Origin of the sequence: Thalassotalea sp. G20_0, assembly GCF_017744175.1 — a bacterium.
Taxonomy (GTDB): Bacteria; Pseudomonadota; Gammaproteobacteria; order Pseudomonadales; family Endozoicomonadaceae; genus Endozoicomonas.
The window spans coordinates 57,672-105,677 of sequence record NZ_JAGHQV010000019.1 but is presented as its reverse complement, the minus strand read 5'-3'; the positions used below and the strand labels follow the sequence as shown (position 1 = coordinate 105,677).

Below are 48,006 nucleotides of genomic sequence, written 5' to 3'. Positions count from 1 at the left end.
AAAGGGGCGATGGTCTGAACAAGATCGGAAGCGTGAACGACACCCTGAGTTTGTCAGGGCAATGAAGAAGCATTCCGCGGTAGAGTCCGACATTAATGCACTTGAGCAGCACGGGCTGGACCGATGCCCGGACTCAGGGATTGACGGTTATCGTCGGTATGTTGGCCTGGCGGTTTTAGGAACCAATCTTCACCGCTTGGGAACTATACTGCAAAAGCAATCCAGTCAGGCTGTCAAAAAAGCAGCCTGAACGGAGAAGCGTACCAGAAAACAAACGATCATCGTTGGGTGAAGATTACGGACACCCGAAAAACGGGGAAATGATTAAGTTTTGATCAAAAAAGGAGGCGACTGGCATGAGCGGCCTGTTTTGTCTTCAAAAAAATTTTGTCAGTGCCTGTTGAGTCGGATTATTCATGGGTTTTCTGACAGGCACTAAGTAAACCTTACAACCTGGCTTGAAAAAAAATGGCTACTAATCAGTTTACAAACTTTGATCATATTATCAGCAAATAGTTCCGTTATAGTCGAGTAGCCTGTTATACCAATGCCACCTTATAGCTTACAATCGTACCAATACGATTAAGTGAATCAAAAGGGGCTGGCGGGGTAGTTTCGCGGTCAACTCCATAAAGTTCTTTTTGTCTTTCCATCATCGGAATGAATCGGTCAGAATCCGCTGGATTACCTTCCTCGATAACCAGATCCGGGATCAATCGACTTTTTCCCTGAACCAGGTTCAGTTTATGGCCATACTGCACTTGCCGCCGGTCTTTTACGATGATATCTGTATGGGGTTCATACAGGCTAACCACTTTCTCCCGGGCTGGCACCTTTTCACCCTTCAAGACCCTGCGCTCTGTCTGAGAGACTATTGCATCCACCAGGGGCAACAGGTGATCCACATCAGCCTGCCATTTTTCGGCATCATCCGCCAGGAGACGCTGCCCCCGCTGACGGGTGCCTGCAAGCTTGAAAGTTGCCTCGATAAGCACCTTCCGGAATTTTCGGGTCAACAGCAGCAGTTTTTTATAATGCTGATGCCGTTCTTCTTTGCCAGCTTAGATGCATTTTCTGGCCGCATCTTTTACGGCTCGGTTGTGATGGGTATATTCATAAAGAGGCATCGCTGTCAGTGTTTGTCGTCGTTCAAGCAGCCGACAAATTTCTTTAACGGAACAGGCTAAAAGATCACTGTCGCAAGGTGGTTTGATATCGGATTCGGTGACTGTGCTGTCAATGGCCACAGTGCGTCCTTTCTCAATTCCCTGATCTTTAGCGGTCATTAGCTGAGAGTTGTTAATCCGTTCCCATGTAGATGCAGTAAGGAGGCTGACCCCCTGTGTCAGGGTAGCCGACAAACACGACGATCGACGTAATAATTGGATTAAAGAGCTTGATCAGCGCAGGGGCAAGAATATATCAGCAGTGGCTGTTGCCAATAAAAACGCTCGCATTGCCTGGGCTGTGTTAACCAAGAAAGAACCCTACAAGGCAGCAGCATGAGCATCGGCATCAAGCTATTAAACATTTGTCGTTAGACAAGAAAAGCAAAAGCGGTTAATCAGTGTAAGAAGCCTGCAACGAGTTGCGCGGATAAAGTTCAAATGATGGCATAAAAGGTAAGACCTGCACTCCCTTGAACCTGACCGGGGTCAGGGCCCATAGAGGCCGAAGACCTGATGAGTGAGCGGATTCCATCAGGGCCAGAGGCATTGTGACCTCACCCCAAAGGCCGGTCTCTTTATTAAGAGAATGGAAGCATTACTCTTTAGTCATGATGGAAAACTTATCCTTGCAAAGCGGGGCGGACCATATATGACCCCAGCTTTTTGCGGTTTCTCCCCGGGCAACCCGGGGGGAACCCAATGATATGGGTTTCTGTTTTTTCCTGATTGCTGTGGCCAAGCCTGTTGATGAGAGCGCTTGACCCGGATATTTCATAAAATAAAAAACAGCCTGTCGATGTTTTTTGTCTATTTTGTTGACTTGAAGAATAAATAATTCACAAAGGTTTGAGTTATGAACACTAAAGGTCAATATACATATTCTGTTAATAACCGGCAGGGATCATATTCACAGTCACAACAGCCTTTTTCCCCATCAGATGCACGGCAATCATCTGCGGATTCCGGCTATTCAGGCCAGGTGACATACTCGGGATTCACCTTGAACCCACATGATCCCACCAGGCAACATATGCCATATGTTCCCGGTAACCCTTCTAATCCGGATCACACGAGAAGAGTTGATTTTCTGCCACCAGGTGCCGTAGCACCCGCCACTCGTCCCCAACTTTACCCGACTATTCCTCCTTACGCGGCCCCTCCTTCTCCATACCCCGGAATCAATGACCAAGCTGAGCTTGATAGCTCGAGGATCATGCCCAGTTCAAGCAGGCCATATAGCAGTAGTGAAGATGGCAGTTCGTTTACCTTTACGGTTAGGTTGGCCCCATCGAATACAGGCAGTGATGCCGAAAGCACCACTGCTGGTAGCACAGAAACAACTTCATCAAATGATCATTCTTTAGCAACATTCAATTCAGGGTTTCCGGTAGCATCCGCGACTACACACATTGCAACGAGCAGTTCTGACACTGTATTACTGACCTCGGAACCAGGCTTTGTGCGGATAGCAAGTCAGAAGAGAGCCGTTGACGAAGAATTAATGGAGGCGGTAAGTTATCATGATTTTGAAAGAGTTGAAGACTGTTTGAACAGAGGAGCCGATCCAAGTTACAGGCACTCCACAGATCAGGACGATCCAAACGGGTTTATACAACCGATTACGCCTTTAAGATTAGTAATGTTTCGTATTTCAGACTGTTTATTAAATGATGAGGATTTGAAAGAGTTTTATAAAATCGCCAGATGCCTTTTAGATCATGGAGCAGACCCCAAACCTGCCATAAAAATAGCAGAAGAGAGGTATGGAAAATATGAAGATAATTCAGAAGGCGAAAATGATTTGTTTATGGATATATGGAGTATTGTACACAATGCCGGAACGCAATAAATCCGGGGCTATCACGTTGCCACTGCAAGGGTTCTGAGGGTTTTGACTCTCATTGCTGGTTATCGGTGGTCTGTTACAACCTGGTGATTCTGGCCAGGCACCCGGAACCATCCTGATAGCCACCTCCATACTACATGAAAGTACCTTTCCAGCATGGTGGGAGGATGTTTTCTGCCTGCTTTTTGCGTTTTTCCTCCAATATCCGTCCCAGATTAGAGAAAAAAAGGGAAGAGTTTTTCCGGCTCTCTGGAATTCAGGAAATATTAAAACGTACGTACAGTCCGATTATGATTGCCCGATGCGTTTTTGGACGAGAACTAACTACTTAATGTACCTTTATTGATATCCTCAATATCGCCTTATGCGCTGTCCTTTGTGGGGTTGAGACCCTGGAGGGTATGGCCAGATTTAGTCGCAAGCCGGTATTGGCAGCGTGATAAGCGAAAACACCTTTTCAACCATAATTATTTTTCAGCATAAATTTCTAACATTTTCAATTGGCTGTGTTTTTGGATGAGAACTATCCCGGCTCATTTGAAGCCATTTTGGGAGCGGAGCGGACCATTTCATTAGGTCTTGATTTTTGACGTTGGTTTCAAGATTAAAGACCTGCCCCCAGTTTTTTGCCATCACCTTCAGTCGTGATACCAGTAAGAGACTGTTGTAAAAGTTACTGACCATTAACTCAGTGTAAAAACTCAAAGTCGTCTATAACTACAGTGTCTGATTAGCTGAAGAAGGAGGATAATTATGTATCCATCCGACCTGACCGATGACGAGTGGGCAACCCTCAAGCCTCTATTCCCTGACCCTGGCTATGATACTCCAAAAAATGGTCGACCACGTGACTGGAGTTATCGTCTGATATTGAATGCCATATTCTATCTCACTAAAACAGGCTGTCAGTGGCGAATGCTGCCTTCTGACTTTCCACCATGGAGTACTGTCTACACCTATTTCCGAATTTGGAAAAATGATGGCACATGGAAGAAGGTGCATGATGCACTTCGTGACCAGGTGCGAATTCAGGCGGGCAAAGAGCCACAACCAACAGCCGCAAGCATTGACTCCCAATCCGTTAAAACCTCGGTAAAAGGGGGGATCGAGGCTATGATGGCGGAAAGAAAATAAAAGGCAGAAAACGTCACATAGCTGTTGATACTCTTGGCCTGATTCTGGTGGTATGGGTGCACGCTGCCGCATTGAGTGATAGTTTTGCAGGACAGTTCATACTGGCTCACCTTAAGAAATACTTTAAAAACATCCGGAAAGTCTGGGCTGATTGTGGCTACCGGGGTTACCTTGAAGAGTGGTTTTATCGCTTCAAACCCAAAAGGGAACTTGAAACCACAAAACGCCCACGGGGAAAGTTTGTCATTCAAGCCAGGCGCTGGGTTGTGGAGAGAACCTTTGGCTGGTTTGAAGGTTCCAGACGTTTATCTAAAGACTATGAACAGCTGGCAAGGAGTTCAGAAGCCTACGTTTATATATGCATGATTCGAATAATTCTACGAAGGCTTAAGTAGTTTTAAAACAGCCTCTGAGAGCAAAAAAACCGGGGTCAAAAAAAAACGGGGTCAAGCCGTAAGCTCTCAGAAAGTGCTGACATAAAGCAAAATACACGGCTCTGGTCTATCCTTTCCCACCATGAGTTTTCCTTTTCCTGTAACCAGTGCCCAGCATGACCATCCAGGCCAAAAAGTCTTGGATTATCTCGCTCAGCTCCAGCAGCACAACACATTGCTCAAGGAGTCGCTGGCTTTGTCACAGAAAGCATTGGCTCTGTCCCAGAAAGAGAACGTTCTCCAGAAGAAGTTGATTGCCAGGCTGCAGGCACAAAGCGTTCAGCAGCAAGAGCAGATCACTCAGCTACAGGAGAAAGTCGAAGTCCTTGAGGCTGAAACCCGCCGTCTTAAAAAGCTGCCTCCCAAGCCTGACATCAAACCTGATACCAAGCCCCCTGATGACTCAGACGGCCCTCCCGGTACTCCACCGGCAACCGGTCAAGGCGATGAAGCTGGCCCGGATGGTGTTCCAAAACATAAGGTCAGCAAACCGGATGAAAGTACTCGCAATCAACGCAATCAACCCCCAAAGCCACCTCCTGAAAAGAGCATACGTGTCCCGGCCTGTGATGTTCCTCCGGGGTCTGTCTGGAATGGCACTACCCCATTCTATGTACAAGATCTGGTGATCAAGGCAACCAGTGTCGAATATTTGCTTGATCAATGGATAACACCGGACGGGAAAACAGTCACTGCCAGGCCTACGGCGAATTTGCACGGGCACCATTACGGCCCGACATTGCAAGCCCACATTTTTCACCAGTATTTCGGTTGTGGTGTTACCCAACCGCAGCTGCTGGAATGGCTCTGGGATATTGGCCTCTCCATCTCGCCGGGGGAACTGAGCAACCTGATCACTAAAGGGAATGAGCAGTTTCAAAGTGAGAAGGATGAGATTCTGGTCACAGGCCTTCGTTGCTCAAGCTACATTCAGACAGACGATACAGGGGCAAGGCATCAAGGGCAAAATGGTTACTGTACCATCATCTGTAATGAGTCGTTTGCCCGGTATGCCACCACGGGTAGCAAAAGCCGGGAGAATTTTCTAAGCCTTCTGCACCCTTTTCGGGCGTACACGATGACAGGGAATGCCCTGGACTACTTGAGGGCACTCAAATATCCCCAAAAATGGCTGCGTATACTCCAGCCATACGTTGGAGTGACTTTTCTGAGTTATGAAGCCTGGAAGGCCTGCATGAAAGAGCATGGCCTGACAGGCAAAAAACGCCTGCAACAAGCCAGTTAAGCTTTGGTTTATGCCAGTTTGATAGATCATGGCTTAGAGCATCTGACAACCCGCGTATAGGGCAACTTAGCTGCGCTTGAGCAAGGAGCGCAAAGGTAAATTTTGATATTCTCGGAGTCACAGTGTAGGCAACGAACAGTGCCATCCGGCCAGCGGTTCTCACGGATCATTTCAAAGCAGGTTTCATTACTGATGAGATCTGAAATTCGGCCTATATTCATGCTCTATACTGGTGATGACTAATTTTATCAGTAAAGGATATTCCAGCAGTTCGGAATTCGAAAAGAGCCTTTATCGGGAATGGCCATGGAGCATTCATGTTTACGTTTCAGGTAATAGGTCGCATTATCATCCCAGATGACGTCTCCAAATATTCTCTTCCCAAGGCTGTCTAACACCAGGGATGTCATGCTATATGCTTCAGCAGGTTTGGCAGTTCCCCAGGGGATCCTGTAGTAGTCACCATTTTCGTTTTTTGTCCATAAGTTCTCTATTAGCGATACATCGTTGTTCCGCTTCGCTTCGCTGAGGGTGGCTGAAAATACAAGATTCTCTTCTGAGCGGACAGAAACAGTCACCTTACTGCCCTCTTTGTCCAGTGTCATTGAACCGTAAGAGGTATTATATTGGTCGGAATATGCGAGAACATATTTCATTATCCATGAATCAGTATGGGCCTTGATGGCCAGGTAGGAGCCCTTGCGAATTTCCAGCATCCAGATAGCTTCGGGATAATTCCATCCCATTAAGTAATACAATGGAATTTTAAAGGCAGCATCCATCTCAATGTTCACTACCAGCAAGGCGCAACGTACACGTTCCGGTGACTTTGCTGGCACGAATTGAACCCCTTCACCTGCCAGCTCAATGGCCCTCTCTCTGGGGACGGAGCCTTTTATAAAGAATCCTTTATGTTCAATGCCCACAAAAGAATACGTACGTGTCGATTCTGCCTTGCTTTTCGACTCCGATAAATCGGTTGGTGGGTTACATTCAGTCTCTGCTCCTGAGCCTTCATGATTCAGACATCCATCGGCGCGGCAATTGATAACCGGTAAGAGCACAGAAACAAAAGTAAAGACCAACAACATAAAGAGCTGATAATAACGATAAAAACTCGAACGAATCATATATATACTATTTATCTTCAAGAATATTCTTTCTCAATTTAATCAGAACAATAAAATCAGGGTCACGAAATGAAAAGAAAACTTCTGTAGCTGAGTATAACCAGCTTATCATCTTCGTGACGAATGCTATTGGCTTCAACGATGCACTCTTCCAGATGATCGTATGCATCCTTTGCGTCAGGAGGGAACTCATTTTGATAATAGGTAATGGCTTTTTGTATACATTCATCGACTTCTTTTTTCAGGCGACTTTTTCTATTTCCTTTTTTACGGTTAGCAGGATACAAGCCTAAGATTGAATAGTTTGCCTGAACGTACTGTTTGTGCCAGCGCCATATTGTTAACCAGCTTGGGTGCTTTGGGTCCTGAAGCTCAACTGCGATATCAGGTATCAGGTCTTCAATGTAAGTTTGAAATCAGGCGTGCACTTGGCTTTGCGACGATATTCCTGATATTGATATCCAAGGGGTTAGGCTTCAAAGGCAGCGACAGAACTTGGATATTCGAGGTGGTAACAAGCACCAACCTCGTTGCCCGACTCAACTCTGAAGTGCTTTTCCGACTTTATGCTATTGAAGCCATAGATGTGTTTTTTGGTAGACTTTCCAAGCTTGCGTGGTTTCATAACTGAACGACTCTGGCAACCTGATATCAGGTTAGAGCAGAGTCGTTAGTTTACAAGTTATGGTGAAAAAAACTTTTCACTTTATGCTGTTTTTATTTTCATGCGGTTGATTTACAACTTATTCATCAACCGACACATTTGTCAACGTAGTTGTTTGATATCAGTTCTTACATGTCTCAAGACTTGCTGGTGAACTCCGGATACGCTTCCATACCACACTCAGTAAGGTCAGCGCCTTCGTACTCTTCTTCTTCGGAGATACGCAGACCCATGATTACCTTGATCACACCCCAGACTACCAGGGAAGCACCAAACACCCAGGCGAAGATACTGCCAATACCCAACAGCTGAGCACCCAGGGTAGCGTCGCTGTTGGTCAGAGGTACCGCCAGCAGACCCCAGATACCCACAACACCGTGAACAGAGATGGCACCCACCGGATCATCAATACGCAGTTTGTCCAGCGCCAGGATAGAGAAGACAACCAGGGCACCACCAACAGCACCGATCAGCGTTGCACCCAGGGCAGTTGGCGTCAGCGGTTCTGCGGTAATGGCAACCAGTCCAGCCAGGGCACCGTTCAGAGCCATAGTCAGATCAGCCTTACCAAACAACAGTCTGGCAACGATCAGTGCAGCAATAACACCACCGGCGGCACCTGCATTGGTGTTGACAAAAATCTGGGCAACAGCGTTAGCATTTTCCACATCGGCAATCTTCAACTGAGAGCCGCCGTTGAAACCGAACCAACCCAACCAGAGGATAAAGGTACCCAGAGTAGCCAGTGGCAGGTTAGCACCAGGCATGGCATTAACAGCACCGTTGGACGCGTACTTGCCTTTCCGGGCACCCAGCAGCAGCACACCAGCCAAAGCAGCAGAAGCACCCGCCATGTGAACTACTCCGGAACCGGCAAAATCCTGGAAGCCAGCTTCATTCAGGAAGCCACCGCCCCATTTCCAGAAGCCCTGTACCGGATAGATGAAGCCCGTCATAAAGACCGCAAACAGCAGGAAGGCCCACAGTTTCATACGCTCAGCAACGGCACCGGAAACAATGGACATGGCAGTAGCTACGAAGACCACCTGGAAGAAGAAGTCAGAACGCAGAGAGTAGTAAGGTGCATCTTCACCACCACCAAGCACCGACTCGATGCTGTTCTCAGTGCCCAGCAGTGTGCCGAACAGAGGCATGATGCCGCCTTCGTTAGCCCCCGGATACATGATCTGATAACCACAGAGCAGGTACATGGTGCAGGCAATGGCAAACAGGGCAATATTCTTGGTCAGAATTTCAACGGTGTTCTTTGAGCGCACCAGACCGGCTTCCAGCATGGCAAAGCCAGCGGCCATCCACATGACCAGTGCACCACACATCAGGAAATAAAAAGTGTCGAGCGCATACGACAGCTGAGTTATATCTTCCACGGGACCCCTCCCAGTAAAATTCACATCTTTTTTATCTTTTTTTCAGCTCAGGGCTGCATTTAGCTCAGGGCTGCATTTAGCTCAAGGCTGCATTTAGCTCAAGGCTGCATTTAGCTCAAGGCTGTATATCACTGATACTGCTCGGCGATGTCATCAGTGGCTGCTGATGAGTCATGCCTTTGACTGACACTTAAATAGCGTCGATGCCAGTCTCCCCGGTACGGATCCGAATAGCCTGCTCCAGAGAGGTCACGAATATTTTTCCGTCACCGATTTTGCCGGTATTGGCGGCATTGGAAACTGCTTCAATCACCTGATCCAGCAGGTCATCCGAGATAGCCACTTCAATCTTTACCTTTGGCAGAAAGTCCACAACATACTCGGCACCGCGATACAGTTCGGTATGGCCTTTCTGGCGACCAAAGCCCTTGACCTCCGTCACAGTAATACCCTGAACGCCGATATCAGAAAGCGCTTCCCGCACGTCATCAAGCTTGAATGGCTTGATAATGGCTGATACTAACTTCATGCATTATTCTCCTGGCTCTACTTAATATTCATCCGGAAGGGGTGACCTGGATGCGACAGCTTCCAAAGTCTACGCTTTTCCCTTTGTGTTACAACCGTCTGTTTTATTTCCCGGGCCTGTAAAAGGAAAAACCAACCCTGCCAGTCTTGATTTCAGGCATCCTGCCCGGCACTGGTTGAATGGTTACTCCTGTCCAAGCAGGCTCTGTGCCAGTTTTCAGCTATCACCATAAATGGGCATGATTGAAGGTTTCATGGACTCAAACAAGTACCGAAACAGGGTACGCACGCATTTGACGCACTAAAAACTTACTCTTACCCAAAAATTACGCACCAGAACAGCGCACAGACCAATAAATCCTGCCAGCCAGACTTGGTGCAGAAGAGTTTATACAAACAGAGTCTGGTAATAGTCGGACCTAGGAGGCTGTCCGAGAATAGACTGCCCTACTGCGGTGGCAGCAAATTGGTCTAAAAATTCCGTTTTGTTCGGCAAATAGCCCCGCTATTCACCTCACAAAACGGAATTTTTATCCTCAATTTTCTGCCATCCTCGCTACGGGCGCTATTCTCGGACAGCCTCCTAGGCCAGTCCACTGAAAAGGCTTGGCCATTTTATCAGTAGTGTTTGTCACTTGTCGTTTAGTATCTGTATTGATTGCTCACATATAAGAAAAATCACTACTATCGTCAGTGATAATCACATTTTTCACAGTATTCACCCCCGGTTTTTTGGTTATTTTTTCGAGTTGAGTAGATGAGTCTGAGCGTATCTTACCCGGGGATACGCCCAATCAGCGCCGGACGGCAAAGTGCCTTTACCAAACCGGCGGCATGTGATAAATCCTACTGGCAAATAATAAGGCTGGGAAAAATACCGATGGCAAATGATATACGCAATGTACTGCACACCTTTAATGATGCGTTTTCCAATCAGCGTCTGGATGAGGTCATGAGCTATTTTGCCGATGAGTGTGAATTTCGGGAGATGAATGGCCATACTGCCCGTGGCAAACAGCAGGTGCGTAAAGCCATTCACTTTGCCTTCAGCGGCGTGTACGGCAAACTGACTTTTATTGAAAAAAGCATGCTGATTGATGAGCAAAAGAAAACCGCCAGTTTTGCCTGGTATTGCCAGCACGATATGCTACCAGTAAAAGGCATGTCGTTTACCAAAAAATTGATTGCCACATTGATCAAACTTCGGTTTGGCCAATCGTTTCATTGGGAAGGCATGGACTATTTTGTGTTTGATGACGATTTAAACATTGTCAGCAAACAAAGTTATGGCCGTGCGGTGATACCTAAATTTGTCCGGGGTGTTGCTCCGCGCTAAATTGATTAACAAAATAACATGGGTAGCTGCGGTGAATCGCTCAAAAAAACATCATCTGCCGAATGGCGGCTTTCGCAATAACGATGCTATGCAAATGCATCATCGCTCGTTATGGAACATCTTGAAATGGAAAATCACTGAGGCCCTGCCAGAGAAGGTTTCTATTCCGGTGGTTGAGGATGATTATTCAGTCTTTGCGAATTCCGATAAATCCCTGACCAGCTGGATTGGTCATGCGACCTTTTTAATTCGCCACCAGGGTATGAATATCATTACCGACCCACACTTTTCTGAACGAGCGTCTCCTGTACAGTGGGCTGGCCCCAGGCGTTACTCGCCACCGGCGATCGATATTGCTGCCCTGCCCCATGTGGATGTGGTGGTGATTTCTCACGACCACTACGACCATCTCGATCGAAACTCAGTATTGGCCATTCAGAAAAAGCAAAAAGACAATCCCCCCCTGTTTATGCTGCCCCTGGGTTTAGGCCAATGGTTCAGCAAACATGGTATAGCTAACTGGGTCGAACTGGACTGGTGGGAATCCCATACCCATCGCGGCTGGACATACACGGCAGTGCCTTGTCAGCACTTCAGTGGCCGTTCAATATTTCCGGATCGAACGCTCTGGTGTGGCTGGGTATTTGAAGCGGCGGCGGAAGCAGCTGAACCGGGTAAACGCTTTTATTTTGCCGGGGATACTGGCTACAGTTCAGATTTTAAAGCCATTGGGGAGCACTTCGGCTACATGGATATGGCCATGGTGCCGATTGGTGCCTACGAGCCACGCTGGTTTATGAAAGAGATCCATGTCAATCCGGAAGAAGCCGTGCATATCCACAACGATGTTGGCTCACGCCTGTCGCTGGCAATGCACTGGGGCAGCTTTATGCTAACCAATGAGCCAATGTTGCAACCACCGGAAGATTTGCAGCTCGCCAAACAGCAGCATGGCGTTGACGATAATGACTTTATTGTGATCAAACCCGGAAAGATTACGGCTTTATTTGAGCAATAATAAGTTCCGGATCGTTACCTTGCTGTTATTGCGGTATCCTTCTCTTTTCTGACCATCAGCCAAGCGATAACCATGATCGATAAAGCCGCCCTAATTAATACTATCGCCGCCAAAGCCGGTGAACTCTTTAACGGTGACAAAAGCCAGACCCGGGAAGATATCGAAAAAAATATCAAGGCACTGGTGGGCAGTGCCCTGTCAAAACTGGAGCTGGTCACCCGTGATGAGTTTGATACCCAGGTTGCTGTTCTGAAGCACACCCGTGAGCGCCTTGAAGCGCTGGAAAAAGAGATGGAAGCATTTAAAGCAGAACAAGAAGTGCCGGAAGACAGCAGCAACGATAACCAGCAAAGCGCTGATCATTAATTACTCAAGATTCCGGGCAGAAGTTGATACCCACAAATGCAGCTTCTCCGTAGTGGCTCTGTCGATATTTAATCCCGGGATGTTGCGATTGTTGCTATTTTTCCTGAACAGCCTGAGTCACCTTGGGGGGTTAACATTATGCTACCTGCAGCAGGGTTAAAGACCAGTACCGATGTCGATACAGCGGGCAATGAAATCAAGCCTGAAGTCGTCCGTGATATGGCTCGCTTTGATCACCGGTGGGTTCGCGTCCCCCAGGAAGTGCTCGCCAAAATCGCCAGCTATTTATCAATCAGCGATATCAATAATTTTGGGCAAGCATCGCCGACAACGGGCGATCGTCTGCGGTCATGCGGCCTGGCGGAGGTCCATTACTTCCTCTCCCTGACCAGGCAAAGGCAGTCTTCGTACCGGGCAATCATTCAGTCCAGTCAGCAACTCCTTGAGTACCTCAGGACGTTGTCCATATTTTCTGTTCGACACTTCCCTGCGCAACTGGGCCCGGCTTTTTACTCATTTTATGCCAACCATTTGCGCCAGCAGATTCTTGAGGGGACTGCACTGAACCTTATACCCAGTGGCAGCATAAATTTTAAACCCTATTCGTATAAACTATTGGGTAATCATATTCCCACCCTCATCAAGAGGAAGGCGGATAATTACAGTGATATTCTGGCTCTGGAGCATGGTCACTTGGTCAGGAAAGCTGAAATCAAACACGATAATTTTGCCTGGTTTGGTCATCAGCATGCCGACCATATTTTATTTGTCCCGCAATCGGTAACCGGTACGTGGTCGGAACTTTATCGCTACCCTTACTGGAGCGGCGAAGAGCATTTACTGTCTGTTTATGAATGCAGGAATGGTGAGTGGGTTGAGCAACAGCAACTGACAACGGGTGACGTTTTTCCTCAACATAATGACAAGCATATGAGTAAGATATACCTGTCACCTGATGCCAGGTCAGTGGTCTGTTTTAACTCGTGGTACACGGGTGCTATTCTCGGTCATGGTGCTGATGGCCAGTGGGTCAATAGAGGCAACATTGATACACCTCATAATCGTAATTTGCTGTTCAGTGCCGACAGCAAACATCTTGTGCTTTATGATGAAGCATACTTTACGATAATGAGCCAGGCAGACGATGAATCCTGGTCACAAACGGGCAATATTACGGTTGAAGATCGTGCTGAAGACCTGAAACTCACATCCAACGCGGAGGAAATGATCCTGTGTGAGTTTCCTCTGAAAGTGTTATTCAGCCCGGACAACCGCCATTTTGTCATATATTTTGACGATGATCATGTTGATGAAGATGATATTGAGCGAGATTATTTCTTTGCCATCATTGTGGCCCTTGATCCGGAAGGGCAGTGGCGTGAAAAAAAGAGAATTATTAAAACCTGCAAGCACCGATTTGATTGGTACTATCTTAAACCCAATTTCAGCCCCGATGGTCAGCTTCTGATCTTCAACTCTGAATATAGTTTGGATATCTGGGAATTAAATACTGACGACCAATGGCTGCCCGCTGTTCAGGAGAAGGACGAATACGGCGGTGGTACGATTCATTTTTCTGCGGACCCCTGTGAATTCATCAGACAATGGGAGTGGGCGATCGTAACAATCTGGCGCAAGGCGGCGTCCGGAATATGGGGCCAGGCAGAGACATTCCCGGCTGAGTCCGTGACAAAAATCAGTCCCAACGGTGAAACCATTGTGTTTAACGATCCTGCGGGCCATACGGATATCTATCAGCGTAAACCTGTTGGTGAACTTTGCGCTGAACCCGCCGGTGAGTGGGTCAGGCAACGCATCGAATTTTCCGTCACAAAAGTAGGTTTCAATCAAGAAGGCTACCTGCTGGCTGTGGTTCCTAAAACGGATTCGGACAGCCTGATTCTGTTCGGGTTGACGGCAAACGGGAGTTGGCTGGAAAGGAGCCGTTTGCAAACAGAAAACAGTATTTGGAAATTTTGCTTCAGCCCGTGCAGCCGCACCATTCAGGTCTCCAGTTTTCAGGTCACCGGTTTGGTTGTTTCCTTCTGGCAGATCATGCCCGATAATGCTCAGCTCAACAAGGCCATAAACCGCTTCAATGGCCACCACCGAGCTCAACAGCCAGCACCGCAGCAACCTGATAAAGGCCCCGAATCAGCAATGTCAACCCAAACTGACCATGATTATTCCCTAAGTTATCCCAGCCATTACTGGTGAAATCCTCTGGATATTGGTGTCGGCGATAATCAATTTTCTGATCCGGATAGACTTCCCGTGGATAACACCTGTTTTCATTAATACTGCGGGCAAAACAATCAGAATTCAGATTCTGCCGGGCAGTCCATAATGTGGTTTCCGCTGTGGTTTTTTCCAGCCATTGCTGAAAGATTTCCGGCGATTCAAAATACTCTGCGGTTTTCACCGACCTGCCAACCAGACCGGATAAAAAGGCCCCGATGGCCTGATCAATAAAAGCACCGAGTTTTGCCCGGCCTTTGGCATCCTTATAATGGTAATCTGAGTCATCCCGGTGCATTCTGGCGTAATGAAGCACCGCTGCCACCATATTTTCACAAAAAGCGTTCATGAATGCTGCACGCTGATCAAAGCCCGGTGGCATAAAAGCAGTAGTATCTGCGGCATCAAAATAGCTGGTGATTCCGGGGTAAAATTCCATATCGCCAATATCCCTTAAACCGGAGTAACCCCAATCTGATTCATCAGTAGCCTTGCTGTCCCAGGCAGTTAATGCTCCAGGAAATGCCCGGGCATGGTTAAACATAAAACAGAGAAACAGCTCTCGGCGCTTATCTTTAAACGAATGGTACGCCCGGATCGTGGAAGTGTGCACAGCGCCCAGGCTGCTCCACACCCCCAAGTCATAACTGGCGTTAATCAAGCCCTGCTCTGCGCGGGTGCTGTTACCGTCAGGGTCTTTCTGATGAGCCAGTGTGCTGTAATCCTGATTGCGTGTAGTGAATTGATACATCAGATAACAACACCGGCTGCCCAACGCCACCGTTTCCAGCCTTGAACGAAAGTCGGCAAAAATGTCTTCAGGCATCAGTTCAACCGGTACCAGCTTCAACCCGACAGGCCTCGGTACTTCACTTTTCAGCGATCCCCCAAGCCGACGGTGGTTCCAGACAAAACTGTGGACTGCCTCTTCCCGGAAAAAATCTTTCAATGGCTCCCCGCAGCGCAGAAATTTCATGCGGGATATCTTCGTACGGGTGTTCATCATTAACGCCCGTCCCCCATAAACAGTACAATTCGCGGATAACGGCTTCGTTATTACTGGCAACTGCGCCTGGTGCAGTCTCTGTTTCTGCTGGCAACAGTGCTGTTCAATGGTTTTCTGTAGCGCATGCCCCATGGCAAGGTTGCGCAGGGTAAACGGAGCACTGCTTAATAAGGCTTTCTGCAAAAATATACTGCTGGAAAACTTGAGTTCATCAAAAGGTCGCGGCTCCAGCGGTTCCAGCAAAATGTATCGATGCATTATCGGCTTGCCCCGTTGTCGGCAGGACAATGGCATACAGGTATCCCCCCTGGCTACCATTGCCTGGCGAATGTCCTGTGGGAGATATTGAGGGGCAACGGCCAGCAATAAATCATAAGGTAGCTGGTGGCGAAGGGATTCAGGCACATGCTTGATGATTTTTGAATTTGGCTCGGTAGCCTCAAGGGCCAAACAACAGACATCCATGGTTCTTAACGGAGCTGGAATTTTTTTCAGGGAGTATAAGCCACTGCTGGCCGCCAGGAACAGAAGATCGGGATGATCCTGAAATTTTTTTTCTGGCACAGAGCAGTTAGAGGGGGAGATTCTCAGTACGCACCGATAGAAGTCCACCGTTCTAAACGACTCAGGAAAAGAGCAATCAGTTGCACCTGCCCTTATTGCCCGCTCGACCCATTCAGGATGAGCACGCATCAGGGATGGGGGGCATCCGGAAATGGAGTCAGGCCATTTATCCAGGTATCGTTGGCAAAAATCTTCTGTTTTTGCAGAATCAGGCAATTGCTGCAGTAGCGAAGAACTCCATTGCTGGTGAAAAACCTCATTGGCCAGCTCCGGGTGCTCCAGGAATATCTGGCGAGGGATAAAATCAAACTGATTCAACAGGTCAGTTTGCCTGATAGCCTTAACGCAGCGCTGATACGTACGTAAAGACTGCGGAATATCCTCCAAATCAGTAATTCCCAATTGATCAATCAGCTGATCTGCTACCGATTCTGAAATAGAGTCGCAGAGAAAGTTTAATTTCTGTACTGCCATTGAACATAATTCGGGGTAAAACGTCGCACAAGGATTCACAAACTCAATTAATTTGGGATTTTTTTTGATCGCCTCCAGGCACAGGGGATAATTTTGATGCTCGGGGGTTACATATTTCAGGGTATCCGGACAAGTCGCCACCAGATCAGGAAACTGAACTGACCGGACATAATCAGAGGCAATATTGACTGGAAGAGCACCGATCCGAAGGCAAAATTTATTAAACGAACGGGTTTTCAACCGGGCCGGGAGATTTTGATAAAACCACTCCAGCCCGATTTTTTTTTTCAGACACTCCCGGGCAAGGGCTTCAGTGATTGCAGCCGGAGGCAAATCCTGGAGATACAATTCATAGTCGTTGACCAGGTCAGCCGTCAGCACACTCTTCAGAACCTCTACCCGGGTATGTTGAAGCACCCAGGCTCTATTCAGCCAACTGGAAAATTTCATCCTTTGGTTAAACTCTTCTTTACTGGTTATTTCATCTGGAAACTGTAAATAACAGGCAAGCAACTGACGTTGATGGTCAGATACAGGACGGGAAGGACCATCAATAAAAGGGTCAGCAGAAGGTTGAATAGCAACAGAGCGAGGTAGCCCGGGTTGTTTTGCCTCTGTTGATTTCAGTAACCCCGCAGTGGATGAAAATGCCTTCTGTATTACTCCCGCTCCAATTTCGGCTGAAGCGACATTGGTAAAGGCAGAAGACGTGATGAACCGATGATTGCCTCTATCATCAGAGGGATTGCACACAGCTGTTTGCGTATCTTTTTTTTGTTTCTTAGCTGGTGAAGCATTAATGCAGCGGTCAACGGTATTCATAATTCGACGCTTTCAAAAGAATTATTTTTTATCTACCTGGATGCTTTAAATGTGAACTTTAATTCGATCTGACTATTACGATGCAAAGAAGTTCCTGATTATCATTGTTGAACGTTCGAATGACGCAAATTACACAGTAACTCTTTCATAAGCTGCTATCTTTGATCCATTAACGTTGTTTAATCGGTCAATAATAACAATGCCTTCAACACTGGCGCAGGTTTACACTCGGGCAAATCAGGGCATCCGTGCACCTGCGGTTTCGGTAGAAGTCCATCTTTCTCAGGGCCTGCCCGGTTTGAATATTGTCGGCCTGCCGGAAGCGGCAGTTCGCGAGAGTAAAGACCGGGTACGCAGTGCACTTATTAATAGTGGCTTTGAATTCCCTGACGGTCGCATCACGGTGAATTTAGCCCCGGCCGACCTTCCAAAAGAGGGCGGAAGATTTGATCTGCCCATTGCCCTGGGCATTCTGGTGGCTTCCGGACAACTGCCGGGTGAGGCTCTTGAGGATAGAGAGTTTCTTGGTGAGCTGGCGCTTTCTGGCCACCTTCGCCCTGTCCGAGCGGTGCTTCCTGCTTCATTAGCCTGCAAAGACATCAACAGGGCATTGATTCTTCCTGAGCAGAATGCATCTGTTGCCGCCATGGTCAGCAGTGTCACGATTATTGGCACCCGCAGTCTCCCCGAGGTTTGCGCTTTCCTGCTTGACAAGACACCAATTGAACCGGCAAAACCCGACCAAAACAGTTTTAAAACAAACTATCCAGACCTGGCAGATGTACGAGGGCAGGAGCAAGCCAAAAGAGCGTTACTGATTGCGGCTACCGGCTCGCACCACCTGCTCCTCTTTGGTCCACCCGGTACCGGGAAAACCATGCTGGCCAGTCGTCTGCCCGGATTGCTGCCACCGCTGACAGAGAGCGAAGCCCTTGATGTGGCCGCGATACATTCACTGACATCCAGCTCCATGGACACCCTCTGGCAGCGCCCTTTTCGCACACCGCACCACTCCTCTTCATCGGTTTCCCTGGTGGGCGGTGGCAGCATACCGCAACCGGGGGAGATCTCTTTTGCCCATCATGGTGTTCTGTTTCTGGATGAAATGCCTGAGTTTACCCGCGCAGCCCTGGAAATACTCAGAGAGCCCCTGGAAAACGGTGAGGTAGTCATCACCAGAGCCAAAGGTCAGGAGCGTTTTCCGGCCCGATTCCAGCTGGTCGGTGCCATGAACCCATGCCCCTGTGGTTACCTGGGTGACAGTCAGCGAACCTGCCGGTGTTCACCGGACCAGATCAGACGCTACCGAAACAAATTATCCGGGCCATTACTGGATCGTATTGACCTTCAGATTGAGGTGCCATCCCAGACTATCCAAACCATGATGGAGCCTGCTGTTCAGAACAACGATGAAACCAGTTCAGAACAGCTGAGAGAGCTGGTGATCAACGCCCGGAAAAAACAGCAGGCCAGACAGGGAAAAATCAACTGCCAACTGTCGTCCACGGAGCTGTTTGAAGTCTGTGCACTGGGTGAAAAGGAGAAAGAGCTGATTACCAGGGCATCCGCGCAACTGCAAATATCAACCCGAGGGCTGCATCGGATTTTACGAGTGGCCAGAACCATAGCCGACCTTGCTGGCAGTGCCTCGGTGCTAAGCCCGCACCTGGGAGAAGCCCTGCAATATCGGCAATTGGATCGTCAGTCCCCAGGAGGCTGACCGAGAATAGTTTTTCACCAATCATCCTCTGCTGAAATTACCCAACCTTATAAACGGTAAACCTCTTGCCAATTTATGGGATTCCCTACGGGATCCTCGCCAATATTGCTAATGTAATAGTTTGCTAAGAATTGATAACTGTATGTCTGCTTATTACAGAGAACAAGATCATTTAACTTTCGCAAATGAATACAACACTCTTCAGATATCCCTTCCCGGGATATCTCAGCCGGTAGTTCGGGTATCTCATTGAACGGAACAACATTTAATTCAAGAATCCGTACAAACTCCGGCTTACTCTCCTCCACAGAAGCCTGTTGGCCGACACCGGCCCTTTCCCAGATCATGTTCGCCATCAAGCCCTCAATAACTGCATCGGTCATCTGCTGGCGGTCATTATCCATAGCGTTTTCGGGCATGCACTCTGAGACAAGTTGAGCTATATGCCGGTTACGTAGCTGAGGCTCATTACGAAGATCTATACGAAGCGGTGCCCGGCCGGGAACCACCAGGTCATATATTTCTGGCTGACGCACACAGCACGGACAGAAAATCCTTTTTATACGCCGCATAAAACCTGAGCCTCTTTGCTCAGAACGCCCTTGAACTAACTCCTCACGAGACCTGCCCTGTGCAGGCCAAAGGTCATAACTTGCGGCTCTTGCCTCCATGGAAATCGCTCCTCTTAACTTCTAGGTCATAAATTTTGTTCTTAACCGACCATTAGACACCACAAACCGGTAATTTATCCCTCTTGCCAATAAAAAAAACCGTGCCCACAATAAACGTGGGCACGGCTGCAAAGACAATCATTTACTGCTCTTTTATCGAGCTTAACTATCAGGCCAGGGCCAGTTCGCCGGTTTCCGGAGCCTGACCACTTTTCATCAGCTCCTTCATCTCGGTCTTGATCTGATCAGAACGTGGACCAAAGATGGCCTGCATATTCTGGCCTACCACCAACACAGCTGTGGCACCCAGAACCTTGATGGCTTCAACATCCACACTCTCTGGCTTATCTACAGTGACGCGCAGACGGGTGATACAGGCATCAATGCTCTTGATATTGCGCTGACCACCAAAAGCGATGAACAGTTTTCTGGCCAGCTCACTGCCAACTTCTGCAGTATTCGCGGCTTCTGCTTCCTGTTCACGACCCGGTGTGCGCAGGTTGAACATCTTGATGGCAAGCGTGAAGACGGTGTAATACAGCGCCGCGTAAGCCAGGCCCCACACCAGAATCATGGCTGGTTTGGTACCAATGCTGAATGACAGGGCATAGTCAATCAGACCGTGGGAGAACGAGCCGCCCATTCTGATTTCGAAGAAGTTGGTGATCACAAACGCGATACCCGCCAGCAGTGCGTGAATTCCGTACAGGATTGGCGCAACAAACAGGAAGGAGAACTCGATAGGCTCAGTAATACCGGTCAGGAAAGAGGTCAGGGCCGCAGACAGCATAATACCGCCCACCACTTTCTGGTTTTCGGTTTTCGCACTGCGCCACATGGCAATCGCCGCCGCTGGCAGACCAAACATTTTGAACAGGAAGCCACCCGCCAGGAAGCCTGCAGTCGGGTCACCGGCAAAGAAACGTGGAATGTCACCATTCACCACAACGCCAGAAGCAGTGACAAACTCACCCATCTGAGACTGGAAAGGTACGTTCCAGATATGGTGCAGACCAAATGGAATCATCAGACGCTCGATAAAGCCATAGACAAAGCCCATGGTCACAGGATTACCTTCAACTGCGTAATTACCAAAAGCATCAATGGCATTACCGATTGGTGGCCAGATAAAGCTCAGCGCCACACCCATCACGATGGCAGCAAAAGCGGTGATAATCGGCACAAAGCGCTTGCCCGCAAAAAAGCCCAGGTACTCAGGCAGCTGGATTTTATAGAAGCGGTTGAACATGATTGATGCCAGAATACCCATCAGGATGCCACCAAACACACCGGTATCAATAGAAGCGATACCCATGATGGATTTGGTTTCGATACCCAGGGTGTTGGCCATAACCCCCATGGTAGCGAGCAGAACCACATAGCCTACAATCGCTGCCAGAGAAGAAACACCATCGTTATCTGTCAGGCTGAGTACCACGCCGATAGCAAACAGCAGAGGCAGATTACCAAAAACAGCACCACCCGCCTGAGCCATGATATGGTTCAGGAGTTCAGGAAAGATTGAAAAGTTTGCACTACCTACCCCCAGCAGAATACCGGCAGCGGGCAAAATTGCCACGGGCAGCATCAGCGAGCGCCCGATTTTTTGTAGAAGGGAGAATGCTTTTTGCACCTGTTTACCTTTAGTTGCCGTTTTTTAAAAAAAATATAAAAACGTTGCCAAGAAAGTTCTGATCATCTGAATTTGGGCGCAGGATTTTGATACATTTGCTTGCTTTATGAACTGACTTAGATCAAAAAATGACAGACTTTCTGTTATCTAAAGGCACTTTTTTATTATTGTTTTATAACAACTTGAGCATATTCGAGCACCATACCGAAGTCATCTTTTCAAAGACTTCGTGCTCTTCGTGTCCTTTGTGTTTTCAAAAAAGCGCTCTACCTTTCGCACCCTCCCCTGTGCAATCGCCAGGGGAGCTCCGACTCTTTTTTTATCGCGGCTGGACGGGAAGAAGGTTGATTTCTACACGACGGTTTTTGGCACGACCTTCAGCGGTTTTATTACTGCCAATAGGGTCAGCAGAGCCACGGCCATAGGCAACAATGCGGTCACCACTGACGCCCTGAAAAGCAATATAGTTAGCAACACTGTCAGCCCGGTCCTGGGAGAGAGGTACGTTTATCTTATCCCCTCCGGTACTGTCGGTATAACCAACCACTTCGATCATGTTACGGTCGTACTCCCTGAACACTTTTGACACAGAACCCAGCACCGGATAAAAAGCAGACCTGATATCGGATTTGCCGGAGTCGAAAGTGATATTGGATGGCATAATCAGTTTCAGCTCATCACCCTGGCGGTATACCTGTACGCCGGTTCCCTCCAGTTCTGCTCTCAGTACTCTTTCCTGTCGATCCAGATAATGGCCATAACCGGCACCTGCCGCACCACCAATGAGGGCACCTTTCAGGGCACCATCACCACCATCGGCGATAGCACCAATAGCAGCACCCGCCAGAACACCACCAAGGCCATACTTGGTTGACTTGCTGGCCTGTTGTTCACCGGTGTAGGGATTGGTTGTCTGACAGCCTGCCAGCAAAGACCCCATCAACAGGGTGGCAACGGCAAATAATCTTTTCAATGACATAATGGTTTTCCTAAGCAAATCAGCCGCGAATAATACTATTTTCACGAATTTCTTCACCTATTGTGGTATCAGGACCGTGTCCGGTGACCACAATGGCTTCTTCGTCCAGCGTATAGAGTCTTTGTTTGATCGATCGTTCAATGGCTTTGTAGTCTCCGCCCCACAAGTCTGTTCGCCCAATTGACCGGCGGAACAGCGTATCCCCTGCGATCAGAAGCTTTGGCTGTTCAAACCAGAAACACATGGAACCGGGCGTATGCCCCGGAGTGTGCATGGCCACACCTTCACAGCACGGCAGTTCTTCATCATCTTTTAACCAGTAATCAGGATCTGGAACCGGGCTATAAGGAACACCGAACATACGGCATTGCATTTCAAGGTTGTCCCAGAGGAACTTATCCCCCTCATGGAGATAGATGGGCGCACCGGTCTGCTTTTTGATATCGCCACTGGCCAAGAAATGATCCAGATGAGCATGGGTATGGATAAGCGCGACAACCTGTAAATCCAGATCCCGGAGCTTTGCCATAATAATGTCAGGATCGCCACCGGGATCTACGACAAATGCCTTACGGGTGAGCGGATCACCAATAATCGTACAGTTACATTGCAGAGGCCCAACAGGGAAAGTCTGCCGGATAAAGGCTGGTTGGTTTGTCATTTGACCTTCACAGTAGTTTGCTATGTTCGGCCAAGATTCTAATATTATTTTTCTGTCGGGTCTTTCCCTGTTAACAATAATAAATTCTCGGCGAGACAAATCCGAAACAGCCGGGTATTTCCCTGATGTTTCGGGTTCCCTAAGAATTATTATCCCGGCTTTTCTATGTTTGTCACACTATCGTACACCAGCTGGTAACGGCAGGTGGGTTCTGCGTCGAATCGTCAGGAGCGGGTCTGTCAAGTCTCAGGGCAAGAGAGGTTAAAATCGCGTTCACCACTTCGACAGTCTTGGGATCACGTCCAATTTGTGTCATAAACAGTGAAATTGAATCCGGTAGCGGAGACCTGCAAATTGGGCATCTTGGGTTAACTTCTCGGGTTTTATCCAGACACCATTTATGGAATCTATGTCTACACTGGGTGATAACCTGCATATCTGAGGTGGAATCCAGGCAAACTGGGCACTCGTCATTATACCCGGAGTTGGTCTGACAGGTTTGTATGGTTGGGTTTACTGCATTCATTATTGTTCCTCTTCCATCTCATGACTGGTCAGATCTGCAAAATGGGTTCTGCCTCGCTTCCAGAAGCCTTATTTTCTGCATCAGAGCCACTTATGCATCAGAGCCACACTGGCTTGACCAGGCCAGCAGGATTAACCCGCAGGAATGCTTTCCGCCCGGGATGGGGAAAGTTCCATTCCTGAATGTACTCATCCGCATCATCTGAATCCTCTTTGGAAAAGCCTTCCGGGATCAGGGAATATTTATGATAGATCCATTCTTTTCGGGTCAGTCCGGGCCTTGGCTCAGCTATGGATAGTGAAAAGCGGATTTGTCTCAACACGTTACTACTCCTCAGTAATTCAGCAGGCGTCACTTTATGGAATCATTAGTGTTCAGCCCCACAGGCCTTTGAGGTAGGAAGTGTAGTCAAAAAAACACTGGTCATAAGTACCAAAAGAATATTCCACCGCAAAAATAATTGAGTGAAAAATTATTCATTAAATTAATAAAAGGAGTCAGTCAAACTGCCCCTTTAAAGCCAACCAAATAACAGTCAATCTGACCGGGAATGAAGCTATGTGACTATGTAAATACCAAAACAAAATAATAACCCGTAAAAAACGTGTCTATTCTCAGGATTCAATCCAGTAGATAGACCCCAAAAGCTATGCAGCCAGATAACAAAAACACGGAAAAACAACCCATTATAAATAGCACTATGATTCTACTCATAGCCGGACTATTCGGAGTTATCACAGGATGGCTTGACCTGAATGAACTCAATCAGGCCGGTGATGTGGTGTCCGACCTGTTTTTACGAATGCTGAAACTGATCAGCCTCCCCATTATCTTTTTTGCCCTGGTTTCCACTCTTTCCGGAATGGGCGAAGCGTCAGAGGTAAAACGCCTGGGTGGTCAGGTTCTGAAATACACGGTGATCACTACCCTGATTGCCGCTACTGTTGCCCTGGTCCTTTACTTATTCATTGCTCCGGCGGGAAAGGCTGGTGCATTAGCCGGAGCCTCCGAGCCTTCAGGCCCCTCTGGCAGTTATTGGTCTTATCTGCTTGGCGTGATTCCTGCCAGTTTTATCGAGCCCTTTTACACTCATAATGTGATGGGTGTGTTGTTTCTGGCCCTTCTGCTCAGTGCTGCCATTATGGTTCTGGAAAACCGGCACAAGGCTGTTCTGCATGCCTTTTTTGACAGTATGTTTGCAGCCATCATGAAGATGACCGGTCTGATCCTTAAACTTATGCCTCTGGCGGTCTGGGCATTTGTTAACCAGTTTATCCACGATCTGCAGAGTCAGAAAATTCTCCAGGACCTTGGGCTCTACCTGCTGTGCGTGGTGCTGGCCAATATCGTACAGGCTGCCCTTATGTTGCCGCTGTTGCTGAAATTCAAAGGCATTTCTCCCTGGCAAACCATGAGAGCCATGTGGCCAGCGCTAACCGTGGCCTTTTTCGCCAAATCATCGGCGGCGGCTCTGCCCTATGCGGTTGAGTGCGCTGAAAAAAACATGGGGGTTCAGAGCAAAGTGGCCCGTTTCAGCCTTCCTCTGTGCATTACTGTCAATATGAACGCTTGTGCTGCTTTCATACTGATAACGGTTCTGTTTGTTTCACAAAGTAATGGCGTCATGTTCTCTCCTCTGGAGTTACTCTCATGGATCGTCATTGCCAGTATTGCCGCCATTGGTAATGCCGGTGTGCCCATGGGGTGTTATATGTTATCCAGCGCATTTCTTGCCGCGATGGGAGTGCCACTGCAACTGCTGGTTATTATTCTGCCATTTTATGCGTTGATTGATATGCTCGAGAGTGCCATTAACGTGTGGTCAGACTCCTGTGTAACCGCCATGGTGAACGCAGACCTGTCACCCGCTATGGAGTTGGCAGAGGGAGAGAGCCAAGTGAATCACAATGGCAGTGATCCGACCTGAGCTCAATAAGTTTTATTAACCTTTCATCTGGTTTATCCAGTGCAACAGTTCAGAAGTGGCGTAGACTGCCTCTACGCCTTTATTCATGTGATCATCACCGGCTCTTTTTTGCGCGTCCTCAACGCTATCTACTCCGATCACTTCATTAATCACTGGTTTTCCGAAGCGTTCTGTGACATCCATAAAACCTTCAAATACACCATGAAGCACCATTTCATCGTGACTGGTGATCCCTTTCAGAACCACACCAAACGCCAGGATAGCATCCAGCTCAGGGTCTTTTTCAAACAGAATCCGTGCCGCAAGCGGCAGTTCCAGTGAACCCGGGACTTTGTGAATTGAGATATTCTCTGGCTTGACATCCAGCGCCAGCAGCTCTTTTTGAGCCCGGTTAATCATGGCATCGACACAGTCGCTGTGCCAACTGCTGCCGATAATCGCCAGCCGTGCATGGGGAATTTTGTGGAACTGTTCCGGGGTTTTAGGAAGGCCTGCGCCCATCAGGGATACTCCTTTAAGTAACGATTAAATAATAGTGTGAAAATGAAAGTTAGCTGGCTTCGGCTCTTGCGGCAAACCGGTTCAGTGGCTAACCCGATGAAGCACCCGACAAATAGCGCTACACAATGCTTTCAGCTCATCGCTGGAAATAACGTAGGGTGGCATCACATAAACCAGCTTGCCAAAAGGCCGGACCCAAACCCCCTCGGCAACAAACAACGGCTGGATTTCAGACATCACCACCGGTTCTTTCAACTCCACGACCCCAATACCACCCAACACCCGGACATCAGCAACAGCAGGCAGGTCATCACAAGGCATCAAGCCTTCCCTGAGCACTTGTTCAATCGCCGTCAACTGGCCACGCCATTCGCCTCTGGACAAGATCTCCAGGCTGGCATTACCGGCAGCGCAGGCCAGTGGGTTGGCCATAAAGGTGGGGCCGTGCATAAACGGACCGTGTTCAGAAATGGTGTGGCTGACCTGCTCTGAACAAAGGGTTGCCGCCATCGTCATGTAACCACCGGTCAGGGCCTTTCCGACACACATGATATCCGGAACAACGCCAGCATGTTCACAGGCAAACAGCTTGCCGGTACGACCAAACCCCGTGGCAATTTCGTCATGAATCAGCAGCACTTCATAGTCGTCACACAGCTGGCGCAGACGCACCAGATATTCCGGAGAATAAAAATACATGCCTCCGGCACCCTGAACAATGGGCTCAATAATCACCCCCGCCAGCTGGTTTCCCCGTCGATCCAGGATCTGCCGCAATTCATCAATATGCCTCTCTTCAAAAGCTTCAGCAAAACGACACTCAGGGCGGGGGACAAAATAATGCTGAGGCAGAATTCCGGTAAACCAGTGATGCATGCCGCCATCAGGGTCACAAATAGACATGCCACCGGTTGTATCGCCGTAATACCCACCCCTGACGGTCAGCATCTTATTTTTTTCAGGTCGTTCCCGGGCAATCCAGTATTGCATGGCCATTTTGATAGCGACCTCAACAGCCACAGAGCCGGAGTCGGCAAAAAACACCGTTTGCATCGGTTCCGGTGTCATGGCCACCAGCTTTTTCGCCAGATCAATCGCCGGTTTATGGGTCAGGCCACCAAACATAACATGGGAGAAATCATCAATCTGATGCTTTAGTGCCGCATTCATTTCAGGATGGTTATAGCCATGCACCATGCACCACCAGGAAGACATGCCATCAATAACCCGGCGACCATCATTCAGGTGCAAATAGACACCTTCGGCCCCAACCACCGGGAACATATCCACCCGATTAATGGTCTTACTGTAGGGGTGCCAGATATGTTCAGCATCAAACACCAGTTCTTCCGGGGTTATAACAGGGCTCAAGCCTGACTCCTTTTGATACGTATTGACCTTTCCGGTAGGAGAAGATAATCGCGGGGCTGTTCTGTAGCAAGCGTAAACAGTACTTTATACCCATCAAATTTATCAGGCCCTTATATGAGCATGAGATTGCTTATGGCTGTTTTCGGGATCCTGGCCTACTCTGCCCCTGTGGATAATTTGAATAGTTCGTTCCAAAATCAGATGATTTTCAAATCCATTCACCACTATTCATTTTGGAAGTAATATGCAGGCTCTGTTCGTAAACCAGCTTACTACCCTGGACTTCAGTTACCTCTGTCCAACTCGAGGACTGGTGGGTGAAACCTGGCTTGTGGATGTGGTGCTGGGTGGTGAGCTTGATCAACAGGGCATGGTGTTTGATTTTGGCCATGTAAAGAAACAGGTTAAAGCCTTACTGGACAGCCTGTCGGATCACCGCCTTCTGGTTCCCCTGAATGCAGAAGCAACTTCCATTACCCATAACAAAGATCAGTTAGTTGTCAGCTTCAAATCACGTCATGGGGTGATTACCTGTTCAGCACCGGCACAGGCTGTATTGCTGGTTGATGCCAAAGCGATCACTCCGGAGTTAATCACCCCCTTTCTGGAGGATGCCATACAACAGGAGCTGCCAGACAATGTTACCAGGGTTGAACTCAGGTTATACCCTGAAGAAATTGGCGGGGCTTACTATCACTACAGCCATGGGTTGAAGAAACACGATGGGGATTGCCAGCGGATTGCCCATGGCCATCGCTCACAGATTCGGGTTTTTGTCGATGAACAACGGGATCAGGCGCTGGAGGCATGGTGGGCAGCAAAGTGGCGTGACATCTATATAGCCACAAAAGAGGATTTAAAGGACACTTTCACTGACAATAATCTGGATCATTACCGATTCAGCTACACGGCCAGGCAGGGTTACTTCGAACTCAGCCTGCCAAGTGCTCACTGTTATATCATCGATACCGATTCCACGGTTGAACTGCTTGCCAGCCATATTGCCCGCTCTCTGGCTGAGCGAAAGCCAGGTAAAACCATCCGGGTCGTCGCTTTTGAAGGTCTGAATAAGGGAGCTATTGCTATGCATTCAGAGCCTTCAGCTGATTGAGTGCCTTCAGCTGATTGAGTGCCTTCAGCTGATTGAGTGCCTTCAGCTGATTGAGTGCCTTCAGCGGGTTGAAAGCCTTGTCGACAGGCTTTGGGCTGGCCTTTTCAGATCGATTCCAGACCTTTTCGTGAAAATAATAAGCCACTGTATTCACGGCAGGCTCAACCATCGCCAGGGCACCACCAATCATTACATCCCCGGTCATCAGGTAGCCTACTGAAAACGCAACACAAAAGTGGACTGCTGCAAAAGAAACTGTTTTAGCCACGGTGTTCTCCGGCCTTGATAATCATTTTGTCGTTGTTGGCTTTATTCTATGAGAACGATTCTCAACTATAAAAATAAAACAATACAAACAAAGTGATAGAAAAAAACTATCAACTAATCTTTAGGTAATGGCCAAAAAGGAGAACGTGCTATGTCGTCGTCACTGACGGATCAGATCAATAACCGCCCATTCCAACCCGACCCTGTTAAAGACCCGCAGATAGGCCCATCAGTTCAGGCGGCTGCCGAAGATAAAGTTGAAACCAGCTATACCAACCAGCTGACTGAGCTCCCCAAAATGCTGGAGATGGATTTCGATAAAGTAGAAAACCTGTTGGCCAACCTGTCGGCTGCAAACCCATTTCGCCCGGATATGGCGCTTGGCAAGCAGCCCGAAGTGGCCGTTATCGATGCCAGTAATAGTGTTCAAGAAGCCCCTGTCGCCCCGGTTGGCGCTGCGGTGGATGCAAGCCAGGTTAGCCAACTGAAGCAAGTGAATGCCGCTCTGGCAGAGTATGATGTGCGACTTCAGCAGGTATTTGATGCAATGGCACTTTCCCGTTCAGGGGTAAAACCGGACCTGCAAAACATGGGAACAGAGTATGAGCGCCTGATGACCTTTGTCCGTCAAACGGAATACCATTTAACTCAAGCGATCAAACTGATCCCGGAGACACTCCCGGAGAATACCGGTGAGTCAATGGCTCAGTTAATGCCCGAGTTCAGCCAGAGCCTGGTTCGCTATGACAGTGAGTTTCAGCAGATCTTCGGTGCTATTCAGCATGAATTAAAGCAGGCTGAAATTGCCAGCAAGCGCTTTCGCTGAGCCTGTAATGCCACTCTCTGCTAAGAGTGGCTCCAACTCCTTTACTCTCAACGTCATAACACCCTCGTGAATGAAGTTCTTCCGAGAAATGTATGCATCGATAACAAGTCCAAAAAAACCAGAGATCCGGTCATGCTGAGGCTAGTACGATCGTTTGCCAGCACTGCTGCTCTTGTCGCTGTCTGACTCAGTCATGTGGTCACCCATAGGCTGGACAATTTTTGGCGGCCTGCTGGTATCACACTGCTGACTCTGGTAGCAGTACCAGTACTTTATTACCTGTTCAGCAAAATGCAGGGGAGAACCGTATAAGAACGAAAATATACCCGTACAAACTCTTGAGGCTTGTGTAGAATTACTCGTATAAATTATAAAAGCGGGCTTTAGCCATTTGAGCAGCTATCCGAACAGGAATGAGCCGTTCGAACTACAGAGAATCACCGAAGCGGTAGAATTTCCCGGGCCCACTATAACCAGGAGGTAATAGCATGTTAGAGCACGCCGTTGATCGTTCAACCTTTAATCAGGTTATGGTTCCCAATTATGCGCCCCAGGCCATGGTGCCTGTGCGTGGGAAAGGGTCACGAATCTGGGATCAGGAAGGGAAAGAGTATCTGGACTTTGCCGGTGGCATCGCCGTCAATGCTTTGGGACATTGCCACCCGGCCCTGATTGATGCCCTGAAAAAGCAAGGTGAAGAACTGTGGCATCTGAGTAATGTTTATACCAATGAACCGGCTCTTGAATTGGCCCAGCAGTTAATCAACAGCACCTTTGCGGACAAAATCTTCTTCTGCAATTCCGGTGCAGAAGCCAATGAAGCCGCGTTTAAGCTGGCCAGAAAGTACGCGTACGATAACTTTGGCCCGGAAAAGCATGAGATCGTCTCCTTCTACCAATCGTTCCATGGCAGAACACTCTTTACGGTGACCGTAGGCGGACAAAAGAAATACTGTGAAGGCTTTGAGCCGGTTCCCGGCGGTGTTCTGCACACCACCTACAACGACCTTGAGGCACTCAAAGCCCTGATGTCTGACCGCACCTGTGCCGTGGTCGCTGAGCCTATCCAGGGTGAAGGCGGGGTTATTCCTGCTGACCCTGAATTTATCAAAGGGGTCAGAGAGCTCTGTGACCAGCACAATGCCCTGCTGGTTTTGGATGAAGTCCAGTCCGGTATGGGCAGAACCGGCCAACTCTTTGCCTACATGGGCCTTGGTGTAACACCGGACATTCTGACCAGCGCCAAATCCCTTGGCGGGGGCTTCCCGATCGGTGCCATGCTAACCACCAACAAAGTGGCGGAAAGTTTTGGTTTTGGTACCCACGGCAGCACCTACGGCGGTAACCCACTGGCCTGTGCCGTAGCCCTGGAAGTGATCAAAACCATTAATGACCCACAACTGCTTAATAACGTCAGTAAAAAGCATGACCGCTTCCGGAAGCATCTTGAATCCATAAACAGCAAATATGGCATCTTTGCCGACGTGCGGGGTAAAGGCCTGCTGATTGGTGCTGAGCTGGTCGAGAAGTATCACGGAAAGGGTAAAGACATTCTTGCCGCTGCAGCAGACGAAGGGTTGATGCTGCTGGTTGCCGGACCCAATGTCCTGCGCTTTGCACCATCACTTATTATTCCTGATGAAGACATTGATGAGGGTATGGCACGGCTGGAAAGAGCGGTTGCTACCGTGGTTTCCGCCTGAGGGTCTTTCAGATATAAAAGCCTTGAACCACAAAGACACGAAGACACAAAGGAAGTTTCGTTTGCCGAGCACAGCTCAGGCAATCCCATAAAAAACTTTGTGTCTTTGTGCCTTTGTGGTTCCCTTCTTTTTAAGGCCTTTCGTAACACCCTCTGCGCGGGAATGCATACCCGGACTAAAACAGAAAGAGAATATCGTATGGTTAAGCCAGCAAAAACGCTTCCCCCTGAAATTCTCCCCTGGCTGGATTTACTCAATAATCAACATGATGAAATGCTGGCCAGAACCATTGAACTGGCAGAAATAAATTCCGGCAGCCTCAACCGTGACGGTGTCAATCAGATTCTGGAAAAACTTCTGAAGCTGACCTCAGGTTTATCAAAAGACTATGAACGCATACCTGTAAACCCATGGGAAGTAATAAACGACAGCGGAGAAATCATTAAGCACCCACTAGGTGATGCATTAAGGATTCGCAAACGCCCCGAAGCACCTCTTCAGGTCTTTCTGTGTGGCCACATGGATACGGTTTTTCCAAAAGACAGCCCTTTTCAAAAGGTCCGCTGGCTGGATGATGACACCATCAATGGCCCCGGAGTGACTGATTTAAAAGGCGGCATTCTGGTAATGCTCAAGGCGCTGGAAGTGCTGGAGCAAAGCCCATGGGCTGAACAGATCGGCTGGGAAATACTGTTTAACCCGGATGAAGAAATTGGCTCTCCCGGCTCAGCCCCCCTGATTCAAGAGGCTGCACAACACGTCCATCTGGGCATGATCTTCGAACCCTGCTTTCCCGATGGCAACCTGGCCGGACAACGCAAAGGCAGTGGTAATTTTACCGTGGTCAGCCATGGCAAAGCGGCTCATGCAGGCCGTGAACATCACCTGGGGCGCAATGCCATTCGAGCCCTCTGTGATTTTGTTGCCGCCATGGACGACCTGAATGGTCAACGACCGGGAATCACCTTTAACCCCGGCTACATTCATGGTGGCGGCCCGACCAACATTGTGCCTGATCGCTGTATTCACAAGTTTAACATCCGTCTTGAACAACCGGATGATGAACAATGGTGCCTGGAAAAGCTGAACGAGATCATCGAAAGCATCAATCAGCGTGATGGCATTCAATTGAAACTGCATGGCGGATTTACCCGCAAACCCAAAGTGCTCAGTCCTGCCAATAAACAGCTGCTATCAATGGTCAAAAACATCGGGCATGAGCTGGGTATTCCCCTGGACATTAAACCGACAGGTGGTTGTTGCGATGGTAACAACCTTGCCTCAGCAGGGATTCCCAATATCGATACGCTTGGGGTTCAGGGAGGAGCGATCCACAGTGATCAAGAATATTTAAAAGTCAGAAGCCTTTTACCAAGAGCCAGGCTCAGTGCGGCATTATTATTGAGTCTGGCCCATGCCAGTGCACAGGGTGACTGTTTTGACTGGTTAAAACGATAAAGGCAAAAGCAAGACTTGCGGTAATGGTCTGGCATGAGAACACATAGACCAGAATACTGGTCTATAATACATCAAATGAAAATGCGGAGGCCAGGGTATGCTTGAAGAAATCGGTTCTTACGATGCAAAAACAAAATTGCCAGAAATTCTGCGTCGTGTTGAAGCCGGTGAATCTTTCACCATAACCAACCGGGGAAAACCAATCGCAGACCTGATTCCCAGCAAGGCGAAAAGTCGTTTAAAGGCACAATCTGCCATCGAAAATTTGCTCAAAGCCAAAAAGCCTCTTGTTTCTGAGAGTGACCTGACAGAGCTCCGGGAGCGTGGCAGGAAATGACCGACTTTATCCTGGATAACTCCGTTTCCATGCGCTGGTTGTCAGAAACCAACAAAAAGCAGGATCAGGCTTATGCAGAATCGGTACTCAGAAGCTTCTCACATTCCGACGCCCTCGTTCCCAACCTCTGGCATCTGGAAGTGGTCAATGTAACCCTGGGGTTGGAAAAACAGAATGAAATAAATACTGCCACGGCAGAAGGGTTTCTCGCCCAGCTGGAAAATCTGCCAATTTACGTTGACCCTTTGACGACGAATCAGGCGTTTAATCGCATTGCTACGCTGGCAAGGAGTTACCACCTGAGCAGCTACGATGCAGCCTACCTGGAACTCGCCATACGGGAAAACCTGCCTTTGGCAACACTGGATAAAATACTGCGCAAAGCGGCAATAAAAGCCGGTATAGCGATCTATCTGCCGGGTTCTGATGTGAAATAGTTTTGTTTCGGAGAGATTATGAAACTCACAATTCATGAGTTATTGGGTGCCATGTGGCAGGATTACCTGGCACTGACCCCGGACGCCAAACCTATCCACCAGCTATTTGCTGAACTGAATGAGGGCACGGTGGTCAATGACCACATTGCCCTGCGCACCTTCAATCTCGACCAGGTATCTCTGGATAAAATAGCCAAACCCTTTCTCGATGCTGGCTACCAGGCCGTGGATGACTATCAGTTCCCGGCGAAAAAGCTGTATGCCAAATACTATCAGCATAACGATGACACCCTGCCCAAGGTGTTTATCAGCGAGCTGAAAGTTGAGGAGCTACCCGGGCACTGCCAGGACATTATCAAAGCACTGGTATCTCAGGTGTCTGAGGAGTCTGTGAGTCAACAGGGCTTCTGCTATTCCGGTCGCCCATGGCATGTCAGTGAAGAGCAGTATCAAACGCTTGCCAGTGAAAGTGAGTACGCCTCCTGGGTGGCTGCCCATGGCTTTCGCCCCAATCACTTTACGGTATCCATCAACCATTTGAGTTCACACCCTGATATTCAAAGCGTCAATCAACTGCTGCTGGATAAAGGGTATGACATGAATACCAGTGGCGGGCTGATCAAAGGATCACCAGACGTATTGCTGGAACAATCCTCAACCCTGGCCAAAGCGGTGGACGTGACCTTTGATGACACCACCATGAAAGTCCCAGGCTGCTATTATGAGTTCGCCCGGCGCTACCCAATGGCCAGCGGTCAACTTTACCAGGGGTTTGTGGCGGCTTCTGCGGATAAGATATTTGAGAGTACGGATGTGGCTTCAGGCACCAGATAGCCGGTCAGCCGAGGAACCAACTGGCTATAACATAGGTCTTGACCAGGATAGTAGGGAAATGGCAGTGAAAAAGGCTCATTCGATCGAATAAGCCCGAAGGTAGGTTACCTTTGAATAAATTCTCTATTTGAGATTACAGCCCTTATTATCAATCAACTCCTTTGCATTCAATACAGGGAATGTATGGGATCATCCGGACAGCCTCCGAACACAGGGACAGTCGCTTGTTGGCCATCCCTGTGAAAAGACCGCATTTTCAGCTGGCAGACAAAGGATTACCAAACTGCTCCAGAAAACGCCGACCAATGATTTTTGAACCGGCATAGTTAAGATGGTTATCATCCCGATAGAGTGGGGTACCATCCAGAACCGTATCACAACGCTCCTCGTTGCACATGGCAGAACGGGGGTTAATCCAGCCAACCTGGGGATATCGGGCCTGAATAGTCTCTTTAAAGCGGTAGAAGTTTACCTGCTCACTCTCCACATCAGCCCTTGGCACAGTGCAATCCCGTTGATTCTTCAGCAGACAGTAGGCAAAACTGTTGGATGGGAGTCGGAATGCATCTTCAATAACCACTACCCTGTGCCCTCGTTCGAGCAGCCAGCGGACAATATTCTCAAAATAGCCCTGATATTGATCGCTGGCCAGATAGGCAGTCCACCAGGCGGATAGAAAAATAGTCATTGGCTCGCCATGATCAAGATAATCCTGCAGAGCCTGGTTACGTTTTACTTTTCTCTCATCTCCAGTAGCAACCGTGTCTTCTGCCAGGATAAACGGCGATGAGGCCTTGGTAACCAACAAGGTAGTTATCCCCTGCCGCTTACTGAGTTCCTCGACAAAACCAGCCATGGCTGTTGCATGGGAATCCCCCAGCAACATGGCATCAGGCTTTTTGCCAGGTTCCTTTGCTCCAAGCAGGCAATGCCCACCCTGATCAAAGCTGACTGCATCCCCATCAAAACAGGGATCAAAAATATCTCCGGCATCCTGCTGATTGATCACCCGATACAGTTCACGGTTCTTTTGTGGTATGCGAAAACTGATATCATCAGCGACACGAATCGTCACCTGCACAGCCCAGATAACGATAGCTGGCAACAGCATCATTAACAGAAAAGACTTTTTCAAAGACCAGTCTTTATAACGAAGCTTCGATTCCACAAAGGTATAGCTGAACCAACTTAATACCAGACTTGCAGCAATCAACAACAACTGGTTAGTCAGGTCCAGTGGAATCAACTGATTATTCAGTATTGCTACCAGAGGCCAGTGCCAGAGATAAAGCGAATACGACAAAGCCCCAAGGTAAACCAACGGTGTAGAACCAAGCAGTCGTCCAGCCAGAGCATTACTGTTATTAAGGCCTGCATAAATAACCAAACCGGTACCGAGCACTGGCCACAGAGCGTTATAACCAGGAAACAATGAATCTTTGGTCAATACGAATGCACTGCCAATAATCAGAGCCAGGCCAGCCAAAGAAAGAGCATTGGAAGTCAGGTCATTCAGCCGGGGCAGACGGTTGCCAAACAGAGCCAGTCCGGCTCCCAGCAACAACTCAAACAAACGGGTCGTCAGCAGAAAATAGGCAGAATCAGGTGCAGCGTCAGTACGGTAAATGGAGTAGCCAAAAGTCGCCAACCAAAGCGCCAGAAAAACCCAGGGTGCTGCTGAGCGATTCAAATACCGGTAAACCAGAACCAAAACGGGAGGCCAAAGAAAATAAAACTGAAATTCAACAGCCAGGGTCCAAGTATGCAAAAGTGGCTGAGTAGCTGCGTCTGCAGAAAAATATTTGGCAAACTCGTCAATAAAGTAAAAATTACTGTATCCGATCAGGGAGTAAAGCCAGCTCTTTGAGAAGATATAATACTCTTCATCCATGTAGATAGGCGAGATCAGCAGAAAAACAACAAACGACATCAGCAGTAAAGCCGGTATCAATCGCTTTATACGTTTGCTGTAAAAATCGCTGAATAAGAAAGTACCTGCTGAAAGCTGTTTCATTAGCAGGTTACTCATAACAAAGCCGGTTATTACAAAAAATACATCAACACCAACGTAGCCACCGCTGATAATACTGAACTGAAAATGATAAAGCAGTACGAGGGCTGCGGCGATAAAACGGAGGCCGTCGATGTCTGGGCGGTATTTATACATCTTAAATAGATATCACACAGGCGTTAAATCATAGTTACTACTGCGAGAATTGCCGAGTAATCTTTTTGAATAGAAATGACTGCTTTAGGGCATTTAGCGGCAAAAAAGTCCTGCTGCAATTGAGTGCACAGGCCAGTTTCTATTAAATCTTTCTCGATCTTTATTCAGCAATTTCTCTGATTTTTCTTCAGAATTTAAAATAACCGTCTGATCCAGATCAATGACCAGAAGACGGTGATCAGTAAGCATAAAATTAGTCGCCTTCATATCCCCATGAAACACCAATCCTTCCTTAAGGGTTGACAGTATTTCAATCAGAGCCTGAGCCCTTTTTTCTGCTTCCGGGGTAATTTCTGTCAGGCTGTTGAAGTAATGCAGTGCATCCTCTGCCTCAACATACTCCGTGACCAAATAGCTGCATGTTACAAAGGGCCCAAATCTATGCTCCAGTAAAGCTAACGGCTTTGGAGTATCAATTCCCAGCAGGCGCAGCAGGTAATGGGCTGCATACCAGGCATTTCGGGCACGGGATTTTCTGAAACCACGGAAAAACTGGTGCAGCCACCCTTTTGTGCTTTTATAGCGTTTAACAAACACTTTTTTACCATCATCCAGGGTAACGATGGATACTGTGTTAGTGCTGCCCCTTTTCAGAACATGACCAGCATTGATAAACCTGTCTGGTGACGCCAGAAATGTGGTTAATGCTTCACTGAGTTCTACTCTGTCTATCACCTGAAATTTGCGAAAGCCGGACTCTGCGACAAAATCGGTACAGGTCCTGAATACTTTTTCCAGATAACGCTCCCGCCACTTTCTTCTCTTCCGAATAGCTTGGGCAAGGCACTGTTCGTCTATCCCGTCGAGAGGATGGATAGATTGATAAGCAGGCAGACACTGAAGAGAAAGATGATCAAACCGTGGGAACAGGACAGAAAGAAAAAAGGCCAGATTGTCCAGCGCCGCTGATTGAGAAATCTGTACACTCTCTCTGTGAACACCACCACCATCAATCAAAAACAACGTCTGATCCACTATCAGGAAATTATCCAGATGCGGGTCATTATGAAGGATATTGTACTGATGCAACTGGCCGACTGTTTCTACGACCTGCTTAAGCAACGCCAGGCGTTGATCATCACTGAGATTCGTCTGCCATACTTGCTCAAGAGATTGGCTGTCCTCAAGAAATTCGGTAGTTAACAGGCCAAAATCCTGAAGCTGCCGGGTTTCAATCAGAGCCGGAGTATTAATTCCTGCATCGGCAAAGCTTTTAAGGCCCGCGAGTTCACGCTGCAAATGTCGTGTCGCTGAACTTCCTGTAAAGAACTTTGCCAGAACAGTTGCACCGTCCACAATCGCTCTGACTACTAACCGTTTGCCTGGCAGAAAACGCAATACCGCATCAATCAGGATCTGCTGCCCGTGAATATCCAGAATAGAACCATTCCGGGGCGCTTCTTTCAGGTTCGTCAGCTCTTCCAGTGTGTATGAAAGTTTCCCTGTGGTCATTCCCTTCTCTCAAATAACGTCGAATACAACCGGTTACTGTCGTGCTTTTCTGGCCATGCGCTGATAAAGCTTGTGGGCTTTTCTGGTAATCTTCAGCCACATGGGTAAATGCCGCTTTAATGCTTCTCTTAATGGCAGACCGGTATAGGTTTTGATAAAACGAAAGATATCCCTTTGGGTGATACCAATGTCCATGGCTGAATAGTAGAGTCCGGAAAGGTCCTTGATCACCCAACGTAAAGGTGTCACATCTCGCAACTGGGCTCGATGGAGGTCAATCAGATAAAATGTCAAATTGTCCGGATCCGGTATCTGCCGGTCAGGCATCATAAAGTGACAAAGATAATAATCCCGATGATTAATACCATTGCCGTGCATTTTTTTACTGATCTCTGCCAGCTTATCAATCATGGCCAGTTTTAACCTGAATGCCGGTGGCTTCACTGACCAGGGCTTACAAAAATCTTCCAGCGTGATCATATCCCTGAGTTCTTCAGTGACCAGAAACGAACGCCGGGTTGCGGGATTGCTGCCAGTTTCGCCAAAAGCTACCGGTGTCATGGTAGTGATCCCAATGTCGTGCAACCGGTTCAACGCTTCCCACTCATTGCGGGCACCCAGCACCGGTTTGCGTAGACGAATAAGGTTTTCGATGATTTCAAACCACCCAACACCACCATGTACTTTGGCAAAATACCCCTGGCCATTCAGCTCAAAACGAAAGGTTCTCCGTGCTTCCAACGCCCGATAGACGTCACCATCCATGTTTTCCAGCAGCTGCTGAGGATCCTTGCCCTGCCAGGCTTTGTTAAAGTCATCTCTCAGATAAAGCACTCAGCAAGCCCCCTCTGCCCACTTCTTTTCTGCCCGGACAATAATCAGCTCTGCTGCACACTGGGGCAGGCTATACAAATCGGTAGTTTTACTGAAGTTAACAGCGTTCTCAGACCATTGTTTGCGCTGTTCAGATAACAACATCTCACTGACTGCCTGATTTAGCGCATCCTGGGAAAAGGGTGAACGAATTACCCGCCCGGCATCAGCCTCAAGAATATAATGGGCATAGCCACACACATCCGTCGTTAATACCGGAAGCCCTGCTACCAGAGCTTCCAGCAAAACGGTCCCGGTGTTTTCGTTGTAGGCCGGGTGAATCAGCAGGTCGGCTCCCAGAAGAAATCTTGGGATATCATCCCGGCCTTGAAAAAACTGAATCTTGTCAGTAATGCCCAGGTGCTTTGCCATCGCCAGAAAAGGTTTCTGTTTATCCTGACCAATAATAAAGAAACGAGTGGACTCGTTAAGTGGTTCAGGCAATGCAGCAATGGCTTTCAGAGCCCGGTCCAGACCTTTGGTTCTGAACCCCGAGCCCACCATCAATACCAGCCGGTCATCATTGCCAAGGCCGAACTCCTGTCGGAACGCCTCTCGAATAGTGTCCGCATCCGCTGGCCGACAGCGATCTTTTGCGATACCCGGCGGTAGCAGTTGCAGGCGTTCATCGGGTGTCTGGTAATAGCGTTGAAACTCGGGTTTTTGCAGGGCAGAAATCAGCAACGAAACGGTTTTGCTGTCTTTGCCAAAAACCGCTGCTTCCAAAGCACAGTACTGTCTGTAGCGGGCGCTCAGTTTATAAAGCCAGAATCTGCTGTCTGATTTGGCTTTATAACAGGTGTCTGCGGCATAATAGATATCCAGTCCGGGCATTTTATTAAAACCGGTGAGGAGCACCTTCGGCTCGCTGCTCAACGACTGCTGTACCTGCTGACAGAAGTCAGCCATCTTTTTGTGATTAGTCAGCCCTTTAACCGGCAGTAGACGTATATCAAAACCGTCCGGTCTATCACCTTGCCAGCTTGTGGTATAGACACGGATACCATATCCACGATGTTTGCACTCACTGGCTATTCGCAGAAAGTCCCGCTGCAGTCCGCCATAGGGAAAATATTTATACAGTGCAAAAGCAAGTATCATGATGTCACGCTGTCCTGAAACAATCAGCCGAAGAGCCTGTCACACTTAAGTCCGACAGGCTCCGAGAGTATCCGTTGGAGGATCGACACCCAAAAGCACACTTCCCCCACGCTACCGCCCGTCGAATTTAAGGCGCTATACCGAAACAGCCTGATTCAGATATTTGAAGCCCCCAGCACACTGGATTGTTAAACAACCATCAGGGTTAACCTTTGGCTTAAACCGCTCAGACAGGCTCTACATATAAAACCTGATATGTATTATGTATAACAACTGCATAAGCAGCTATATCACAGTGAAATGGGCTGGTATTTAATGACATATGGTCAGTCAAGTGAAGCAAGGGATTCTACCGCTATCGCAGATCATTGCAATAAGTGGAGAGACTGACACCATTAGCCTGATACTAACCTTTTCCTCCTGCAAATAGAGGTCTGAAAGCTGTATTTACCTGTGTTTTTATTATCGCATCAAGCCACAGATACAAGGTCAGCATTGTCATTAGCTCTTCTCAAACGTGCCGCCGCCCGATCAATCTCATTGATATCCTGATCCCTGTAGCGTTCATAATCATTCAGGGCCTGTCGGTAGCCAGCTTCAATCTGCTCAGGCGTCAGTTCACCCTCAGCCGGTAACCCCAACAAATTCCGGTCTATTCTCTCTTGTTCCTGAGCCTGATGAACCAGCCTTGCCTGAATCTCCTGCCTTTTTGCTTCCCGCAAATCCCGCTGCGTGACAAATCGATATAATTGTTCCTGAGCGTGTTTGACCAGACTCACCTCCCGGTCAAAGAGTTCTTGTGGTAGTCCAGACTGCGCTTTCTCATGGCAACGGGCTTCTGCCGCCTGATATATAGTGTCTTTGGTAACTGCCTCTATATCCTGATGAATACTCAGTAGCTGTATTGCTGCACCGATATTCTCGGGAGGTGGCATGGGAAAATAATTCGACGACTCTGTGTTCCCAACCAACCTGTCTCTGATAGAGCGATTAATAAAGCTATCTTTATGGTAAAGACGCCCCTCATTCATTTCATGATTGGAGAGAAATACAAAATCCAGGGCTACCTTGGCGCATCCCAGAAACCTCAGGCTAAAGGCAATGCCTGCGGCTACCGCTCCCGTAGCCAGAATACTGTAGGGAGACAGAGTGATTAACGAGGTGAAAAAACCAAGTAAGCTGCCATAGACCCCACCAACCACCATTCGACTGCCAAAATACGTCAGTTTATTTTCATCACAGCGTTCTCCCTGAAACGGCAAGTGTCTCAGCCAGCGAAAGCTCAAAAAATCCCCAAGAACAGGCAGATCCTCTATCGGGAGTCTGTCTAATAGTACGGGCAGGCGATCCGTTGGAAACTGATCCCTTGAATAATATCGCAGTACGGCCTCCCCTATCGCTTCACAAGCCATAATAATGATGCCGGTCAGGGCCGATTTAAGAATGATCGGCAAGGCCATCATACCAACCATAAAAGTAGCGCCAGCCATTGCCCAGACAGCGAGATAGCCGGCCCAGTTGAATGCGTCCATAGCATGCCACATGCTCGTTTCTACGGCACAGACAACCCTGCTGAACAGCGACTTACAACGCTCAGTAAAAGAGAAGGGGTCTTTTGTTATATAGGTTCCATCAGGCTCGCCAGGTGCAATATTGCTACTGGCAATTGCAGGCTGCACAGAAGAGGACTCACTCGGCTCACAGGGCCGTGGAACCACAGGCAAAAGAACGGGTGACTGAATCATAGGTGTTTTTGGTGAACTGTTTTTACCACTAACAAAGTGAGCGAAACGGTATCATTTCCTGAATTATTGAAGCTAAACTATAGGTGCATTTTTTCTCTTTGCAGGGTCTTTCCATCAATAAAAGTTGAGGTAACATTTCCGGGTCTCTTTGTGTCGCGATAACTAACTGACTATTAAAACAAAGGCAAAGTCTGACTATGATTGTTATTCGTCCCATTCATGAGCAGGATCGTGAGGCCCTCTGGCAAATCGCCAACCAGACGGGTGCCGGATTCACCTCCCTGCAACCTCACCGTCCCATGGTTGATAATAAACTGGCATGGGCACTCACCTCCTTTAAGCAGGCTTCGCTGGCAGCATCGCAGGAAACAGGTACTTCTGCCGCAGAACCGAAAAATAATCTCTATCTGTTTGTGATGGAAGATACCGAAACCGGTCAGGTTATGGGCACTGCGGGTATTGAGTCCGCCGTCGGACTTGAGGCTCCCTGGTATAACTACAAGGTGAGTAAACAGGTTCATGCCTCACAACAACTGGATGTCTACACCATGGTGGACACCCTGATGCTCTGCAGTGACCATACCGGCTTTTCAGAGCTTTGTACGCTCTTTTTGCTGCCGGATTATCGTCACTCCAAAAACGGTACGTTTCTTTCCAAGAGTCGCATGTTGTTTATGGCAGCCTTTCCAGAGCTGTTTGCTGAAGGCCTCTTTGCAGAAATGCGTGGCTACTGTGATGATCAGGAATTTTCCCCTTTCTGGGAAGCCCTTGGGCGGCACTTCTTTGCGGTGGACTTTGCCGAAGCTGATCGCCAATCCACCGTCGATAAAGCGTTTATTGCCGAGCTGATGCCTCGCCATCCAATCTACACCAATTTGTTGCCGGATGAAGCCAGGGAGGTCATTGGTGTTACCCATGAAAGCACAACGCCTGCCCGACATCTGCTGGAATCTGAAGGCTTCTACTACACTGGCTATGTGGATATTTTTGATGGAGGTCCGCTACTGGAAGCCAGAGTCAAGGATGTACGCTCAGTAAGAGATTCACGACAGTACAAAGTTAAAATTGTTGAGAACAACACAACGGATCAGCGCCGCTGGCTGATGGCCAATAGTGAGTTGAAAGACTTTCGCTGCATCATGGGCCATCTTTCCTACGAAGGACTGGAGTTTGTCATGATCACTAAAAAGCAGGCATCAGCGCTTAACATTGAAGAAGGCCAATTGCTGCGGGTAGTGCCTTTATCCAGCTAGTCAACGAATTGAGAGGATTAAGACCATGCCAGACACAAATGAACAACAATGCCTGTTTATCAATGGACAGTGGCTTAAGGCAAATGGTAAACCCTTTTCATCCGAAAATCCGGGAACAGGCACTGTGCTCTGGCAAGGAGCCAGTGCCACCGCAGAGCAAGTAGATCAGGCAATAAGTGCCGCCCGGGAAGCCAGTCATCATTGGGCCTTTCGCCCATTTCAAGAACGAGAGGCGTTTATTAAGGCGTTTGCCAGTGAGCTGGAGCAGAATAAAGAGGCCCTGGCAGAAATCATTGCCAGAGAAACCGGTAAGCCGCTCTGGGAAGCCAAAACGGAAGCGGCTGCTATGGCCGGGAAAATCGCCATTTCAATAAAAGCTTACCATGAGCGAACGGGGACCGTTGAAAATGCCATGCCCGTAGGAAAAGCTGTGATTCGTCACAAGCCACATGGGGTTGTTGCGGTATTTGGCCCCTACAACTTTCCGGGCCACCTTCCCAATGGTCATATTGTTCCCGCACTGCTGGCTGGCAACACCGTGGTTTTCAAGCCCAGCGAATTAACACCGGCCGTTGCGGAATACACGATAAAACTCTGGCAGCAGGTGGGAATACCCGACGGAGTTATCAATCTGGTTCAGGGAGAAAAAGAAACTGGCATCGCTCTGGCCGGGCACCCCGGTCTTGATGGTCTGTTTTTCACCGGCAGCTCAAACACCGGCAAGATGATCCACCAGCAGTACGGTGGACAGCCGGGTAAAATTCTGGCGTTGGAAATGGGCGGCAACAATCCGCTGATTGTCACCGAGATGGCAGATATCAAAGCCGCAGTACACGACACTATTCATTCAGCATTTATTACTGCCGGTCAGCGCTGTACCTGTGCCCGCCGACTTTTTATTCCCGCGACGCCCTGGGGGGATCAGTTTGTTGATGCGCTGACTTTAGCGGCAGCCAATATCAAAGTAGGTCAATGGGATGATCAAGAAGCGCCTTTTATGGGAGCGCTTATCTCTGAAGCAGCGGCCAAACAGATATTGTCAGCCCAGGAAACGCTGCAAAAGCTGGGCGGCAACAGCCTGCTTTTATCAACTCATCTTCAAGCGGGAACCGGGTTAGTATCTCCGGGTATTATTGATGTGACCAATATCAAAGACCTTCCCGATGAAGAATACTTTGGCCCACTGTTGCAAATTATTCGTTACGATCGTTTTGAAGATGCCGTTGCAGACGCCAATAACACCCGTTTTGGTCTCTCCGCCGGATTGTTCAGTGAAGCACCAGAGCAGTACCAGTTCTTTTTGCAGAGAATACGTGCAGGTATCGTTAACTGGAACCGGCCAATCACCGGTGCCAGCAGTGCCGCACCTTTTGGCGGCCCCGGTGACAGTGGCAACCACCGCCCCAGCGCCTATTTCGCTGCCGATTACTGCGCCTACCCGGTGGCCAGTGTTGAGTCGGAGTCACTGAGTATGCCCAAAGAACTGGCACCCGGGCTTGATTTGTAAACAGCCCCCATGGACTCAATGGTGAAGTAGTCAATAATGAAAACAATAGAAGCCAACTTTGACGGACTGGTCGGCCCTACCCACAACTATGCAGGGTTATCCCAGGGTAACAAGGCCTCAATCCATTATGCGGGCAAAGTAGCAAACCCAAGGGAAGCGGCTCTCCAGGGTCTGGAGAAAATGAAGGCGCTCAGTGAACTGGGCTTTGTCCAGGGTGTGCTAGCCCCTCAGGAGCGCCCGGATATTGCCACACTGAGAAGGCTCGGTTTCCAAGGCAGCGATTCACGGGTACTGTCTGACGCGGCGCAACAGATGCCAGCAGTTCTGGCAGCCTGTTGCTCCGCTTCCAGCATGTGGACCGCTAATGCAGCGACGGTCTCCCCCAGTGCGGACTGTGCTGATGGTAAAGTACATTTCACGCCCGCTAACTTAATCAATAAATTCCACCGCTCCATTGAGCATGACGTTACCGGGAAAATATTAAAATCGACGTTTAATAATCCGGACCACTTTGTTCATCATCAGGCTCTGCCATCCACCGAATACTTTGGTGATGAAGGGGCCGCGAACCACACCCGTTTTTGCCATGAATATGGCGAACAGGGCGTCGAATTTTTCGTTTATGGCCGGGAAGCATTTAACCCGCAAAGTACCTCACCACAGAAATACCCTGCCCGCCAGAGTCTTGAAGCCAGTCAGGCTGTCGCCCGTCTGCATCAGCTTGATCCAAACAAGGTGGTATTTGCCCAGCAAAACCCGGCGGTTATCGATCAGGGCGTTTTTCATAATGATGTTATCGCAGTCGGCAACCGCAACCTGCTGTTCTGCCATGAACAGGCATTTGTGGAGCAGGCTGCTGTCTATGAGTCATTAAGAAAGGCTTATGGGTCGCAGGACTTTCATATTGTTGAAGTGGCAGATCAACAGGTTTCAGTAGTGCAGGCAGTTGGGACTTACCTGTTCAATAGCCAACTGCTGTCGCTGGACAATGGCGGGACAATGATCGTTGTCCCCTCTGAGTGTGAAAATGAACCCGCTGTCTGGAATTACCTGCAAAGCATACTCAACGACGCAAGTTGCCCAATTACGGATCTGAAGGTTTTTGATCTGCGCCAAAGTATGAATAACGGTGGAGGCCCGGCCTGCCTGCGACTAAGAGTAGTATTAAACCACCAGGAACTGGCAGCGACCAATCAACATTGTCTGATCAACAACCAGCGCTTTGCCACCCTCAGCCGCTGGGTCAAAAAGCACTATCGTGACCAGTTGTCTGAAAAAGAGCTGGCCGACCCGCTGTTACTGACAGAATCCCGAACTGCCCTGGATGAACTGACACAGATTCTTAAACTGGGTTCGGTCTATCCATTCCAGAATTAATAGCCTTCAAGCGTATTTAAACAGGTGATGTTTACTTTTCCACCACAAAGACACCAAGGCACAAAGAAAGCTCTTCTCTGTGCCTTGGTGTCTTTGTGGTAAAAATAAAACTTTTTAATCCCGCAATCACTTACCGCCAAACACTTTTTTATCTTCTGCAATCCGGTGCGCCACGGCTGGATGCTGGAAAATCCGGTCAATATAAGCCGACAGCCCCGGATACTCAGCAGAGTCAATCTGGACTCCAGCATGGACAAGATTAATAAAGTGACTGGCCAGGGCAATATCAGCCAACTGAACCTCCGCTCCAAACAGAAAGTCAGTTTCCGGAACCTGAGATTCCAGATAAACACAAATCTCTGGCAGTTTGGTTTGTAAAACTTCCTGCACTTTGTCTTCGTCAGCAGGCTGGTTAATCAGCTTCTTGGCAACCCGCTCAAAAAAGACCGTTCCCAGTACCTGAAGCATCGCCGTATCGGCATACTCTTCAAACCAGCGGGCCCTGGCTTTTTCCTCAGGCGTCTTTGGGTAGAGAGCCTGTTCCGGATAACGGTCCTCAAGGTACTCACAGATCACCGAGGAGTCGGCAATCGTCACCTTATCATCTTCCCAGGCAGGAATTTTTTTCAGGGGACTGATTTTTTCAAAGCCTGCCGGTTTCATAAACGGGGTAACCGGCACCAGTTCATAGTCAAGTTGTTTTATTTCGAGAGCCAGCAGTACTTTTCGAACCATGGGTGACAGTGGCACCCCATATAGCTTACTCATGGTCACATCCTCTATGATTATTGTTTTCAACCAACCGCTATCCTACCTTTTACTCCAGCCTTTGCAATATCCAGAAAACCGGAACAGGATCTTTCCGCCCTTATAAAACGAGTCTCTGCGTAATGGGCAGAACACTAAAAAGCCTCTTTCCGGGCAATTTTCTCAGTGAATAGGAGAGGAATCACGGGCACAGATACCTGGTTAACAGAACTGCTGTACCATTAGACGCTGCTGCCATCCCCCCCCCGGCCATGCCATGGACGCCTGAATTAATAGCAGAGGCAAGAAGGCTGGAATTATCAGAACGTACCAAGGCACCAACAAAGAAGCCGACAAGGCCGGCAACGCCAATGCCAAGGGCTCCGCCCTTGCATATGGAAATAGCCAAACTGTGACGATTTTCGATAGGAGACAGGGGAGTATAACCAGGGGGGATTACAAAACCATTTAAAATAGGTCTGACTGCGATTATGCCGATGGAATATCCTGCCATCGTAGAAGGAGCATTCAGCTTATGAGGAAGGATTCGGGCAAAAGTGGGGATCAACCCACCTCCAGTGGTAAAGACCATGCTGCCAATTGCGTAGGGGTTGTCCAGGAAGGTAGTCCTGAAGTACGAGGCAGCAGCTGGCACTGTTCTGATCAAACGTCTGGTTATGGTGATATCCCTGTCATATATCTGAGTGGGGTTGAAGGGTGCCCGGCAGGCAGGGCAGGTCGGGTTGTTGCTTCCCCAGCGAATGATGCACGATCGGCCAAAAACGTGATGACAATTCAGGTGGACTGCATCATGGCCGGTCAGGGAAGTAAAATCTTCCAGACAAATCACACAGCGATTCATACTATTATTGGTAGGAACAGAGCTTATCTCCATCTATATTTTCCTGTTTTGGTTAGCCACACGCTGTTGCTCATTAACTGGGGAAATTGGCAATTTATATACGGATGCTTCTCAATCTGGACATCCTTTCCAGGAAATAGTTCAACGGTGATTCATTATTGCGGTTATTCCGTTTGAAGATATGGATATCTATGAACAAGAAATTAGCAAGGAGGATGCAATCTCAGGGGCAGATCAAGGATGGTTTTTATCGTGATCCATCCTCGGTGTGATATTTGCCAATGGTGAACCCTGTCACTGCACCAATAAAGAACGGTTCATCAGTGCAGAGAGGCCCGGCCGCTAAAGGGATTCCGGCGTAGAACCTGAAAACCGGCAATGGCGGCTGGTACTGATCAGTGATCACTGCATTCACAGGAGACGACTTAACAGGCGCAAAACCATTTTGCTAAAGAATGTCTATCTACTGTCAGTAGATTTTTTATCTTCAAACGATTCAGCAAAACTCCCGGGTGGAGGTGGTGGAGGTGGTTGACT

Annotated in this window: 43 protein-coding genes and 1 pseudogene (1 of these 44 cut by a window edge); 20 read left to right on the top strand and 24 right to left on the bottom strand. The window is 48.4% G+C overall.

What is annotated here, in order from left to right; genetic code table 11:
• Nucleotides 1–250, top strand: a pseudogene (locus J7438_RS13175) (ISNCY family transposase); the annotation flags it as partial.
• A 289-nt stretch (nt 251–539) separates the two neighbouring features.
• Here J7438_RS13175 and J7438_RS13170 read toward each other — a convergent pair.
• Nucleotides 540–1,016 (bottom strand): hypothetical protein, encoded by a 477-nt coding sequence (locus J7438_RS13170; RefSeq protein WP_209276900.1) that lies wholly within the window; start codon nt 1,014–1,016, stop codon nt 540–542.
• Nucleotides 1,017–1,061: 45 nt separating this feature from the next.
• Nucleotides 1,062–1,286 carry a hypothetical protein gene (locus J7438_RS13165; RefSeq protein WP_209276899.1) on the bottom strand — a complete coding sequence of 75 codons (225 nt, stop codon included), beginning with the start codon at nt 1,284–1,286 and terminating at the stop codon, nt 1,062–1,064.
• A gap of 1,096 nt (nt 1,287–2,382) precedes the next feature.
• Here J7438_RS13165 and J7438_RS13160 point away from each other — a divergent pair.
• From J7438_RS13160 to J7438_RS13150, 3 genes are all read left to right on the top strand, one after another.
• The gene (locus tag J7438_RS13160) at nt 2,383–3,018 is read left to right on the top strand and encodes a hypothetical protein (protein ID WP_209200464.1); all 636 of its coding nucleotides are present in this window, start codon (nt 2,383–2,385) and stop codon (nt 3,016–3,018) included.
• A gap of 750 nt (nt 3,019–3,768) precedes the next feature.
• Nucleotides 3,769–4,544 (top strand): IS5 family transposase gene (locus J7438_RS13155; RefSeq protein WP_286196564.1). Its coding sequence is split into 2 segments (ribosomal slippage): nt 3,769–4,108 and nt 4,108–4,544, totalling 777 coding nucleotides; the frame shifts between segments, so codons are not numbered across the junction.
• Nucleotides 4,545–4,722: 178 nt separating this feature from the next.
• Nucleotides 4,723–5,829, top strand: a complete 1,107-nt coding sequence (locus tag J7438_RS13150) for a transposase (protein ID WP_209276898.1) — start codon at nt 4,723–4,725, stop codon at nt 5,827–5,829.
• A 248-nt stretch (nt 5,830–6,077) separates the two neighbouring features.
• Here the strand turns inward: J7438_RS13150 and J7438_RS13145 are convergent, their stop codons facing one another.
• Nucleotides 6,078–6,959: a hypothetical protein gene (locus tag J7438_RS13145; protein WP_209276897.1), complete on the bottom strand. Its 882-nt coding sequence runs from the start codon at nt 6,957–6,959 to the stop codon at nt 6,078–6,080.
• A 62-nt stretch (nt 6,960–7,021) separates the two neighbouring features.
• The gene (locus J7438_RS13140; protein WP_209276896.1) at nt 7,022–7,246 is read right to left on the bottom strand and encodes a hypothetical protein; all 225 of its coding nucleotides are present in this window, start codon (nt 7,244–7,246) and stop codon (nt 7,022–7,024) included.
• Between the two features lie 8 nt (nt 7,247–7,254).
• Here J7438_RS13140 and J7438_RS13135 point away from each other — a divergent pair, with 8 nt between their 5' ends.
• Nucleotides 7,255–7,590 (top strand): hypothetical protein, encoded by a 336-nt coding sequence (locus tag J7438_RS13135; RefSeq protein WP_209276895.1) that lies wholly within the window; start codon nt 7,255–7,257, stop codon nt 7,588–7,590.
• Nucleotides 7,591–7,760: 170 nt separating this feature from the next.
• On the opposite strand, the gene J7438_RS13130 is transcribed toward J7438_RS13135, so the two are convergent.
• On the bottom strand, nt 7,761–8,960 hold the full coding sequence (locus J7438_RS13130; protein WP_503003908.1) for an ammonium transporter: 1,200 nt from the start codon (nt 8,958–8,960) through the stop codon (nt 7,761–7,763).
• A gap of 241 nt (nt 8,961–9,201) precedes the next feature.
• Nucleotides 9,202–9,540, bottom strand: a complete 339-nt coding sequence (glnK, locus tag J7438_RS13125; RefSeq protein ID WP_101744935.1) for a P-II family nitrogen regulator — start codon at nt 9,538–9,540, stop codon at nt 9,202–9,204.
• A gap of 879 nt (nt 9,541–10,419) precedes the next feature.
• Here glnK and J7438_RS13120 point away from each other — a divergent pair.
• From J7438_RS13120 to J7438_RS13110, 3 genes are all read left to right on the top strand, one after another.
• A complete protein-coding gene (locus J7438_RS13120; protein WP_209276893.1) occupies nt 10,420–10,875 on the top strand; it encodes a YybH family protein in 456 nt (151 codons plus the stop codon).
• A 31-nt stretch (nt 10,876–10,906) separates the two neighbouring features.
• Nucleotides 10,907–11,893: an MBL fold metallo-hydrolase gene (locus J7438_RS13115; RefSeq protein WP_209276892.1), complete on the top strand. Its 987-nt coding sequence runs from the start codon at nt 10,907–10,909 to the stop codon at nt 11,891–11,893.
• Between the two features lie 72 nt (nt 11,894–11,965).
• Nucleotides 11,966–12,259, top strand: a complete 294-nt coding sequence (locus J7438_RS13110; protein ID WP_209276891.1) for an accessory factor UbiK family protein — start codon at nt 11,966–11,968, stop codon at nt 12,257–12,259.
• 2,095 nt (nt 12,260–14,354) lie between these two features.
• Here J7438_RS13110 and J7438_RS13105 read toward each other — a convergent pair.
• Nucleotides 14,355–17,363 (bottom strand): hypothetical protein, encoded by a 3,009-nt coding sequence (locus J7438_RS13105; RefSeq protein WP_209276890.1) that lies wholly within the window; start codon nt 17,361–17,363, stop codon nt 14,355–14,357.
• Between the two features lie 199 nt (nt 17,364–17,562).
• Here J7438_RS13105 and J7438_RS13100 point away from each other — a divergent pair, with 199 nt between their 5' ends.
• Nucleotides 17,563–19,083, top strand: coding sequence for a YifB family Mg chelatase-like AAA ATPase (locus tag J7438_RS13100; RefSeq protein ID WP_209276889.1), 1,521 nt, complete (start codon nt 17,563–17,565; stop codon nt 19,081–19,083).
• Nucleotides 19,084–19,130: 47 nt separating this feature from the next.
• Here the strand turns inward: J7438_RS13100 and J7438_RS13095 are convergent, their stop codons facing one another.
• From J7438_RS13095 to J7438_RS13070, 6 genes are all read right to left on the bottom strand, one after another.
• Nucleotides 19,131–19,487 carry a hypothetical protein gene (locus J7438_RS13095; RefSeq protein WP_209201903.1) on the bottom strand — a complete coding sequence of 119 codons (357 nt, stop codon included), beginning with the start codon at nt 19,485–19,487 and terminating at the stop codon, nt 19,131–19,133.
• A gap of 436 nt (nt 19,488–19,923) precedes the next feature.
• The gene (ptsG, locus tag J7438_RS13090; protein WP_209276888.1) at nt 19,924–21,387 is read right to left on the bottom strand and encodes a PTS glucose transporter subunit IIBC; all 1,464 of its coding nucleotides are present in this window, start codon (nt 21,385–21,387) and stop codon (nt 19,924–19,926) included.
• 319 nt (nt 21,388–21,706) lie between these two features.
• Nucleotides 21,707–22,366 carry a YiaD family glycine zipper/OmpA-like lipoprotein gene (locus J7438_RS13085; protein ID WP_209276887.1) on the bottom strand — a complete coding sequence of 220 codons (660 nt, stop codon included), beginning with the start codon at nt 22,364–22,366 and terminating at the stop codon, nt 21,707–21,709.
• A 19-nt stretch (nt 22,367–22,385) separates the two neighbouring features.
• Complete coding sequence (locus J7438_RS13080) at nt 22,386–23,027, bottom strand: MBL fold metallo-hydrolase (protein ID WP_209276886.1); 642 nt, start codon at nt 23,025–23,027, stop codon at nt 22,386–22,388.
• Nucleotides 23,028–23,199: 172 nt separating this feature from the next.
• Nucleotides 23,200–23,553, bottom strand: a complete 354-nt coding sequence (locus J7438_RS28300; RefSeq protein WP_209276885.1) for an RING finger domain-containing protein — start codon at nt 23,551–23,553, stop codon at nt 23,200–23,202.
• Between the two features lie 97 nt (nt 23,554–23,650).
• Nucleotides 23,651–23,875, bottom strand: a complete 225-nt coding sequence (locus J7438_RS13070; RefSeq protein WP_209276884.1) for a hypothetical protein — start codon at nt 23,873–23,875, stop codon at nt 23,651–23,653.
• 378 nt (nt 23,876–24,253) lie between these two features.
• Here J7438_RS13070 and J7438_RS13065 point away from each other — a divergent pair, with 378 nt between their 5' ends.
• Complete coding sequence (locus J7438_RS13065) at nt 24,254–25,480, top strand: dicarboxylate/amino acid:cation symporter (RefSeq protein WP_209276883.1); 1,227 nt, start codon at nt 24,254–24,256, stop codon at nt 25,478–25,480.
• Between the two features lie 15 nt (nt 25,481–25,495).
• Here the strand turns inward: J7438_RS13065 and ribH are convergent, their stop codons facing one another.
• Together ribH and bioA are read right to left on the bottom strand one after the other, a co-directional pair.
• Nucleotides 25,496–25,981 (bottom strand): 6,7-dimethyl-8-ribityllumazine synthase, encoded by a 486-nt coding sequence (ribH, locus tag J7438_RS13060; RefSeq protein ID WP_209276882.1) that lies wholly within the window; start codon nt 25,979–25,981, stop codon nt 25,496–25,498.
• Between the two features lie 81 nt (nt 25,982–26,062).
• Entirely contained in the window at nt 26,063–27,352 is a 1,290-nt protein-coding gene (gene bioA / locus J7438_RS13055; RefSeq protein ID WP_286196563.1) for an adenosylmethionine--8-amino-7-oxononanoate transaminase, read from the bottom strand.
• Nucleotides 27,353–27,596: 244 nt separating this feature from the next.
• Between bioA and J7438_RS13050 the strand changes: the two genes are divergently transcribed.
• Nucleotides 27,597–28,463 (top strand): 6-carboxytetrahydropterin synthase, encoded by an 867-nt coding sequence (locus J7438_RS13050; protein ID WP_209276881.1) that lies wholly within the window; start codon nt 27,597–27,599, stop codon nt 28,461–28,463.
• On the opposite strand, the gene J7438_RS28295 is transcribed toward J7438_RS13050, so the two are convergent.
• The gene (locus J7438_RS28295) at nt 28,435–28,731 is read right to left on the bottom strand and encodes a DUF2061 domain-containing protein (RefSeq protein WP_209276880.1); all 297 of its coding nucleotides are present in this window, start codon (nt 28,729–28,731) and stop codon (nt 28,435–28,437) included. The two genes, J7438_RS13050 and J7438_RS28295, sit on opposite strands and share 29 nt — an antisense overlap.
• A 150-nt stretch (nt 28,732–28,881) precedes the next feature.
• On the opposite strand from J7438_RS28295, the gene J7438_RS13040 reads away from it, so the two are divergent.
• The 6 genes from J7438_RS13040 to J7438_RS13015 all read left to right on the top strand — a co-directional run bounded on the left by J7438_RS13040 (nt 28,882) and on the right by J7438_RS13015 (nt 34,325).
• Entirely contained in the window at nt 28,882–29,556 is a 675-nt protein-coding gene (locus J7438_RS13040; RefSeq protein ID WP_209201892.1) for a hypothetical protein, read from the top strand.
• Between the two features lie 488 nt (nt 29,557–30,044).
• Nucleotides 30,045–31,259, top strand: coding sequence for an aspartate aminotransferase family protein (locus J7438_RS13035; protein ID WP_209276879.1), 1,215 nt, complete (start codon nt 30,045–30,047; stop codon nt 31,257–31,259).
• 198 nt (nt 31,260–31,457) lie between these two features.
• Nucleotides 31,458–32,717 carry a hydrolase gene (locus tag J7438_RS13030; protein ID WP_209276878.1) on the top strand — a complete coding sequence of 420 codons (1,260 nt, stop codon included), beginning with the start codon at nt 31,458–31,460 and terminating at the stop codon, nt 32,715–32,717.
• A 97-nt stretch (nt 32,718–32,814) separates the two neighbouring features.
• On the top strand, nt 32,815–33,054 hold the full coding sequence (locus J7438_RS13025) for a type II toxin-antitoxin system Phd/YefM family antitoxin (RefSeq protein WP_209276877.1): 240 nt from the start codon (nt 32,815–32,817) through the stop codon (nt 33,052–33,054).
• Nucleotides 33,051–33,491 (top strand): type II toxin-antitoxin system VapC family toxin, encoded by a 441-nt coding sequence (locus J7438_RS13020; RefSeq protein WP_209276876.1) that lies wholly within the window; start codon nt 33,051–33,053, stop codon nt 33,489–33,491. Before J7438_RS13025 ends, J7438_RS13020 begins: the two co-directional genes overlap by 4 nt.
• Before the next feature lie 18 nt (nt 33,492–33,509).
• A complete protein-coding gene (locus tag J7438_RS13015) occupies nt 33,510–34,325 on the top strand; it encodes a DUF1338 domain-containing protein (RefSeq protein WP_209276875.1) in 816 nt (271 codons plus the stop codon).
• Nucleotides 34,326–34,581: 256 nt separating this feature from the next.
• Here J7438_RS13015 and J7438_RS13010 read toward each other — a convergent pair whose 3' ends face one another.
• The 5 genes from J7438_RS13010 to J7438_RS12990 all read right to left on the bottom strand — a co-directional run bounded on the left by J7438_RS13010 (nt 34,582) and on the right by J7438_RS12990 (nt 41,510).
• A complete protein-coding gene (locus J7438_RS13010; RefSeq protein ID WP_209276874.1) occupies nt 34,582–36,492 on the bottom strand; it encodes an acyltransferase family protein in 1,911 nt (636 codons plus the stop codon).
• Between the two features lie 93 nt (nt 36,493–36,585).
• On the bottom strand, nt 36,586–38,004 hold the full coding sequence (locus J7438_RS13005) for a lipopolysaccharide kinase InaA family protein (protein WP_209276873.1): 1,419 nt from the start codon (nt 38,002–38,004) through the stop codon (nt 36,586–36,588).
• Between the two features lie 33 nt (nt 38,005–38,037).
• Nucleotides 38,038–38,838, bottom strand: a complete 801-nt coding sequence (gene rfaP, locus J7438_RS13000) for a lipopolysaccharide core heptose(I) kinase RfaP (protein WP_209276872.1) — start codon at nt 38,836–38,838, stop codon at nt 38,038–38,040.
• Nucleotides 38,839–39,978, bottom strand: coding sequence for a glycosyltransferase family 4 protein (locus J7438_RS12995; RefSeq protein ID WP_209276871.1), 1,140 nt, complete (start codon nt 39,976–39,978; stop codon nt 38,839–38,841).
• A 470-nt stretch (nt 39,979–40,448) separates the two neighbouring features.
• Nucleotides 40,449–41,510: a hypothetical protein gene (locus tag J7438_RS12990; RefSeq protein ID WP_209276870.1), complete on the bottom strand. Its 1,062-nt coding sequence runs from the start codon at nt 41,508–41,510 to the stop codon at nt 40,449–40,451.
• Between the two features lie 410 nt (nt 41,511–41,920).
• Here J7438_RS12990 and astA point away from each other — a divergent pair, with 410 nt between their 5' ends.
• From astA to astB, 3 genes are read left to right on the top strand one after another with little or no spacing between them, the layout of a single operon-like run.
• Complete coding sequence (astA, locus tag J7438_RS12985) at nt 41,921–42,976, top strand: arginine N-succinyltransferase (RefSeq protein WP_209276869.1); 1,056 nt, start codon at nt 41,921–41,923, stop codon at nt 42,974–42,976.
• Nucleotides 42,977–43,001: 25 nt separating this feature from the next.
• Nucleotides 43,002–44,483, top strand: coding sequence for a succinylglutamate-semialdehyde dehydrogenase (gene astD / locus J7438_RS12980; RefSeq protein WP_209276868.1), 1,482 nt, complete (start codon nt 43,002–43,004; stop codon nt 44,481–44,483).
• Between the two features lie 36 nt (nt 44,484–44,519).
• Nucleotides 44,520–45,860 (top strand): N-succinylarginine dihydrolase, encoded by a 1,341-nt coding sequence (gene astB, locus J7438_RS12975; RefSeq protein ID WP_209276867.1) that lies wholly within the window; start codon nt 44,520–44,522, stop codon nt 45,858–45,860.
• A 126-nt stretch (nt 45,861–45,986) separates the two neighbouring features.
• Here the strand turns inward: astB and J7438_RS12970 are convergent, their stop codons facing one another.
• The 3 genes from J7438_RS12970 to J7438_RS12960 all read right to left on the bottom strand — a co-directional run.
• Nucleotides 45,987–46,628, bottom strand: coding sequence for a glutathione S-transferase family protein (locus tag J7438_RS12970; RefSeq protein WP_209201880.1), 642 nt, complete (start codon nt 46,626–46,628; stop codon nt 45,987–45,989).
• Between the two features lie 181 nt (nt 46,629–46,809).
• Nucleotides 46,810–47,502: an RING finger domain-containing protein gene (locus tag J7438_RS12965; RefSeq protein WP_209276866.1), complete on the bottom strand. Its 693-nt coding sequence runs from the start codon at nt 47,500–47,502 to the stop codon at nt 46,810–46,812.
• A gap of 426 nt (nt 47,503–47,928) precedes the next feature.
• Nucleotides 47,929–48,006, bottom strand: partial view of a hypothetical protein gene (locus J7438_RS12960; protein WP_209276865.1) — the 3' end only. 1,611 nt of this gene lie beyond the right edge of the window; the window shows 78 of its 1,689 coding nt (coding positions 1,612–1,689); the start codon falls outside the window, past its right edge; its stop codon occupies nt 47,929–47,931.

What these genes read in the sequence shown, in the direction of transcription:
- ribH (WP_209276882.1), bottom strand. Translation starts at nt 25,981, where the DNA reads ATGGGCGCAGGCCTTCCTAAAACCCCGGAACAGTTCCACAAAATTCCC.
- J7438_RS13025 (WP_209276877.1), top strand. Translation starts at nt 32,815, where the DNA reads ATGCTTGAAGAAATCGGTTCTTACGATGCAAAAACAAAATTGCCAGAA.
- J7438_RS13145 (WP_209276897.1), bottom strand. Translation starts at nt 6,959, where the DNA reads ATGATTCGTTCGAGTTTTTATCGTTATTATCAGCTCTTTATGTTGTTG.
- J7438_RS13010 (WP_209276874.1), bottom strand. Translation starts at nt 36,492, where the DNA reads ATGTATAAATACCGCCCAGACATCGACGGCCTCCGTTTTATCGCCGCA.
- J7438_RS13030 (WP_209276878.1), top strand. Translation starts at nt 31,458, where the DNA reads ATGGTTAAGCCAGCAAAAACGCTTCCCCCTGAAATTCTCCCCTGGCTG.
- J7438_RS13065 (WP_209276883.1), top strand. Translation starts at nt 24,254, where the DNA reads ATGATTCTACTCATAGCCGGACTATTCGGAGTTATCACAGGATGGCTT.
- astA (WP_209276869.1), top strand. Translation starts at nt 41,921, where the DNA reads ATGATTGTTATTCGTCCCATTCATGAGCAGGATCGTGAGGCCCTCTGG.
- J7438_RS12995 (WP_209276871.1), bottom strand. Translation starts at nt 39,978, where the DNA reads ATGATACTTGCTTTTGCACTGTATAAATATTTTCCCTATGGCGGACTG.
- J7438_RS13165 (WP_209276899.1), bottom strand. Translation starts at nt 1,286, where the DNA reads ATGACCGCTAAAGATCAGGGAATTGAGAAAGGACGCACTGTGGCCATT.
- J7438_RS13020 (WP_209276876.1), top strand. Translation starts at nt 33,051, where the DNA reads ATGACCGACTTTATCCTGGATAACTCCGTTTCCATGCGCTGGTTGTCA.
- J7438_RS13015 (WP_209276875.1), top strand. Translation starts at nt 33,510, where the DNA reads ATGAAACTCACAATTCATGAGTTATTGGGTGCCATGTGGCAGGATTAC.
- J7438_RS28300 (WP_209276885.1), bottom strand. Translation starts at nt 23,553, where the DNA reads ATGAATGCAGTAAACCCAACCATACAAACCTGTCAGACCAACTCCGGG.
- J7438_RS13085 (WP_209276887.1), bottom strand. Translation starts at nt 22,366, where the DNA reads ATGTCATTGAAAAGATTATTTGCCGTTGCCACCCTGTTGATGGGGTCT.
- J7438_RS13040 (WP_209201892.1), top strand. Translation starts at nt 28,882, where the DNA reads ATGTCGTCGTCACTGACGGATCAGATCAATAACCGCCCATTCCAACCC.
- J7438_RS13120 (WP_209276893.1), top strand. Translation starts at nt 10,420, where the DNA reads ATGGCAAATGATATACGCAATGTACTGCACACCTTTAATGATGCGTTT.
- J7438_RS13105 (WP_209276890.1), bottom strand. Translation starts at nt 17,363, where the DNA reads ATGAATACCGTTGACCGCTGCATTAATGCTTCACCAGCTAAGAAACAA.
- J7438_RS12990 (WP_209276870.1), bottom strand. Translation starts at nt 41,510, where the DNA reads ATGGACGCATTCAACTGGGCCGGCTATCTCGCTGTCTGGGCAATGGCT.
- J7438_RS12970 (WP_209201880.1), bottom strand. Translation starts at nt 46,628, where the DNA reads ATGAGTAAGCTATATGGGGTGCCACTGTCACCCATGGTTCGAAAAGTA.
- J7438_RS12965 (WP_209276866.1), bottom strand. Translation starts at nt 47,502, where the DNA reads ATGGAGATAAGCTCTGTTCCTACCAATAATAGTATGAATCGCTGTGTG.
- J7438_RS13130 (WP_503003908.1), bottom strand. Translation starts at nt 8,960, where the DNA reads ATGTGTGGTGCACTGGTCATGTGGATGGCCGCTGGCTTTGCCATGCTG.
- glnK (WP_101744935.1), bottom strand. Translation starts at nt 9,540, where the DNA reads ATGAAGTTAGTATCAGCCATTATCAAGCCATTCAAGCTTGATGACGTG.
- J7438_RS13050 (WP_209276881.1), top strand. Translation starts at nt 27,597, where the DNA reads ATGCAGGCTCTGTTCGTAAACCAGCTTACTACCCTGGACTTCAGTTAC.
- J7438_RS13100 (WP_209276889.1), top strand. Translation starts at nt 17,563, where the DNA reads ATGCCTTCAACACTGGCGCAGGTTTACACTCGGGCAAATCAGGGCATC.
- astD (WP_209276868.1), top strand. Translation starts at nt 43,002, where the DNA reads ATGCCAGACACAAATGAACAACAATGCCTGTTTATCAATGGACAGTGG.
- J7438_RS13005 (WP_209276873.1), bottom strand. Translation starts at nt 38,004, where the DNA reads ATGACCACAGGGAAACTTTCATACACACTGGAAGAGCTGACGAACCTG.
- J7438_RS13095 (WP_209201903.1), bottom strand. Translation starts at nt 19,487, where the DNA reads ATGGATAATGACCGCCAGCAGATGACCGATGCAGTTATTGAGGGCTTG.
- J7438_RS13035 (WP_209276879.1), top strand. Translation starts at nt 30,045, where the DNA reads ATGTTAGAGCACGCCGTTGATCGTTCAACCTTTAATCAGGTTATGGTT.
- J7438_RS13080 (WP_209276886.1), bottom strand. Translation starts at nt 23,027, where the DNA reads ATGACAAACCAACCAGCCTTTATCCGGCAGACTTTCCCTGTTGGGCCT.
- J7438_RS13160 (WP_209200464.1), top strand. Translation starts at nt 2,383, where the DNA reads ATGCCCAGTTCAAGCAGGCCATATAGCAGTAGTGAAGATGGCAGTTCG.
- J7438_RS13110 (WP_209276891.1), top strand. Translation starts at nt 11,966, where the DNA reads ATGATCGATAAAGCCGCCCTAATTAATACTATCGCCGCCAAAGCCGGT.
- astB (WP_209276867.1), top strand. Translation starts at nt 44,520, where the DNA reads ATGAAAACAATAGAAGCCAACTTTGACGGACTGGTCGGCCCTACCCAC.